Raw genomic sequence first — 57,671 nt, forward strand, 5'->3', positions numbered from 1 at the left:
AATTATGTTTCGGTTAGGATTAATGTCACTAATTGTAGTAGTAATTCAGCGTTTCAAAAAAGAAACAAAACCGTTAGCAAGCGTGGTTTGGGTAAGTATAATTATTACGGCATTATGTTTTGGTTTAATGCATTTACCGCTATCAAAAAACTTTTCAAATCTCACTTTGGTAACTGTAAGTTCTACCATGATAGGTAATCTTATCACAGGATCTTTCTTTGGTTGGGTGTACTGGAAACGCGGTTTGCTAGCAGCAATAATTGTACATATTGTTTGGGATTTGGTTTTTCATGTGGTGGGCTCACCCTATTTGTAGAAACAGTGTTCCGATTGTAAAACACAAACCTTTAATAGCTTAATTAAATTCAACTTTGCAATAAATAAGAGTAATTATGAAAGCAGCAATTTATACAAGATACGGTTCGCCAGAAGTGATTCAGATAATTGATGTTGAAATTCCATCACCAAAACCAAATGAGATTTTAGTGAAAATTAAGGCATCATCAGTAACCAGAGCAGATACAATGATGCGCCAAGGTATACCTAAATTTGGTAGATTGTTTTTAGGCCTTTTTAAACCCAAGAACACAGCTTTAGGGACTGGTTTTTCTGGTGTCGTTGAGTCTGTTGGAGAGCAAATAACAACATTTAAAATAGGTGATGAGGTCTTTGGCGAAAAACTATTTAGCAATGGTTGTAATGCCGACTATTTGTGTATTTCAGAAGATATGGTCATTGAGCTAAAACCAGATACGATATCTCATTCTCAAGCAGCACCAATCTGTGATGGTTTTTTAACCTCTTATAACTTCTTAAAAGACATTGCAAATATTCAACAAGGACAGCATATTTTAATCAATGGTGCTTCCGGAAGTTTAGGTTCAGCAGCAGTTCAACTGTCAAAGTTAGTGGGAGCAAAAGTTACAGTAGTTTGTAGTGCAAAGAATATTGATTTTGTATTAGCATTAGGAGCCGACGACGTATTAGATTACACCAAAGTTAACCTCAATGAGTTACCATATAAATATGATGTAATTTATGATGCTGTGGGGAAGCTATCTTATAAAGACTCAAAAAAAATAATTAGTTCTGATGGAATTTTTATGACACCAGTGTTAAGCATTCAAATACTTTGGCAAATGTTATGGAACTCAAAACAAGTAAAGTTTACTGCAACAGGCATGAAAAAGACCAAAGATTTAAAGCGATTATTCAACGAACTGGTTCATTTTTTTAAACAAAGTAAATTACATACTAGTATAGATCGTACATATGGTTTATCAGATATCTCAAAAGCACATCAATATCTTGAGACTGGACGTAAAGTAGGTAATGTAGTAATCGTTAATTTATAAATCAAAAAACGAACAGTCTATGTTTTTTAAATCAAAAGAAGAAAAAGAAAAAATCCTAACCCTTTACAATCAAAAGTTAAAGGAACTGAATATTGAATATTCAGAAAAATTGGTAGAAACAAAGTTTGGAGTGACGAATGTGATTACTACTGGTGATTCTAAAAACCCTCCTTTAATTCTGATTCACGGAACAGGAGGTTGTGCGCCTCAAATTTTAGATTCTTTCCCCAATTTAGCCTCAAAGTATTGCGTGTATGCGGTAGATGTGTTAGCGCAACCTAATAAAAGTGCTGAGAATAGGCTAGATATGAAATCTTTAGATTACGGAAAGTGGTTAATAGAAATCATTATAAAACTAAGGCTCAAAGAGGTTACTTTAGTAGGTTTTTCGTTTGGAGGCTTCATCAGTTTAAAAGCCTTAGAGTTTAATGAAACGTCTATAAAACACACTTTTCTTATTGCTCCAGTTTATATTGTCAATGGAAATCCGCTTATTGGCTTATTTAAGATGTTTATGCCATTAAAAAAGTTTATCAAAACCAATAATCAAAAGTATATTAAGAAAGTAATGAACGTACTGTTTTCTGAATATGATGATTTTGCATTAAACTATATGTCAAATACATTTCAATATTGCAATATGGATTTCTCACCACTTCCCGTAATTGCTAAAGATGTAGCTAAAAACCTAAAAACACCAATCAGTATTTTTGCTGCTGAAAAAGACATCATGTTTCCAGGTAAAAAATTGATAAAAAGAGCTAAAGGTATTTTTCCTTCTTTAGAAACCGTTGTTTTATTAAAAGGATCAAAACATGTTCCTCGCTTAAAAGATTTTAAAGAAATTGAAGAACAAATCATTGATAAAAGCAAGTAGTATTACGAAAACTACAAAAGAAACAGTAAAATCCATAAATTTAGTTGGTTTTACTTTCTGTTTCAGGAAGTCAAAGAGCATATATCTGTTTTAAGAGAAATAATCCGGAAGAATAATTTTTTATAATTTAATTTCAGTTTAATAACTCACCATTCTTCTCTTTTTTTGAAGTATAGTTGCTTTAAATGAATTTTATTCTGCATCATAAAAATCAGAAAATTGCTATTAGTGTTTTTTCATAATTTTTACAGATGTAATCAAAACACAACTAGCTTTGAATTCTTAGTCTAGGTTCGAAAAAGATAAGTATATTTAGTCCTATTAATATACAGTTAAACGACTCAAGCCTATTTAATGAAGCGTGTACTTAAATTACAGTGTTATTCGATTTACCTAACCTTACTGGTGTTGCTTACCTCAAGTCGACTAGTTGCGCAATACTCCCCTTATTTTGAAAACTATTCTTTATCGGAATACAACGCTGGAAACCAAAACTGGGATGTTTCTCGCGCAGATAATGGTAAAGTATATGTAGCAAATAATAAAGGGTTATTAGAATATGACGGACTCAAATGGAATTTTTATGAGTTGCCAAATAAAACAACGCTTCGTTCTGTTATGGCCATAGATAATAGGGTTTACACAGGATCCTATGAAGAGTTTGGTTTCTGGAAAAGCGATGATAAAGGCGATTTAATTTATGAATCTTTAAGTGATAAAATAAAAGATAGTATTTCTAAAAATGAAGAAATCTGGCAAATCGTACCTTATAAAAATCTAATCGTTTTTCGTTCTTTCTTGAATATTTATATCTACGATAAAGATAAGGATACTATAAAAAAGAAAAAACCGCAATCGGTAGTTATTTCGTGTAGTGTTGCTGATGGTAAATTTTATATTTCGACGCTTAAAGGGGGAACTTATATTTTAGAGAATGAGGAGTTAATTCCTGTTATTAATGAAGCTGTTCTTATTGATGCTAAAATCATTTCAATTACCCCATATGATGGCAAGTTGCTAATCACAACCTCTCTACGTGGCTGTTTTGTTTATGACCAGACAGGTTTGAAACCTGTTAACTTTGAAATTAATGACATTATAAAACAACATCAGCTTAATAGTTTTTCAATGCTTGAAGACGGAAGAATGGTCTTTGGTACCATCAAAGATGGTGTTTATTTAACAAATAGGGAAGGTGACGTTATTTTTCATGTCAACAAAGAAAACGGATTGGTAAATAACACCGTTCTAAGTCAGTATTTAGATGTTGATAATACGTTGTGGATAGGTTTAGATAACGGATTGGCATCTGTAGATTTGAGTAGCCATAATTATTTCTTTAATGATGTTTCGGGAAAATTGGGAGCGGTTTATGATGTCATCAATTTTGAGGATACTATTTATATTGGAAGTAATACCGGACTCTTTTATTTGGATGATAAAAATAAACTTCAATTTATTAAAGGAACTCAAGGTCAGGTATGGGATTTAAAAGAAGTGAATGGCGAGCTGTTTTGTGGGCATAATGATGGAACATTTTTAGTCAAAAACAAAAATGTTGAATTAATATCGGTTAATACCGGTGGTTATGTAATTAAAAAAGCACCTGAAAAAAATAATGTATTCATTCAGGGTACATATACCGGATTAGTACGGTTTAGAAAAAATGGACCCAATTGGTCTGTAAAACATTTAGGAGAAACGACCATGCCTATTAGGTTTCTGGTCTTTGAAGATCAAACTACTGCTTGGGCTGCACACGCTTACAAAGGGTTATATAAAATAAAATTTGATCATAAGTTTGACACCATTGTTTCTATCAAAAATTATGAAGACAAAGGGATTTGGTCAAACTATAACATTAGGGTTTTAAAAATTAAAAATGATATTTGCTTTAAAACCAATAGTGGGTGGCAAAAGTATGAACCGTTACTCGATAGTATTGTGCCTTTTAAGCTTTTGAATGAAAGTTTAGGAAAAGATGCTTATGTGGTTTCTGAACCAGATGTCAATAAACTCGTGCTTAAAAATGATAACGACATCATTACATTTAAATCTTTTGTAAATAATGACCATACATTTTCGTTGTCAAATGATGTGTTTGATAATAGACTCATTGTTGGATTTGAAAATGTATCAAAAATTAGTGATTCGACCTACGCTCTCAATTTAAACGATGGCTTTATGCTTATTGATAGTAGAGTGCACAAGGAAAAAACTGTTTTCAAGCCTTCAATAGACAGAATTGAGATTAGTAATAATCCTTTGAATTTTAGTTCTAATGCAGATATAATTAATTTAAAATTCGGAGAAGAAATAGATATACATATGTCATCTCCTAAATCTGTAAATCATTTTTTTGAGTATGCTTTGCTAAATTTAGACGCGAAAAAATGGTATAAGCTAGAAAACCATAAATTAACCTTATCAAATCTTAAAGATGGTGAATATAGTATAGGTCTAAGAACGGTTAATAGCTTCGGAAAAGTGTCTCCTACAACAAAATTAGATATAAATATTTTACCTCCTTGGTATAAAAATAAGATTGGCTATGCATTGTATACATTTATAGCTTGTATTGTGTTTTTTATCATGTATGCTTTACATAAACGAAAAATAGATAAAGAACAGAAATTGTTGCAGAATGCTTTTGAAAGAGAGCAGGAAGAATTGATAAGAGAAAAAACAATTGAAAATGAAAAGAATATCATCGAGCTTAGAAACGAATCTCTTAAAAATGAAATTAAATTAAAAAGTAAGCAATTAGCCAATACAGCAATGGCACTCGTGAAGAAAAATGAAACATTGCTAGAGATTAAAAATGAACTTACTCAAAACAAAAATAATTTCGACAATTTCTATTCGTATAAGAAACTATTAAAGAAGGTTGATAACTCGATTGCTCATAAAGATGAATGGGAAATATTTGAATATAATTTTAATCAGGTTCATGATGAGTTCTTTAAAAGTCTAATTCAAAAATATCCAGAGCTTACACCAAAAGATTTAAAAATTTGTGCCTACATCAAAATGAATTTATCTACTAAAGAAATTGCACCACTAATGAATATTTCTCCAAGAGGCGTTGAAACGCACAGATACAGGTTAAAAAAGAAATTAAAATTAGAAAATGACATTTCTTTGACCACTTATTTGCTAAACTTTAAATAAAACACACTTTAAATTACGTTATTCTTAATGTTTAACTACGTCATAACTACGTCATTTGTGCTTTTGATTAGTGTTTTTATTGCATTTTTTGTAGTTTTAAGCTACGTCAACCCGCTATTTTTTACAACGTTTTCGTAAATGACGTATTTAAAATGTAAATAGATTTTTATATATAAAACAAATGCATTTTATATTGTAACCAACTAAACAATTCAAAATATACAATGTAATATGAAAGCAAAAATTAATCTATTAATCTTTTTCCTTTTTTCAGTATTTGCTTCAGCTCAAGAATTAACTGTTGGAGGTGTTGTAACTAGTGCTGATGACGGAATTCCACTACCTGGAGTCAATATTATTGTTAAAGGAACAACCAATGGAACTTCAACAGATTTTGACGGCAAGTACTCTATTAAGGTAAATGTAGGTGATGTTCTAGAGTTTATTTACGTAGGACTTAAAACACAATCTATTAAAATAACAAACCAAACAACACTTAATATTGCTATGGAAACAGACGTTGAGTCACTTTCTGAAGTAGTTGTAATTGGTTATGGTAGTCAGAAAAAGGCAGATCTAACAGGTGCAATATCAACAGTAAAATCTGAAGATATTGAAAAAACGCCTAATAGTAATATCATGCAAGCCTTACAAGGTAAAGTTGCAGGTTTACAAGTGACCAGTGTAGGTTCTCCTGGAGATTCTCCTAATGTGAGAGTTCGTGGTGTAGGTTCATACGCTGCTGGTAATAACCCGCTTTATGTTGTTGATGGAATGTTTTATGACAATATCGACTTTTTAGATAACAGTCAAATCGAAACAATATCAGTTTTAAAAGATGTCTCTTCGATAGCCATTTTTGGACAAAAAGGAACTAATGGTGTAATCATCATCGAAACCAAAGGTGGTAAGTTTGAACAAAAACCTGTGATTACCTATAGCGGTTATTCGGGTTACCAAAATGCTCAAAATGTTGTTAAAATGGCAAATGCAGAGCAGTTTGTCACCATGGCTTATGAGTCAGGATCTGAAGCAGATATCGAATTTGTTCAAAATGCAATTCAGCGCTATGGTAGAAGTAGAGTCAACCCGAACATTCCTAATGTTAATACAGACTGGTATAAAGAAATTTTAAGAGTTGCTCCAATTTCAAGTCACAGTATAGGAGTCGCTGGAGGTAGTAATTCTACAACTTATGGGATTAATACTAGTTATTTTTCTCAAGATGGAATCTTAGATATGAAAAACGAATATGAGCGTTTTAATATCCAATCTAATTTAGAAGTAAAACTATCAGACAGATTCAAAATGGGAACAAATGCTGTATTCAGTAATGCTACAAAGTACAATGCTGAAAACAGCGCATGGTTTCAAGCATATTTTGCTGTTCCAATCCTTCCAGTCTATGATCCGCTAAATACTGAGGCAACGCCTATTCCGTTTTCAGATGCGACACAGTTAGGTTATCGTGGTTCTCAAAACCCATTTCCTGTAATGACATTCAACGAGAATGAGCTTAAAATCAGAAAAATCCTGGCGAGTTTATATTTAGAATATGCAATTATTCCCGAAAAATTAAAATTTAAAACGTCGTATAGCCACGATTTTTCTACAATTTCAGAACGTAATGTGAGATTGCCTTACTTTATTTCTGAAAACTCTCAAAGAGAAACATCATCTATTAGACGAGCAAATTCAGAATATTCAAACCAAATTTGGGATAATACCTTAACTTATAAAGATAGCTATGGTAATCACAATGTAACTGTTTTAGCAGGTTCTTCTTATAGAGATGAGCAAGTAAACCTCTTTTCAGCAACCGGAAACGATATCCAAGGAATTGGATTAGAAAGTTCATGGTATTTAAATTTTGCAGATCCAACCTCGTTTTCAAATCAAGTGAATGAAATTGGAGACCGTTTTTATGCTTTAGCCTTTTTTGGTAGAGTCGAATATAATTTTATGGATAAATATCTTGTTAATGCGACTTTAAGAACTGAAGGTGATGCTAAATTTCCAAAAGAAATTTGGGTAACAACACCTACAATTGGTCTTGGATGGGTCATTTCTAATGAAACGTTTATGGAAGATAATGGCTTGTTTAATTTCTTAAAACTTCGTGGAAGTTGGGGACAATTAGCAAATGGAGCTATTGGTGGTAGTTCGGGAACACGTACTGTATCTCAAATTACGACTGCTATCAACGATGTGGCCACTAACGGAATTATTAGTTCTAGTAATTTCACCGATTTAGAGCGTGAGATTTTAGAAGAAACAAATGTGGGTATTAGTGCGAGATTATTTGATAACCGACTCTCATTAGAAGCCGATTATTATATTAGAGATACTAAAAAATTAGTCATTCCTGTAGACCAGCCTATCGTGAGTAATACCATTTTAGAAAATGTGGGTGAAATGAGAAATAAAGGAATCGAAATTGCCGCAAACTGGAATCAAAGACTCAATGATAACTGGAGTTTTTCTGTAGGTGGAAATATCGCTACTTTAAAAAATGAAGTTACTAAAATTAATAGCTCAGCAGGTTATTTTGATACGGGTAGTGCCGAGTTTCGTCAAAGATCTCGTGTAGGTGACCCAATCGAAGCCTTTTTTGGATGGGAAGTTGTTGGTGTTTATCAAAACACTGAAGAAGTAATGAATGACCCAATTGCCGTTGCTAATGGTTTAGAGCCTGGTGATTTTAAATTTAGAGATCAAGATAACGATGGCGATATAGATGCAGACGATAGAGTGGTACTTGGATCGTATTTACCAACATTTACTTATGGTGGTAATTTCCAGGTGTCTTATAGAAACTTTGATTTGTCTGTTGCAATTTCTGGGCAAACCGGAAATGAAATATTGAATAGAAAAAGAGGTGAGGTTTTATTTACGAATGATACCAATGTAGATGCCGATTTTGCAATCAATAGATGGCATGGTGAAGGGACTTCTAATACTTACCCGTCTTCGGCTGGTAGACGAAAAGGATGGAACCAAAGAATGAGTACCTTCTTTGTTGAAGATGGTGCTTATTTCAGAATTCAGAATATCCAGTTAGCCTACACAATTCCGGCAAGTTCTTTATTAGGGAAGAATATGCCTGAAACAAAATTTACCTTCACTGCTGAACGTCCGTTTACGTCATTCAATTATAATGGATTTAATCCAGAAGTTGCTAATGGTATTGATAGACAAACGTACCCAATACCTGCAGTTTACACTTTTGGTGTAAATATTAAAATTTAAAAAAAAAAGCAATATGAAAAATTTAAAACATGTATCAAAACAGTTAGCTTTTCTGCTAACAATCTGTACAATTTTATCTAGCTGTACAGATAAATTAGAGGAAAATGATGGGCAACTATCTGCCGATGATTTAGACTTTACAATTACCGCAAATATGGTGTTGCCTTTAATTGGTGCCTATTCTGAAGTTTATTCCAGAGGATGGGAAGATCCATTGTTAATTGGAGTTAGAGGTGATGATGTTAATGCTGGAGGTGTTGGTGATGCTCAAGGTGGTTTTACAAATGCAGACCTTTATAGTTACGATAACGGATATTGGATGTTTAACCAGGTTTGGAGTAACTTCTATGGCGATATTGTAGATATTGTCAATTCTCGCGAAACTATCGAAAGATATAAAGAATTTGCTACAGGAGATGACATTGCTCTTGCAGATCAATATATGGCAGAAACTAAAGTGTTGAGTGGTTATCAGCATTTACAAATGTCGCGTATGTGGGGCGATATCTTTATTATAACAACGTCTAACGTTTCTGAAGATATAGATAATGGTGTAGCAACAAAAGCTGAAGTTATGCAATATGTTTCAGATCTTATGGACGAAGCAATCCCGTTTTTACCTGATATGAGACCTAATGAAAGAACCGATGTGACTGGTGGTGTCACCAAATACACCGCATTAGCTGTAAAAGCAATGGCTAATCTTGAATTAGAAGACTATCAAGCTGTTGCAGATGTTACAGCCGAAATCATCAACTCTAATAAATTTATGCTTTACCCAGATTATTACGAGTTGTTTAAAAAACCTGGACAACTAAGTGATGAAAACTTATTTGAATTACAATTTTCAGATTATAACTCCGACTCAGGTGATGTCAATAACCATTTATATGCACCATTCGGACCTTCAAGTTGGACACCAGCCGTGTCAACAGCTTCTGGTGGATGGGGTTTTTATGAGCCTAGTCTTAAGTATATCAAATTCATGATCGATAGAAATGATGAAACACGTTTGGTAACCAGCGTATGCTTTACACCTCGTGGCATGGATGAGATTATGTTAGATCCTGGTTATACGACCTTGCCTGGTTATATTTCTAACGAAACTCCAGATGGTGATATATTTAATGATTATGCTAGAGCCATGTTTGCTAGCGGAAAGCATTATTTGCCTTCAAATCAATTGACTCCTGGAAGAAATAGTTACGGTTCTAGTAAAAACTTTATTGTTATTAGATATTCTGAAATATTATTAATGTATGCTGAAGCTTTAACACATGGAGCAAGTGGAAGCGCTATGACAGCAGATCAAGCTGTTAATTTAGTAAGAGATAGAGTTGGTATGCCACTATTATCTGGAGTAACAACAGATGATGTAATGGACGAAAAATTTGCTGAGTTAGGTATGGAATGGGGTATCCGTTACTTTGATATGATTCGATTAAATCGTTATGATGAATTAAGCTACGATGGTCGCACGTTTACTGCTGCCGACGAGCTTTTACCATACCCTCAAGATCAATTAGATCTTTTACCATTAGAAAATAATTAAAATAAGCACGAAAATGAAAACTATAAATAAATACATTCTATCATTGGTCGCATTAATAATGGTGACGTCTTGTTATGATGGAATAGATCCAATTACAGAAGTTGATCCAGGGGAAGATGCTGCTAATCCAACAGTTAGTATTATCTACCCAACAGAAGGAACTGAAATCACAGGTCTCGAACTTGTAGTGCCTATCACATTTAGATTTGAAGTTGAAGACGATATTGAAATTGCTTCCATTGTTTTGAATCTAGACGGAAATCAACTGACAACATATAACGATTTTTTAGATTATCGTGTCGTGATTGAAGAGTATACCTACGATAGTTTATCAAGTGGTGAGCATGTATTAACAATTACCGCAACCGATATCGCAGGCAACTCAACAAGTGAAGTAGTGAATTTCTCAAAAGCACCACCTTACGAAGCATTGTTTCCTGGCGAAATATTCTATATGCCTTTTGATGGGACTTATACCGAATTGTTAAGCATCACTGACGCTACCGAAATAGGAACTCCAGAATTTGCAAATGATGCTTTTCTAGGTTCTAACGCTCTTAAAGCTTCTGAAGATTCTTACCTCTCGTTTCCTTTAGATCAAACACTGGGAGGAAACTTTACAGGTGCATTCTGGTACAAGGTTAATTCGTCTCCAGACCGTTCTGGTATCATAACCGTAGGAGATAATGCTGACGATCGTTTACAAGGCTTTAGATTGTTTAGAGAAGGTAGCGCTACTGAACAACGTATTAAATTAAACGTTGGTACTGGTGGTGGCGAAAGTTGGAATGATGGTGGTGTTATAGATGTTGACGCAAATGAATGGATACATGTGGCTTTTACCATCTCACCAACAGAAACTGTGATTTATTTTAATGGAGTGCCTGTGAATACGGCTTCTCCTGCTGGACCTATCGATTGGACTGGTTGTAATGATATACATATCGGTGCTGGCGGACCAACATTTGATTATTGGGGACATAACTCTGACGATAGTGCTATGGACGAATTGCGATTATTTAATATCACAATGTCCCAAGCCGAAATTCAAAATATGATTAATGTAACAAACCCATATGAACCAATGTATGACGGTGAAACATTTTATATGCCTTTTGATGGTTCTAATACCGAATTGATAAGTTTAAATATGCCAGCTGTTGTTGGTGCACCAACTTTTGCTGGTGAAAGCTATCAAGGGTCTGATGCCTACTTAGGTACTACAGATTCTTACTTAACTTATCCAATTGATGGTTTGTTTGGTGCAGATCAGTTTAGCGCTACATTTTGGTATAAGGTAAATGCGACACCTGATAGATCAGGAATCTTGATTGTTGGAGATGATGCCGATGATCGTTTTCAAGGGTTTAGACTATTTAGAGAAGGTAATGCTACCGAGCAACGTATCAAAGTCAATGTGGGAATTGGTGATGGTGAAAGTTGGAACGATGGAGGTGTGATAGATGTCGCTGCTGGTGAATGGATCCATATTGCTTTAACTGTTTCGCCTACTGAAAGCAAAATTTATTTTAATGGCGTAGAACAATTGTCATCAACATATACATCAAGTATTGATTGGACAGGCTGTAGCGAAATAAATATAGGTGCTGGCGGACCAACATTTGATTATTGGGGACACTTATCGGATGCTAGCCCAATGGATGAACTTCGTCTGTTTAATATTGCATTAACTGAAGCGCAAATTCAAGATATGCTTGATTAACAGTTTTTATTTTTTTTTATTAGAATTAGTCTTTTCTTTAGCTGTGTTTATTTTTTAAATGCAGCTAAAGTTTTAAAAACATTTAGATGAACACGTCACGTAGTCATTATATTGTATTAATCCTTGTGGTTGTTGCTTTTTTAAGTTGTAAAACTGAAAAAAAAGAGTCTATAGCTTTTCATAAAACAACTCATACCTATGCTGGTTTAGCCGATACCCAATTACTGGATACCATTCAAAAGCAAACCTTTAATTATTTCTGGGAGGCTGCTGAACCAAATTCTGGATTAGCCAGAGAACGCCTACACATGGATGATGTCTACCCTACATCTCCAAAAAATACAGTCACGACTGGTGGAAGTGGGTTTGGACTAATGGCTATTTTAGTAGGAATAGAAAGAGAATGGATCACAAGAGAAGCAGCCTTAGATCGCTATTTGCAAATTGTAGATTTCCTTGAAAAAGCAGACCGATTTCATGGTGCTTGGCCACATTGGATAGATGGTGAAACAGGAAAAGTTTACCCTTTCAGTAAAAAAGATAATGGTGGCGATTTGGTTGAAACAGCTTTTTTAATACAAGGTTTATTAACGGTTTCAGAATATTTCAAAAACGGAAATGAAAAAGAACAAGTTTTAGTTGCTAAAATTGATAAACTATGGAAAGAAGTAGAGTGGGACTGGTATACTAAAAATGGTGAGGATGTTTTATACTGGCATTGGTCTCCAGAATATCAGTGGGAAATGAATTTCCCTGTAGGTGGATACAATGAATGTCTTATTATGTATGTACTGGCAGCATCGTCTCCTACACATTCTATTAGTAAATCGGTATACGAGAAAGGTTGGGCTCGAGACGGCAAAATTGTATCGAAAAATACAATGTATGACATGCCTTTAGTATTAGACTATTATGAGCATGATGAATCACTGATCGGACCTTTGTTTTGGGCTCATTATTCCTATTTGGGATTAAATCCTAAAGGGCTGTCAGATCAATATGCAGACTATTGGAAATTAACTCAAAATCAAGCTAAAATTCATTATCAATATGCTTTAGATAATCCCGAAAACTTTAAAGGCTATGGCGATAGTCTTTGGGGTTTAACATCGAGCTATTCTATAAAGGGTTACTCTGGTCATAGACCTGGAGCTGATTTAGGAGTCGTATCTCCAACTGCCGCATTATCGTCATTTCCGTATACACCTAAAGAAAGCATGCAAATGCTAAAATATTTGTACACAAAACAAGATACTTTGATTGGAAAATATGGACCATACGATGCTTTCAGCCTACATGACAATTGGTATAAACCAAGATATTTGGCCATAGATCAAGGGCCAATTCCTGTAATGATTGAAAATTACCGTACAGGTTTGCTTTGGAATTTATTTATGAGACATAAAGATGTCAAAAATGGCCTTGATAAACTAGGCTTTACAATTCAAGATTAAAAAATATGATGAGATATATAAATTTATTATTTATCAGCCTTTTGTGTTTAACGTCCTGTGGTTCCGATGATGGTCCTGGCTACCAAGAACCTTATGATCCGGATGATGATGACCCGGTTGTTGTTGACCCGCTAACAGATGATGAGATTATGGACTTAACGCAGCGGGAAACTTTTAAATACTTCTGGGATTTTGCTAATACCGATTCAGGTGCAGCAAAAGAACGTTACCATCCTAATAATACGGCTTTAAATGCAAATGTTGTAACAACAGGCGGTAGCGGTTTTGGGCTTATGGCTATTCTAGTAGGTATTGAGAGAGGTTACGTAACGCGTGTAGAAGCTGTTGAACGTTTGACAACCATTCTTAACTTTTTTGAAAATGCCGACCGCTTTCATGGTGCATGGCCACATTGGTTAGATGGTGGAACAGGTCATGTAATTCCGTTTAGCTCTCAAGATAATGGAGGTGATTTAGTGGAAACGGCTTTTTTAGCACAAGGCTTAATTTGTGTAAAAGAATATTTTAAAAATGGATCAGTAGAAGAACAAGCATTAGCCAATCAAGCTGATGTTTTATGGAAAGGCGTTGAATGGGATTGGTATACTCAAAATCAGAATAAATTATTCTGGCACTGGAGTCCTAGTGATGAATTTGCAATCAACCTAGAATTAAAAGGCTATAACGAAACATTAATCGCTTTTATTTTGGGCGCAGCTTCTCCTGATTATTCGATTTCTGCAGATGTGTATCATCAAGGTTGGGCTAGTAATGGTAATATCATATCTTCTGAAAATCAATACAATATTCCTATGGTGTTAGATCATGCTGGATCTGGTACCGGACCTTTATTTTGGGCGCATTATTCCTATTTAGGTTTAGACCCAAGAAATTTATCAGATCAATATGCTGATTACTGGACACTGAATAAAAATCATACAGAAATTAACTATGAGTACTGTGTTGATAATCCGCTAAATCATTTCAAATATGGACCAGATTGCTGGGGGTTGACTGCGAGTTATTCTAGAAATAGCGATGGTTCAATTGGTTATATGGCTCATAAACCTGGAGAGGATATTGGAGTGATTTCTCCAACAGCAGCCATAAGTTCTATTCCTTATACTCCCGAGAAATCACTTGAAGCTATGCATTTTTTCTATAGTAAAAATGATATTCTATTGGGTCCTGCTGGGTTCTACGATGCGTTTAGTCCTAAATTTGATTATTGGGTAGCTGAAGCTTATCTAGCCATCGATCAAGGTCCGCAAATTATAATGATTGAGAATCACAGAACAGGTTTGTTATGGAATTTGTTCATGCAAAATGAGGACGTTCAAAATGGTCTGGATGCCTTAGACTTTAATTATTAAAGCAATGATGAAATTTAAATTTTTTCTGGTATTATTATTTATGAGCTTGTCATATACTGTTAACGCTCAAAACAATTTGTTTTCTAGTGAAAGCTATGTGAAAGATGGCGATACACTTAAATACCAATTACTATTACCTCAAAACTTTTCAAAAGAAAAAAACTATCCTGTTGTATTGTTTTTGCATGGAGCAGGAGAGCGTGGTCAGGATAATCAAAAACAATTGGTACATGGGAGTAAACTATTTACTGATAAAATCAACAGAGGAGCTTTTCCGGCAATAGTTATTTTTCCGCAGTGTCCACAAAATGACTATTGGTCTAATGCGACAGTTGATCGCTCAACAAAACCAATTTCTTTAACCTTTCCGCTAGACACTCAACCTACAAAATCATTACAACTGGTTATGAATTTAATGGAAGAGTATTCCAATAAAACCTATGTAAATAAAGATAAAATGTATGTTGGCGGATTGTCAATGGGAGGTATGGGAACTTTCGAAATTCTATATCGTAAACCAGACTTTTTTGCAGCTGCTTTTACAATTTGTGGTGGCGGAAACCCTGAATCGGTTAAGGCCTATGCGACTAAAACAGAACTCTGGGTGTTTCATGGCGCAAAAGATGATGTTGTGAATCCGCAATTATCAGTAGCTATGGTAAGTGCGTATTTAAAAGCTGGCGGCACCCCTAATTTTACATTATATGCTGATGATAATCATAACAGTTGGGATTCTGCTTTTTCTGAACCCCAATTACTAACCTGGCTATTTTCTAAATCGAAAAAATAAAAATGAACAAACAAATCCACTTTAAATCCGCTTTAATACTAATAACAACAGTTATATGCTTGAGTTGTAATTCAAATACAGGTACAAGTTCTAAAACCATTTCTGAAAACCCTTTTGAGTCTCAAGTCGATTCTATTTTAGGATTAATGACATTAGAAGAAAAAATAGGGCAACTTAATCTTCCCGTTTCGGGTGATATTACTACAGGCCAAGCACGTAGCTCAAATATTGCTAAGAAAATTGAAGAAGGGAAAGTAGGCGGACTTTTTAATATTAAATCCGTAGAAAAAATAAAAGAAGTACAAAAAATTGCTGTTGAAAAAAGCCGATTAGGAATTCCGTTGATTTTCGGAATGGACGTCATTCATGGCTACGAAACTACTTTTCCAATTCCTTTGGGCTTATCGGCTTCTTGGGATATGGAACTTATAGAAAAAACAGCTCAAATTGCAGCCAAAGAGGCTACAGCAGACGGCATCAACTGGACATTCTCGCCCATGGTTGATATTTCGCGTGACGCACGCTGGGGAAGAGTTTCAGAAGGTAGTGGTGAAGATGCTTATTATGGAAGTCAAGTTGCCAAAGCCATGGTTAGAGGTTATCAGCAAGAGGATTTAACAGCTAACCATACATTAATGTCTTGTGTCAAACATTTTGCGCTTTATGGCGCTTCTGAAGCTGGTAGAGATTATAATACTGTAGATATGAGTCGGATTAGAATGTACAATGAGTATTTTCCTCCTTATAAAGCTGCAATCGATGAAGGTGTGGGTTCGGTAATGGCTTCATTTAATGAAATCGACGGCGTTCCAGCTACAGGTAATAAATGGTTATTGACTGATGTCTTGCGAGACGATTGGAATTTTGAAGGATTTATTGTCACTGACTATACAGGAATACATGAAATGATTGCTCACGGTGTTGGCGATGAATATCAAGTGACTTCTCAGGCATTAAAAGCGGGTATTGATATGGATATGGCTGGTGATTCTCCCGATACTAAAGGTGCTTTTGCTAAAGTATTAAAAGCTTCTTTAGAAAAAGGATTAGTGGATATCGCAGACATCGATAGAGCAGTTAAACGCATTTTAACAGCAAAGTACCAATTGGGCTTATTTGATGACCCTTACAAATATTGTGATACTGAGAGAGCTAAAACTGAAATATTTACTCAAGAGCATAAGGCTTTTGCTCGTAAGGTAAGTGCAGAATCTATGGTATTACTAAAAAATGAAAACAATGTATTGCCATTAGAAAAATCAGGAACCATCGCACTTGTTGGTCCATTAGCAAATACAGCTGTTAATATGGCAGGTACTTGGAGTGTTGCTACCAATCAAAAAGCGTCAAATCCATTGTTAGATGGTTTAAAAACTGTCGTCGGTGATAATGCTACAATTTTATATGCCAAAGGAAGTAATGTAGATTATGATTTAGATTATGAAAAGCGTGTAACTATGTTTGGAAAAGATATTCCTAGAGATGAGCGCACAGATAAGCAATTATTAGACGAAGCTTTAGCTGTAGCTAATAAGTCTGATGTTATTATAGCCGCTATTGGTGAGTCTGCGGAATTGAGCGGAGAAAGTAGTAGTGTTACAAATCTACAAATCCCACAAGTTCAAAAAGACTTGCTCAATGCTTTACTTGAAACAGGAAAGCCTGTTGTGCTTGTATTATTTACAGGACGACCACTTGCTATTGTTGAAGAAAATGAAAATGTTCCAGCCATATTAAATGTTTGGTTTCCAGGCAGTGAAGCGGGCTTGGCGATTTCTGATGTGCTGTTTGGTGATGTTAACCCTTCAGGTAAGCTAACAGCTACGTTTCCTATGAATGTAGGTCAGGTACCTATTTTTTACAATCAAAAAAATACAGGAAGACCACTGGGAAATAAAGAAGGAAAATTCCAAAAATTTAAAAGTAATTATATCGATGTTCGTAATGAACCTTTATACCCATTTGGATATGGTTTGAGCTATACCACTTTTGAGTATGCAAATTTAAAATTAGATAAAACATCTGTTCCTATGGATGGAAAAATTAATATTTCAGTAGAGGTAACCAACTCAGGGAATTACGATGGTAAAGAAGTGATACAGCTTTATATTAGAGATTTAATAGGTTCAGTAACTAGACCTGTAAAAGAGCTGAAAGGCTTTCAAAAAGTATTTATTGAAAAAGGAGAAACAAAAACAGTCAGGTTTACACTTTCAGTTGAAGACTTGAAATTTTATAATTATGACTTAGAGTTTATTGCCGAGCCTGGTGATTTTGAAGTGTTTATTGGTACAAATTCTGATGCATGCTTAAAATCTAAATTTGTTTTAACTAACTAGAGGTGTTAACATGAGAAAAATATTAACGGTTTTAATAGGTCTGTGCTCATTTTGTGGAATGCTTGCTCAAACCATACAATCTCCTTCTAAAACGATTCAACTCGTATTTTCTTTAAGTGCTGAAGGCGAACCAACCTATCAAATGATTTATAAAGGAAAAACGGTTGTCTTACCTAGTAAAATGGGAGTATCTTTAAAAGATACTGAAGATTTAACTCGCAATTTTAGTATTCTCAATTCTGCAACAAAAACCGTCAATGAAACTTGGAAACCTGTTCTTGGAGAAGAATCGACAATCTCTAATCATTATAATGAACTGCGTTTATTTTTAAATCAGAAAGCAACCAATACGAAGTTGACTATTGTTTTTAAGGTCTATGATGAAGGTATTGCTTTTCGTTATGAATTTCCTGTGGATAAGGAGGTTAACTATTTTGTTATTTCAAGTGAAGATACAGAGTTTAATATGACTGGTAATCATACTGCTTTTTGGATTCCAGGAGATTATGATAGTCAGGAATATGCATACAATAAGACCAAAATTTCTGAAATGGATAATTCTAAATTGGATTTGGCAAACGGCGTTGGATTGCAAAGAATTCAAAGCAATTACCGAGTACAGTCACCATTGATGATGAAATCTTCAGATGATTTGTACGTGAATATTTTTGAGGCAGCAGTTGTCAATTATCCAGTAATGCATTTAGATGTTGATGTCAATACCTATCAGTTTACATCCCATTTGGTGCCTAATGCACTAGGTGACAAAGCCTATTTAAGAACGCCTTCTGTTTCTCCTTGGCGTACAATCATGGTTAGCGATGACGCCCGTGATATTGTAAGTTCTAAAATGATTCTTAATTTAAATGAGCCTAGTAAAATAGAAGATACTTCTTGGATTAAACCCATGAAATATATAGGGATTTGGTGGGAAATGCATGTAGGAATTTCAACTTGGGATTATGCTGGAAGCCAAAATGCTCAAAATGCAGGAACCGCTGTAGGTCAAATGATTCCTTCAGGAAAACATGGTGCAACGACAGAAAATGCAAAACGATATATTGATTTTGCTGCAAAGCATGGCTTTGATGGTGTTTTAGTTGAAGGCTGGAATATAGGTTGGGAGGATTGGTATGGTAAATGGAAAGAAGATGTCTTCGATTTTATAACACCGTATCCAGATTTTGATATTAAAGCGGTTGCTAATTATGCCAAATCAAGAGGAGTGAAAATGATTATGCACCATGAAACCTCTGGTTCTGTTGCTAATTATGAACGCCATTTAGATCGTGCTTTTGAGTTGATGCAGGACTACAATTACCCAGCTGTAAAATCGGGTTATGTTGGAAAAATAATTCCTCGTGGTGAATTTCATGATGGGCAAACCATGGTGAATCATTTCAATTTTGTCGCACAACGTGCAGCAGATTATAAAATTATGGTCAATTCACATGAAAGTACACGACCAACAGGTTATAACAGAACTTACCCTAATTATATCGCTGCTGAGGCTGCCCGAGGTAATGAGTTTAATGCTTGGAGTAATGGAAATCCGCCTGCTCATGAAACCATTTTACCGTTCACACGCCTCCTTGGCGGACCAATGGATTATACGCCAGGGATTTTTGAAATTAAAATGAATGTCTATGATGCTAATAAAACAGAACAAGTACATACAACACTTGCAAAACAATTAGCACTCTATGTTACATTGTATTCGCCTTTACAGATGGCTGCAGATTTACCAGAGAATTATGAAAAGTATTTGGATGCCTTTCAGTTTATAAAAGACGTGCCACTAGACTGGCAAAAATCAAATTATTTAGAAGCCGAACCTGGTGAATATATTACAGTCGTCCGTAAAGATAAAAATTCCGAAAACTGGTTTTTAGGGAGCATTACCAATGAACATGCCAGAAATACAACGCTACATTTGGATTTTTTATCTCAAGGTAAAAAATATAAAGCAACCATCTACCAAGATGCTAAAGACGCAGATTGGAAAGACAACCCAAAAAGCTATGAAATTATTACTAAAACAGTCACTCATAAATCTACTTTAAAATTAAAATTGGCTAAAGGTGGCGGAACAGCAATTAGTTTTGAACTCATAAAATAGCATCTATACATAAGCTCTTGTAATCAAAACGCTTAATTAACTAAAAATAAAATCAAGTGATAAAAATGTCCAAATATGCCTGGTGTTTAGTAGTTACTATGTTCTATGGAATATCGGCTGTTGCTCAAAATTATGAAGCCAAAGTAGATTCTATTATGAGCCTCATGACACTTCAAGAAAAAATTGGTCAAACTGTAATGTATGGTGGTAGTTGGGATCAAACAGGACCTATAGTTGGGGTAGATAACGGAAAGTATATTATAGAAGGTAACATGGGAGCCATGTTAAATGCCATGTCTGTAAAAGGGACACGTGACTTACAAAAACTGGCAGTTGAAGAATCCCGTTTAGGTATTCCGCTATTGTTTGGTTATGATGTGATTCATGGCCATCGTACTATTTTTCCGATTAACTTGGGTTTATCTGCAAGTTGGGATTTAAAAATGATTGAAGAAAGCTCACGTATCGCTGCCGAAGAAGCCTCAGCAGAAGGTTTGCACTGGACGTTTGCACCCATGGTAGATGTTTCTAGGGAACCTCGTTGGGGACGCATTTCTGAAGGTGCAGGAGAAGATGTGTATTTAAGTAGTGAAATCGCCAAGGCTTATGTTCGCGGATTTCAAGGTGACGACTTATCACTGCCTAATACTATTTTAGCATGTGCTAAACATTATGTGGCTTACGGTGCAGCCCAAGCAGGTCGCGATTATCATACGGTAAATATGGGTGAAGGTGAGTTGCGAAATGTGTATTTACCGCCTTTTAAAGCCACTGTAGATGCTGGTGTTGAAACGTTCATGTCGGCTTTTAATGAGCTTAATGGTGTACCAACGTCAGGAAATAAATTTACACTTAGAGATATTCTTCGTGATGAATGGAACTTTAAAGGCTTTGTGGTTTCAGATTATACCTCGATTAATGAAATGATTCCGCACGGATTTGCCAAAGATAGTACTGATGCTGCCAGAATTGGTATGAATTCAGGTGTTGATATGGATATGATGGGACATGTTTATCGCAAACATCTCAAAACATTGGTTGAAGAAGGTAAAGTTTCTGAAGATTACATCAATGATGCATGCCGAAGAATTTTATTGGCAAAATTTAAGCTAGGTTTATTTGATAATCCTTATCGATATATTGACGAAGAACGCGAAAACACAACTAAATATAAACCTGAATTTTTAGCAAAAGCGCGTGAAATAGCTGCAGCATCTTCAGTGTTGTTACAGAATAATAATAACGCTTTGCCAATTGATAAAAACATAAAATCTATTGCATTTATTGGACCATTGGTTAAAGATGAATATGATATTTTGGGGAATTGGGCAGCCAAAGGGGATAGAAATGGGAAAGCAGTTAGCGTGTTTGAAGGTGCTTCAGAATATTTAAAACCCAATCAAATTTTATATGCTAAAGGTTGTGACATTTTAAAAGAGGACGAGTCAGGTTTTAATGAAGCGATTTCCATTTCTAAACAAGCCGACGAGATTGTTTTGGTTATGGGAGAAGGTCATCATATGAGCGGCGAAGCAGCTTCAAGAACTAATTTAAAAATCCCAGGAATTCAACCAAGACTCATTCAAAAAATCCGTGAAGCCAATCCAAATAAAAAAATCACTTTGGTATTGATGAATGGACGACCTTTAAACCTTTCCGAAGAAATTAAAACAGTAGATGCTATTTTGGAAGTTTGGTTTCCAGGTACAATGGGAGGCGCAGCAACAGCAGATTTACTCTTTGGAACGGTAAATCCTTCAGGAAAATTAACAGTTACTTTTCCTAGAAATGTGGGACAGGTTCCTATTTATTATAATATGAAAAATACAGGACGACCTATACCTGAAAACAATCCTAATGAAGATTATAAAAGCAATTATATCGACGTGCCAAACACGCCTTTATTTGTATTTGGACACGGATTGAGTTATACAAAGTTTGCGTATGCCGATTTAAAATTATCAACCCATCAAATGACATTTTCTAACACTATTACAGCTTCTGTTGAAATTACAAATACAGGCAACTATGATGGTTATGAAATTGTACAGCTCTACATTCGTGATAAAGTAGGAAGTGTCACCAGGCCTGTAAAAGAATTGAAAGGGTTTGAAAAAATATTTTTGAAAAAAGGCGAAAGCAAAGTAGTAACCTTTACCATTTCAGTTGACACTTTAAAATTCTACAACAGCGAAATGAAATATACCGTTGAACCTGGTGAATTTGAAATAGCCATTGCACCAAGTTCCGATTTTAAATTTAAACACATTTTTACCCTTAATTAATAGCTAGTTATATGCCACATGTAATACATAAGATTCAAACCCTAAGCTTAGTGTTATGTGTGGTGTTTACTTTTAATTCCTATGCACAGACTAAGGTCATTAATGCTGGCTGGCAGTTTTCTGAAGATAAAGACAACTGGGAGACTGTAAATATTCCGCATACATGGAATACAGACGATGCATTTGATGATCAACCTGGTTATCGTCGTGGATTGGGGTATTACAAAAAGAAAATTTTTGTTTCTTCGGAAGCCAACGATAAAATTCACTACTTAAAATTTAATGCAGTAAATCAAGAAGCCACAGTTTTTGTCAACGGACAAAAAGTTGGAAATCATAAAGGAGGTTACACAGCTTTTAATTTTGATGTCACTAAATTTCTTAACTATGATGACTACAATCTTGTTGAGGTTACTGTAGATAATTCACACGATATAGATATTCCGCCTTTGGATGCCGATTTCACCTTTTATGGTGGGATTTATCGCGACGTAGAATTCATTTCGTTGCCAAAACAACATTTTAGTTTGAAGGATTTTGCTTCAGACGGATTTTACGTCAACTATTATAATGTTTCCAAAGAAAAAGCTGGCGTTAAGGTCAAAGTGTTAATTGACAATTTTGAAGACAAAGCCAACACACATCTTGATCTTAAAATACTTGATGCAGAAGGTAAAATTATTAAAGAAGAACATCAAGGTTTAAAGTTGAAAGCAAATGAATCTAAATCTTTTGAGGTTATATTTCCAGAAATTCAAAACCCAAAATTATGGTCGCCCGATCATCCATATTTATACAAATTAAGTATCACTTTAGCTGATGAAGATGGAACTGTTTTAGATTCAAAATCTTCAAACCTTGGGTTTCGTTGGGCAACTATTGATGCTGAAAAAGGCTTTTTCCTCAACGGAAAACCCATCAAATTAATAGGTGTTAATAGGCATCAGGATTACGAAAATTATGGAAATGCTGTACCATTAGAGCTTCAGAAAAAAGACATTCAGCTTATTAAAAATATGGGCTCTAATATCATCCGTTTTGCTCATTATCCGCATGCTCGCGCGTTATATGATTTATGTGATGAATTAGGAATTATAGTCTGGACCGAAATACCAATCGTCAATAAAGTCACCAATTCCGAAGCATTTTTTGAGGTTTCTCATACAATGCAAAACGAGCACATCAAACAATATTACAACTATCCAAGTGTGGTAATGTTTGGTTATATGAATGAGATTTTTCTGCGTTTAGCGTTTGATAATAAATCTACCGAAAAAGAAAAGGAAGCTTTAAAAACTACATCATTAAAACTTGCAAGAGAACTTGAAGATTTAACTCGACAATTAGCACCAAATCATATAACCGTAATGGCTGGACATTTAAACGAAGTCTATAACGACACTGGTATTGCCGATTTGCCAATGCTATTTGGTTGGAATCTCTACTTTGGTTGGTACGATGCCCACATTGAAGATTTAGGTAAATTCTTAGACGACCAACATCAACGGTATCCAAAACGTTCATTGTTGTTATCGGAATATGGTCCTGGTGCAGATGTGAGGATCTTTACCAAAAACCCTAAAAAGTTTGATTTTTCTACTAACTATCAAGCAAAATTGCATCAATCGTATTACAAGCAGATTACAGATAGACCTTATATGACTGGAATGACAGCGTGGAATTTCGCCGATTTTGGTTCAGAATTTCGTGGTGACGCTATGCCGCACGTTAACCAAAAAGGATTGGTACAATACGACCGAACACCAAAAGATATTTACTATTGGTACAAATCGGTTTTAGATGATAATGCACCTTTTATCCATATCGCAACCGATTATTTGAAGCAGTTAACGGTTTTTGAAGATGACACATTTCCAATTCAAATCTATTCCAATTCAAAGGAAGTAAATGTCACTTTGAATGGTGATAATTTAGGTGATTTTAAAGTTGAAAATGCTGTGGTTTCTATTGAAATGCCTTTCAAAAATGGCAATAATTCAATAAAAGTTTCAACAGAAAATATTTCCGAAGAAATAAGCATCATGGTCAATCGTATTAAAACGTTCGATTTTAAAAATTTCAAACGCTTCGGAATCAATTTAGGTGCACATTTCCACTTTTATGATGAAATGCAAAACATCACATTTGTTTCGGATCAAGCCTACATAAAAGGATGGTTTGGTTATATAAACGGAACCGCTTTCGGAATGACCAAAGACAAAAACCAAGGCTTGCCGCATAATATTAAAAACACTAATGCTGAACCTTTATTTCAAACTTTGTTAGAAGGTTGTGAGGAATATAAAATAGATGTGCCTAACGGAAATTATAAAATAGAACTATACTTTGTAGAACCACAAATTAAACCTACTGAAAATATTTATAATCTTTCAGGTCAAACTTCTGAAAGCAATAAAACACAACGCATTTTTGATGTGTATATCAACGATATATTAGTAGAAAAACAATTCAATTTAGCCCAAGCTTATCCTGAAAAATATGGTGTAACGCTTCAGGCTACTATTAACACCAAAAAAGGAATAACTTTAAAACTCAAAGCTATCGAAGGGTTGCCTGTCATAAGCGGCGTTTTAATTGAAAAACTAGACTAAATGAAATTTGTAATAAACGTATTTGTATTCTTATTTGTGTTTACACTTTCAGCACAAAATAAAGCGACTTACACCTATGCCATAAAAGGAAACGACACTTTAAAATTGGATGTTTATACACCAGAGAACATCAAAAATACAGACACACTTCCTGTACTACTTTGGATGCATGGTGGCGGATTTGCAGTTGGTCACAGAGATTATATTGACGATGAAAATTTAGTAAAATATGCTGCCAAAGAACAGAATTATATTGGTATATCCATTTCATATCGCTTACTAAGAAAAGGAACAAAAACTGGTTTTGGATGTGATTGTACCAAAGATGAAAAGCTAGAAACCTTTAAACAAGCCGCCATCGATTATATGGATGCTGCAAAATATGTAGTAGAACACGCCAATGAGCTTCAAGTCGATACCACAAACATTATTGCTGGAGGGAGCAGTGCTGGTGCTGAAGGTATTTTAAATGCGGTGTTTATGCGTGAGTATTTTGTAGATAATGCGGAAGATTACAGTAAGGTGAAATTTGCAGGTGCTTTTTCTTGTGCAGGCGCCATTGTGGATGCCAGCTATATGACCAAAGAAAATGCTGTGTCAACCGTGTTATATCATGGGACTAAAGATCAATTGGTGCCTTTTGCCAATGCACCACACCATTATTGCGCACCAACTAAAGATGGTTATATAATGTTAGATGGTTCTAAAATTATAGCAGATAAACTAGAGGAATTTGAAACTTCTTTTTACTTCAATATTGTGAAAGAAGCGCGTCACGAAATTTCCCGAATTCCGTATGAAGAATTAGATATAGTGTTCAACTTTTTTGAACGTACGATTCTTAATGATGAAGTGATTCAAACCAAAATTATTAAAACAAAACAGTAATGCGATATAGTATAGTATTGTTTATAGGTCTTTTGCTATTTCAGTCTTGCAAAGAAACGGAAAAGCAAGATGTTGTCGATGTGCCAAAAAAGCGTCCGAATATTGTTTTCATTATGGCTGACGACCATGCAGAACAAGCCATAAGTGCGTACGGACATCCAATAAGTCAATTAGCACCAACACCAAATATTGACAGGATTGCCAATGAAGGTGCATTCTTCAAAAATAACTTTTGTACCAATTCCATTTGTGGTCCAAGTCGTGCTGTAGTATTAACAGGTAAGTTTAGTCATATTAACGGTTTTAAAATGAACGGCAATCGTTTTGATGGTAGTCAGCAAACGTTTCCGAAGTTATTACAAAAAGCAGGTTATAACACCGCAATGATTGGAAAATGGCATTTGCATGGCAATCCGGAAGGCTTTGATTACTGGAATATTTTAAAAGATCAAGGTAATTACTACAACCCAGATTTTATAGCATTAAACGAAACTACAAAACGTGCAGATACGACTAGAGTATCAGGCTACGCAACCGATATTATCACAGAAGAAGGCTTAGCGTATCTAAAAAAAGTAAAAGATGATGACCAGCCATTTATGCTCATGTTACAGCACAAAGCACCACACCGAAATTGGATGCCAGCGTTACGACATGCTAACAAATACGATTCTATAAAATTTCCATTACCAGACACATACTTCACAAATCATGAAGGCTCTTTAGGTTCTCAACAGCAATTGCAAACCATCTATAAAGATATGTATGAAGGTCATGATTTAAAAATGAGCAAGTCTAAGGGAAGTTCGGAACTAGCATGGAATCCATGGACTACCGATTTTGAGCGTATGTCACCAGAGCAACGTTTAGCCTGGGACAAGGCCTATCAAGCTAAAAATGATGCGTTTCATGATGCTAATTTATCTGGAAAAGCATTAGCCGAATGGAAAGGGCAACGCTATTTGCAAGATTATTTAGCAACTATTGCTTCAGTTGACGAAGGAGTTGGTCGTGTTTTAGATTACCTTGAAGAAAACGGATTAGCAGAAAACACTATTGTGATTTACACTACAGACCAAGGGTTTTATTTGGGCGAAAAAGGCTGGTTTGATAAGCGTTATATGTACGAAGAATCATTAGCAATGCCTTTATTAGTAAAATATCCTAAAGCTATAAAACCAGGAACTGTAATTGATGGTTTAACCCAAAACCTCGATTTTGCAGAAACCTTTTTGGATTATGCAGGTATTGAAATTCCTGTGGATATGCAAGGAAAATCGCTTCGTCCATTGCTAGAAAATACTATGAATCATGACGATTTTAGAGATGCTGTTTATTATCATTATTATGATTATCCAGCGTTTCATATGGTGAAAAAACACTACGGAATTAGAACAAAACGCTACAAACTGATGCATTTTTATGATGATATTGACACCTGGGAATTATACGATTTAGAGGAAGATCCAAAGGAAATAAATAATCAAATTAATAATCCAGATTACGATATTATAGAAGCAGAATTACGGACACAATTAACCGCATTACAAAAGCAGTATAAGGTCACAGATGAAGAATTTAAGCAAGCACCAAAGCAACAAGTAGAACGTGCTTACAAACAATTTGAAAGATTAAGAGGAAATACAGGAACATCCTTTGACCCAACAACTAATAAAGACACAAAATTATAACTCATGAAAAAACTACTTTTTTTCTTCCTCATAACAGTCGTGTTTTCTTGTAAGAATGAGAACAAGCAAAATACAGACATAGATGCTAATTCAAAAGAAAATACAACTGCAGATATCAATACGTCACAGACTTATATTAATCCGCTAGACATTGATTATACCTATATGGTCTATAATTCTAGTAGAAATCAGTCGTATCGTTCTGGTGCAGATCCTGCTGTTATTGAGTTTAAAGGTGAATATTATATGTTCGTAACGCGGTCGTTTGGATATTGGCATTCCACAGATTTAGTGAACTGGAAATTCATCAAACCACAACAATGGTTTTTTGAAGGAAGTAACGCGCCAACAGCATTCAACTACAAAGATTCCTTAGTGTATTTTGCTGGTGATCCTGCTGGTTATGGCAGTATTTTGTATACAGATGATCCTAAAAAAGGAACGTGGACACCAACCGCTTCCATATCAAACAACATACAAGATTCTGAATTATTTATAGATGATGATGGTAAGTCGTATCTATATTGGGGGTCTTCAAACCTGCATCCCATTCGTGTAAAAATGCTGAATAAAGATGACCGTTTTTTGGAAACTGGCGAACGAAAAGAACTGATAAATCTTGATGAAGAAAAACACGGTTGGGAACGCTTTGGTGAAAACAATTTTCATCCAACCTTAAAAGAAGGGTATATGGAAGGTGCTTCTATGACCAAACACAACGGAAAATATTATTTGCAATACGCAGCACCAGGAACGCAATTTAACGTGTATGCCGATGGTGTTTATGTTGGTGATTCGCCACTTGGACCATTTACGTATATGAAAAATAATCCGATGAGTTTTAAACCTGGCGGATTTACAAATGGCGCAGGTCATGGTATCACTGTTAAGCAAACTAATGGGCAATACTGGCATTTTGCAACAATGGCATTAGCGTCTAATGCACAGTGGGAACGACGTTTATGTATGTTTCCAACGTATTTTGATGACGACGGATTAATGTACAGTAATACCTCGTATGGTGATTACCCTCGTTTTGGGCCGAGTCATCCTACAAAAGCTGGCGAGCATAACGGTTGGATGCTATTATCATACAAAGGAAATGTAACAGTATCATCTTCGTTACAACAAATAATGAAATTTACCTCTAATGATGATGAAGTTGAAGTAAAAGAAATTCTGACAGAAACCAATGCTGAAGGACAAATTATTTCCAATGTCTTAACCGACGAAAACCCAAAAACTTTTTGGGTAGCCGAAGCTAACGACGATAAACAAAGGATTGCTATTGAATTATTAAATGAAGGAACAATTCACGCGATTCAGCTAAATTATCACGATCACGAATCAGGTATTTACACACGTGTTGAAGGCTTGAAACATCAATTTACAATTGAAACTTCCGAAGATGGTAAAAACTGGAAAACCGTTGTCGATAGAAGTCAAAGTGACATTGATGCACCAAATGCATACCTCGTTTTAGATGAGCCAGTAAAAGCAAAGTACGTACGTTACAACAATATAAAAGTACCAGGAAACAACTTCGCTATGTCCGAAATTAGAGTCTTTGGACTCGGTTTAGGTGAAGCGCCAAACAAAGTGTCTAATTTTAAAATTAATCGCGAAAAAGACCGAAGAGATGCCACATTTTCTTGGGATAAGGTTGAAGGTGCGCAAGGTTATAATATTCGTTGGGGAATTGCACCAGATAAGCTTTATCAAGCTTGGCAAGTGTATGATACTAATACACATTTTATGCGTTGTTTAGATAGAGATACACCTTATTATTTTACTATTGAAGCGTATAATGAAAACGGAATATCTAAGCCATCTGAAATCATTTTTATAGAGTAAACATGAAACATATTTTAACTTTTTTAGTTGTTTTAATTTCATTTTCGGCCGCATCACAAGACCTGAAAATAATGAGCTATAACATTAAATTAGATTACCCAAAAGAGGGTAAAAACAGTTGGGCCAATCGTAAACCTTTTTTTATAAAACAGTTAAAGTTTTATGAGCCGGATGTTTTAGGTGTTCAGGAAGCAATGCCTAATCAAATGAAAGAGATTGATAGCCTTTTGGTCGATTATAGTTTTGTTGGAGTAGGGCGTGATGACGGAAAAAATGAAGGTGAATTTTCAGCAATATTTTATAAGAAGAAAAAGTTTAGCGTTCTAAAATCAGGAACATTTTGGTTGTCTCAAACTCCCGAAAAGGTGAGTATGGGCTGGGATGCAGTTTGTAATAGAATTTGTACTTATGCTTTATTAAAAGATAAAAATTCGGGTAAAATTTTCTGGGTTTTCAATACGCATTTTGATCATGTAGGCCAAGAAGCCAGAAAAAATAGTGCCACTTTGATAATTGAAAAAATTAAAAAATTCAACCCAAAACATCATCCGGTAATCTTAATAGGCGATTTTAATATGGAACCAGATCATGAGAGTATTGTACTAATAAAACACACCTTGCAAGATTCAAAACAAATAGCGAAACTTAGTTTTGGTCCAAAAGGGACTTACAACGGATTTCATTTTGATCAACCAGTTACAAGACGCATTGATTATGCGTTTGTGAGTAATAATATTGAAGTAATAAAGTATGCTGTTTTAAGTGATAATTGGGATGGCAAATACCCATCAGATCACTTGCCAGTTTATATTGAAATTAAAACTAACTAAAATCTAAATATGATGAATAAAAAAGCATTTTTATTGTTAATTACCGTAGTTTCTGCTTTAGGCGGATTGCTATTTGGATATGATACGGGTGTCATAAATGGCGCACAATTTTACTTGAGTAAACATTTTGATTTAGATGCCGCTATGAAAGGTTGGGTCGTTGGAAGTGCTTTACTAGGTTGCTTTGCTGGTGCTATCATTGCAGGTCCATTAAGTATAAAATTAGGACGAAAAAAGTCCTTAATAATTTCTGCCATTTTATTTACGCTTTCGGCATGGGGATCTGGATTGCCTTCATTATTTGAAGAATCGGTATCTCTATTAGTAATTTTTAGAATTATTGGAGGTTTAGGAATTGGTATTGCATCGATGAACGCTCCAATGTATATTGCAGAAATAGCACCAAGCAACATTAGAGGCAAAATGGTTACTTATTACCAGTTAGCCATCGTTATAGGCTTTTTTGTAGTGTTTTTAGCCACCTATTTTATAGGTAATGGTTTATCTGAGGCAGAGAATATTGAATTTGGATGGAAACGCATGTTTTGGTCTGAGTTAATCCCTAGTGGTTTGTTCTTAATTTTGTTGTTTTTTGTTCCTAAGAGTCCGCGTTGGTTGGCATTAAAAGGGGATGATGATGCTGCTTTAAAAATATTAAATAAGATTCATGGTGGGGAAGAAGCCCAAAATGAAATTGTTGAAATAAAAAAATCTTTAGACACCAAAGTTGATAAGACTAAAGTCAATTATTTTTCAAAAGCCATTTTAGTGATTATAGTTATCGGAACGGCACTATCTGTATTACAACAATTTACGGGCATCAATGCGGTACTGTATTATGGTGCCGATATTTTTGAAAAAGCATTAGGCTTTGGAAAAGAAGACGTTCTGGCACAACAAATATTGCTGGCCTTTATAAATTTAATATTTACGTTTGTTGCGATGTTTACAGTAGATAAATACGGTAGAAAACCACTAATTTATATCGGCTCAATCGGAATGATAATTGGATTTTTACTTTTAGGTTTTTCTCTGCAACAAAATGCTGTTGGTTTTATATCCTTACTTGGTGTACTTATTTTTATTGGTTCTTTTGCATTGTCTATGGGACCTGTAGTTTGGGTGATATTATCAGAAATGTTTCCAAATAAAATACGTAGTGTCGCTATGTCTGTGGCTGTAGCGGCACAATGGGCAGCTAATTATGTGGTATCGCAATCGTTTCCAATGGTTATGGAGAGTGAAATGAATAACAGTTCACCTTGGAATGGCTCTTTGCCTTATTTTATTTTCATTGCATTTATACTAGTTATAATCTATTTAACCTATAAATTTATTCCGGAAACAAAAGGGAAATCTCTTGAAGAAATTGAATCGTTTTGGAAGGAATAAAGCTTTGAGTTTAGAATATTTGTCTTTAGTATAGCTATTGTTTCTTTAAATCGAAGGACTTACAAAAAATCTAGTAACTTTGAATACTACGATGTAGGGATTTGTTTTTAATGACGACTATCAAACAGTCTAAAGGAAGTGCGTCTATTTCCAGATTTTTATTTTAATACTCATGACAATACAACTCAAATTTTTGATAGCCTTTTTAATCATTCCGTTGTACTCGTTTTCTCAGCAGGTAACGACGTATACCTATGTGGTTAAGCAAAATGATTCGTTAAAATTAGATGTGTATACTCCAGTAAATAGTTTAGAAAATGAAAAAAAACCTGTACTGATTTGGATGCATGGTGGCGGATTTTCGGGAGGATATAGAGATGGTAATGACGAAAAAAAATTCATGAATTACCTTACTAATAAAGGTTATGTAGGCGTCTCGATTTCATATCGTTTATTACGACAAGGTTCAAAAACCGGTTTTGGTTGTGATTGTTCAAAAAGAGAAAAGCTTTTTACATTTGCTCAAGCTGCTGAAGACTTTCTAGATGCGACAAATTTTATTATTTCAATGAGCGATTCTTTGCATGTTGATGTCAATAAAATCATAGCAGGCGGAAGCAGTGCAGGAGCCGAAGCGGTTTTGAGTGCTGTCTATATGAAAGATTATTTTATTGAAGATACCACAGCCTATGATCATATTAAATATGCTGGATTGGTATCTTTCGCAGGCGCAATGGTAGATGAATCGTATATCACATCAGAAACTGCAATTCCTACGGTGTTATTTCACGGCACCAAAGATAACCTTGTTCCATATTCTAAGAATCCGCATCATTTTTGTAAGCCTGAAGACAAAGGGTTTTTAATGCTTAATGGTGCTGGTGTTATTTTTACACGATTAGAGCAACTCAATGCGTCTTATTATTTGTTTAGAGTAGAAGGTGGACGACATGAAGTTGCTGCAATTCCATTTCACGAACTCGACCATATTATGAATTTTCTCAATTTAACAGTCATAAAATCTAAAGTTATACAAACCAAACGTTTAGAGTTTAAACCTTAGGCAATTTTACTTACAGAAACGATTCCTGTTTTGTAATCTCTGAATTTAGTATTATTTTGTAAAGATATCCTTCTGTTAGTTTTATGATTTATAAAATAATTCAACGATTTATTGCTTGCGTTATCTGCATGAGCAGCGTGGGGCTTTTAGCTCAAGAATTACCTCCTATACAAAATTTTACTTCTGAAGATTATAATGCCGAAAACCAAAACTGGTCGATTTCTCAAGGTGATGATAAATACATCTATGTTGCTAATAGTCTAGGGCTTTTAGAATATAATGGTGCTAATTGGCAGCTATATGAATCGCCAAACAAAACTGTTTTGAGATCGGTTGAACCCGTTGATAATCGCGTATATTCTGGTGGTTATATGGAGTTTGGTTTTTGGAAACGCAACAGGCTTGGCGTCCTTGAGTATACTTCATTATCTCAAAAACTTGATATCGATCTTGTTGAAGATGAGCAGTTTTGGGATATTATCGCTCAAGAAAATTGGGTGCTATTCCAATCGTTAAATAGAATATATATTGTCAATACTTCAGATTTGTCTGTTAAAATTATTGATTCTGAAACAGAGTTGTCTAAAATGACAGTGTCTGATGGTGTTTTTTATTTTCAGAAAAAAGGCATCGGTCTATTCAAAATAATTAATGGTAAGGCTGTATTGGTTTCAGAAGATTCAATTCTAAAATCAAATACCATTGTTAATACATTTCAGCATGACGATACGTTCTTGATACAAACCCAGGAAAAAGGCTTTTTTGTTTTAGATGATAAGCGATTAAAACAATGGGATATTCCAGCAAATCCTACTTTGTTGACTACGAATGTATTTAGTAGTTTAAAATTAAAGGACGATTCTTTTGTCTTAGGAACTATTTCAAACGGTATCATTTTTATGACCTCACAAGGTGAAATTAATTATGCCTTAAATCAGAATAACGGATTACTAAACAATACGGTGTTATCTATTGACCAGGATATAGACCAAAACTTATGGTTGGGTCTCGATAACGGAATTAGCTTTATTGATGTCACGTCACCCTACCGAATCTATAATGATGACAGCGGAAGACTAGGAACTATTTATGCGTCTTTAGTCATACAAAACACCTTATATCTCGGAACCAATCAAGGGGTCTTTTATCGTAAACGCGATACTGATGAGGAGTTTAAATTTATGGAAGGCACCAAAGGTCAAGTCTGGGCTTTGGCCAATATTGATAATAAACTATTTTGTGGTCACAATAAAGGGACGATGATTATCGAACAAAATACAGTCGTTAATACTATTGATGAAGCCAATGGAACCTGGGATTTTAAGCCTATTCCAAATAGGAGCCATATGATTTTGCAAGGTAATTTTAACGGACTCAATGTATTAGAAAAGGTTGAAAATAATTGGGTTTACAGAAATAAAATTGAAGGCATTGATATTTCAAGCAGGTTTTTCGAATTTGCTAACGGGAAGCTCTATGTCAATCATGAATTAAAAGGACTGTATGAATTGCAAGTCGATGAGACATATAAAACGGTTGAACACATTAATCGTATTGAGAATATTTATAAAGGTGTCGGTTCTAATATAGTAAACTACAATGGCGATTTAATATATGTATCTTCAGAAGGCGTCTATAAACAAAATCAAAACCGAGAGTTTAAAAAAGACACTTCTTTTTCTAATTTGTTTAAACCCTTTAAAACCTTGACTACCTTAATGCGAATCAATGGTGAACCTGAGGTGCTATGGCGATATGCTAATGATAATATTGCGTTTATTTCTCACGGTGCCATGAGCAAAATGCCTAATATGAAATTGTTTCCTATTTCCAACTCCATTAAAAATGTGGTTGCAGGCTTCGGAAACGTAACTAAGATTAGTGCAAATGAGTATCTCTTAGGAAGGTATAATGGATACTTATTAATTAATGACGATATCATTCCACCAAAAAAAGAATTTGAAATTCTCATAAATAACTTAGAAGTTCATGAAATTGATCAGCCAAAAAAACGTCTAGATCCTACTGAAGCAGCTACGTTTAATAATAAAACTAATAATATTAGTTTTGATTACAGTTTCCCAAATTATGGTGAAATCATCCCTAATAAGTATCAGTTTCAGCTCTTAGGCTTGTCTGATAACTGGTCTGATTGGTCTGAGCAGTCTTCTAACACATTTGAAAACCTGCCATTTGGGACCTATACGTTTAATGTTCGAGGAAAATCGGGAAATACACTCACCAATAATATAGCGTCCTATACCTTTACTATTAAAAGACCACTGTTATTGTCAAATTTAGCGATTACATTGTACCTGTTGTCTGTTATAATTTTATTACTCATCATACATTATTATTACCGTAGATACTACAGAAACCAACAACGAAAAGTCATCGAGAAGTCTAAACGCGAACTTGAACTTAAAGAACTGGAAAATGCTCAAGAATTAATGGGATTGAGAAATGAGCAATTACAACAAGATATAGAAAATAAAAACCGCGAGCTTGCGATTTCGACAATGAGTTTGATAAAAAAGAATGAATTTTTAAATAGCATCAAAGAAGAACTCAAAAGTGCTGAGGCTACTAAAAGCTTGAACTCCGTTATAAAGATTATTGATAAAAATTTAAATAATACCGATGATTGGAAGTTTTTTGAAGAAGCCTTTAATAACGCTGATAAAGATTTTCTAAAAAAGGTAAAAGCAAAACATGCTTCTTTAACGCCTAACGATCTTAAATTATGTGCTTACTTAAGACTTAATTTATCTTCAAAAGAAATTGCACCTTTATTAAACATTTCACCAAAAAGTGTGGAAGTAAAACGTTATAGATTGCGAAAAAAAATGGATTTGCCACATGAATCTAGCTTAACAAATTATATTTTAGAAATATAACAACCAAACAACAGCTGTTTTTAGCTATACATTACCACTACATTCTAAGTTTTCACACTATTACTTGCTTTTTATTAACAAATTGGAACACCAAGTTTTTAGGCTGTTTTCAATGCTTTAAATGTGTATTTCGCAATAAATTAATCATTTTATTGCGATGTATGTTTTTTGTAGTGGCGTTTTTTGAAAGATTATCAAATTGATGTCATAGTTTTACATTATAACAATCAAACAATATGACAGCAAAATTTTTATCCTTCTTACTTTTATTGATGACCACCTTCTCATTTAGTCAAGAGGTTACAGTAAAAGGTACAGTTACAGATCAGGCAACAGGACAACCTATACCAGGAGTAAACGTCTTGGTTAAAGGAACAGCTAAAGGAGCCTCTACAGATTTTGATGGGGTTTTCACAATTACTAATGTGCCTGTTAATTCTACATTAGTTTTCACTTATATTGGTTACAAAACCAAAGAGTTTGTTGTAATCGAGAACACTACAATAAGTATCGCCTTAGAGGAAGATGCCGAATCCCTAGACGAAGTTGTTGTTATAGGTTATGGAACTCAAAGGAAAAAAGAAATTACAGGAGCAGTTGCTGTAGTTTCTAGTGAAACGATTGAGAACTTAAAACCTACACGTATCGAACAGGCACTTCAAGGGCAGGTTGCCGGAGTTAATATTACTTCCGAATCTGGTTCTCCTGGTAGTGCATCAACAATTAGTATTAGAGGGGTGTCGACTAATGGTGATAACAGACCTTTAATTTTAGTGGATGGAAACGTCATCGAAGATTTAAGTGTTATCAATCCAAACGATATTGAAACCTTAAATGTCTTAAAAGATGCCACTGCTGGTATCTATGGTGTTAGAGCTGCAAACGGCGTTATCTTAATTACAACCAAAACGGGTCGTAAAAATGTCCCTTTATCTGTTGAAATAAACACCTTTGGAGGAATTCAGCAAACCTCAAGAAAAATTCCATCTCTTAATGCTACAGAGTATGCACTGTTAGTAAACGAAGCTTTTGCAGCCAATGGTGAGCCTCTGGTTTTTGATAATGTTTTTGCTTTAGGTCAAGGCACAGATTGGCAGGACGAAGTTTTTCAAAATGCAGCACAGTATAATATTTCAGCAACAATTAAAGGAGGTAAAGAAAAATCATCGTATGCCTATGGCGCGTCTTTTCTTTCTCAAGATGGTATCGTAGGCGGAAGTAAATCTAACTTCTCACGATATACGCAACGTGGAAATTATACCTTAGATTTTTTAGACAACTTTCAACTTAAATCCGGATTAATCTTTACACATACAAATCGAAAAACATTAGCCGAAACAGGTTTAGGTTCGGTGTTATTTAATGCCCTCAATATGGCGCCAACATTTTCTGTTAGAGATGAAAATGGTGCTTATACAATAGCTGAAGGTTTAGGTAACGAAGTGATCAATCCATTAGCGCAAATCGATAATACATTTAATAGAACATTTGTCGATAAAATTGCCGGAAACGTAAGTCTATCCTATAATTTTTTAGATCACTTTACAGCTCAAGCTAATTATCAGTTTAATTATGCGGAAGTAGAAAGCTTTGCTTTTAATCCTGTAGCATTCTTTGGAAATGGTAAAGTATTTAACAGAGATCGTAGTGAAGTGGTAGTCAATAACAACATTTTTAGAGATTACACTTTTGATGCTTTTATTAAATATGAAAACAAATTTAATGATGTTCATAATCTAAGTCTTTTAGTAGCAACCTCAGTATTTAAAACTACAGGCAGCTTTAGCGGATTTGTAGGATTTGACGTGCCAGGAAACGCAGTGGAGAATGCGACCTTAGAACAGGCATCAGATTTACAAAATATTTATCCTAACGGAAATGCAGAATTTGACGCGAGACTATTATCATATTTCTCAAGATTACAATATGATTACAAAGGAAAGTATTTGCTTTCGGCAGTGGTGAGACGTGATGGTTCCACAAAATTTGGCCCAGAAAACAAGTTTGGTATTTTCCCTTCAGGCTCTGTAGGTTGGATTATTTCTGAAGAAGATTTTCTAAGTGATAACAATACCATTAACTTTTTAAAACTTAGAGGTTCTTACGGTATTTTAGGAAATGACAGAATTCCAGATTTTAGATTTGTATCGCTGTTAAACGGTGAAGGTACCTATGTTATCGATGATGAAATTCAGTTTGGTACTGCCATAGGAGCGGTTTCTAATCCTGAAATCCGTTGGGAAAAGCAAAAAACAGTTGATATCGGAATTGATGCCAAGCTATTCAATAATCAATTGGATATTACCATGGATTACTATAAAAAGAGAACCGAAGATTTATTAATTGTACCACAAGTTTCAGGACTATTAGGTGTAACAGCACCTGGTTCTAGTGCGCCTGTTGTCAATGCTGGTATTGTTGAAAATAAAGGTTTTGAATTTTCAGTAGGATATAACAATGTTGTTAATGATAATTTTAATTACAGCATACGTTATAACATTGCAACTTTAGATAATAATGTTGTCGAAGTTAGTGCAGATGGTGACTTCCTGTCTGGAGGTTCATTTGGAGTAGGTCAGGATCCACCAGCCCGAATGGAAGAAGGCTTTCCAATTGGATATTTTAGAGGTTATAAAACAGATGGGATTTTCCAAAATCAAGCCGAAATAGATGCTTACCCAACCTTAAACAGCACAGTACAACCAGGAGATTTAAGATTTGTAGATGTGAATGGTGATGGGGTTATTGATGATAATGATAAAACAGATCTTGGTAATCCGCTACCAAAAGCAACCATGGGATTAAATCTGTCTTTTGAATATAAAAACTTCGATTTTGCCGCCTATGCGTTTGCTTCAGTTGGAAACAAAATCGTAAGAAACTACGAAAGAAACCAGGCCTTAACGAACAGAAGTGTTTACTATCTCGATCGATGGACAGGTGAGGGATCTACAAATAGTTTTCCTAGAGTGACTTCAGGAGCGAATGTTAACAGTTTGTTTTCAGACTTTTTTGTAGAAGATGGTGACTTTATTCGATTACAAAACATTCAGTTAGGTTATAGCTTATCAGATAAGGTTTTAGAAAATTCTAAAATCAGTAAACTACGGTTTTATGTGTCGGCTGCTAACTTAGTGACACTTACAGAATATAGAGGATATGATCCTACTGCTTCAACAGGAGAAGCTATTGGAGGTGGAATTGACTACGGTTTTTATCCTAATCCGAAAACATTTTTACTTGGTATGAACTTAAAATTTTAATTCAGATGAACTTAAAAACATTAAAATACACGGTTTTTGCACTACTCATTTGTTGGTCATGTAGTGATGATTTTGTCGATGTAGATTCGCAAGATCAAAACTCTGAAGATTTCTTCAACACAGAAGAAGATTATCAGAACGCACTTATTGGAGCATACGACTTGTTACAATCTACTTACCTTAACGTGATGCTTGGTGAGATTGCTTCAGACAACACATTGGCAGGTGGCGAAAGTGCTATCGACGTTCCAGGAATTCAGGAAGTTGATGACATGATTCATACACCAATTAATCAGCAAATACGAGATATTTGGGGTTGGATGTACAGTGGTGTTAATCGCGCAAATTACATCATGGAATTTCAGGATAAAACTGATTTTGAAGGAAAAGCAGGTGTGTTAGCACAAGCTCGATTCCTGCGCGCCTATTACTATTTCGAATTGGTCAAATGGTTTGGTGATGTGCCTTTTGCAGTGGATCAACGAATTCTTTTTGGAGATCAATTCAGTATTGAAAGAACACCTAAAGCTGAAATTTATGCTCAAATCGAAGAGGATTTAATTTTTGCAGCTGCCAATCTGCCTTACGTACAAACACAAACAGGAAGAGTCACTAAAGGTGCTGCTCAGGCATTATTGGGAAAAGCGTATTTGTTTCAGGAGAAATTTTCTGAAGCTGCCAGTGTTCTTGAAGATCTTATCAATAACGGACCTTATGATTTGCTAACCGATTATAGTACCATGTTTGAAAATGATAATGAAAACAATATCGAATCTGTCTTTGAAGTACAATATACCGATACCGAAGGTGCAGGTTTTGACTGCTTACAATGTAGCGAAGGGAATGTTGCTGTAGGTTTTAATGGTATACGTAGTTATGAAGGGCCAGAATTTGAATCGGGATTTAGTTTTAATGTTCCAACTCAAGAAGTGGTTGACGAATTTGAACCAGGAGATAACCGCTTTGAAACAGCTATTTTAGATATCGACGATTGGGCGGCTCAAACCGGAGCAACCTTCTCAACAGGTTTTGAGCATACAGGATATTACAATAGAAAATACATCGCTCGTAAAGGTGATTTAAACACAGGTGATGCTAATCTTACCAATCCCAATAATTACAGAGCCATACGATTTGCAGATGTGTTATTAATGGCTGCCGAAGCATTTAACAGAGGCGGTATTGATGATATGAGAGCACAGCAATTCCTCAATAGAGTAAGAGAACGTGCTTTTGGTAATTCTGATAATAATATTACCGCAACAGGTTCAGCATTAACAACGGCTATCTATCACGAAAGACGCGTAGAACTAGTAGGAGAGGGACACCGCTTTTTTGACTTAGTTAGAACCGGAAGAGCTGCAAATGAAATTGATGGCTTTCAAGCCGGAAAACACGAAGTCTTTCCAATTCCAGCTATTGAGATTCAATTAGCAGGAAACCAATGGGAACAAAATCCAGGATATTAAAAAAAACAACTATAAAAGAGAACACAATGAAAACATTAAAACACATATTTAGCTTATTATTGTTAATAACAGTAATTATTGGCTGTACAGATGATGATAATGAAACGAATTTCGTTAACAATATTCCTGCGCCAACAAACGTATCGTTATTGGCAACGGTTACACCAGATAATACGGGCTTAGTAACATTAACGCCTCTTGGTGAAGGTGTTGCTAATTTCCAAATTAATTATGGAGACGGATCAGGAACTTCCGAAGTATTAAATCCTGGAGAAAGTACACAACATATATATGAAGAAGGTTCTTATGATGTTGTAGTGGTTGCTACTGGAATTACCGGACAATCAACTACTGCAGTTCAAACCATTCAGGTTTCATTTTTGGCACCTCAAAATTTAGAAGTGACTATTGAAAATGACACCGCAGTTTCGAGACAGGTTAATGTGACTGCTACAGCCGATTTAGCTATGAATTACGAAGTAGATTTTGGAGTGGCAGGAGCAGCACCATTAATGGGAAATATAGGAGAGACAGTGTCTTATGTTTATGAAACAGCAGGAACTTATACGATTACAGTGACAGCCTTTAGTGCTGCCATTGAAACAACGATCTATACCGAAGAGTTTGTAGTTACCGAAATATTACAACCTTTAGCAAGTGCGCCAACTCCTCCAACACGATCTGAAGATGATGTCATCTCCATGTTTAGTAATACATACCAGTTAGATGTGGCTGTAAGTTCTTGGAGAGCCGATTGGAGCACAAGTACCTTAACAGATTTACAAATTGATGGTAATGACACAAAGTTTTATGCCGATGCCGATTTTGTAGGTGTTGAGTTTTATGGCGATGCCGCAGTAGATGCTTCAGATATGGAATTTTTCCATCTTGATTTTTGGACCGCAAATGCGACGACGTTTCGAGTTAAATTAGTGGATTTAGGCGGAACAGCTACCGAAGCAGAAATTGTATTCGACGATTTAGCTCAAAACGAATGGGTGTCTTTAGAAATACCGATGAGCGCATTTACCGATGCTGGCATGACAGCGACCAATTCAATTCAACAATTAATATTCTCAGGATTACCAACAGGAACATTCGATTTCTTTATCGATAATGTATACTTCTATAAATCTCCATCTTCTCCAGCTGCTATAGCAGGAACATGGAAATTAGCTCCAGAAAATGGCGCTTTAGGAGTAGGTCCAGCAATTGGCGATGTTAGCTGGTATGCTTGTAATGATGATTGTATCACTGAAAGAGCCTGTTATTATGACGATACTTATGTCTTCGGAAGTGATGGCTCTTTCATGAATGTTTTAGGAGCCGAAACTTTCATCGAAGGATGGCAAGGTGGTTCTGATGCTTGCGGAACTCCTGTTGCTCCGCACGATGGTTCAAATCCAGCAACATTTACTTATAATGAAGCGTCTGGTGCACTTACAGTGAGTGGAACAGGTGCTTATATCGGACTTCCAAAAGCGAATAATGAAGGGGAATTGCCAAATGTTGCTGTACCAAATTCAATTACCTATACAGTAACTGCCTTAACAAATGATACCATGGAAATGTATATCGAAGCAGGTGCAGGCGTATTTTGGCAATATAAATTGATACGTGAAGGCGAAGCGCCAAGTCCGTTAACTGGAACATGGCAAATGGCTGCTGAAAATGGTGCTTTAGGAGTGGGACCAGCTGTGGGAGATGTTAGCTGGTATGCATGTAATGATGATTGTATTACAGATAGAGCCTGTTATTATGACGATACTTATGTCTTCGGAAGTGATGGTTCTTTTATGAATGTTTTAGGAGCCGAAACTTTCATCGAAGGATGGCAAGGTGGTTCTGATACTTGCGGAACTCCTGTTGCTCCTCATGATGGTTCAAATCCTGCAACTTATACTTATGATGCAGAATCTGGAACAGTAACCATTAATGGCGTCGGATCCTATATTGGACTTCCTAAAGCGAACAATCAAGGCGAATTACCAAATGTAGCTGTACCAGACTCAATTACCTATAACGTGACATTAGTCGATAGCAATACAATGCAAGTGTATATAGAAGCAGGTTCTGGAGTGTTCTGGCAATATAAACTTGTTAAACTTTAAGATAGACACAATATGATGAATATAAAAAATTATAAAATCCTGTTAACAGCCATTTTTGGACTGTTATTACTAACTTGTCAAGATGAAGACCAAGAGTTTGGTGATGTTATCGCACCATCAAATTTGACACTTACTTTTGAGATCGTTGGTGTGGATGCAGAAAACCCAAATGGTGATGGATCTGGTTTTGTGAATTTCACTGCTACAGCCGATAATGCAATAACCTATAGATATAATTTTGGTGATAATACCGATGTTGAAGTTGCGCCATCTGGAGATGCTACTCACCGATTTAATTTAACCGGATTAAACACCTATAATGTTACAGTTATAGCGTCGGGAACAGGTGGTGTTACAACCAGTACTGCGGTTAGTGTAGCTGTATTTAGTGCATTTGACGACCAAGAAGCCAAAGAGTTACTTTCTGGAGGTGTTGGATCTTCAAAAGTGTGGTATTTGGCAGCATCAGAAGTTGGTCATTTAGGCGTTGGTGGTACACCAGAAATCTCTGCAGATGCATTTTGGTTTCCTAGTTTCTTCGCTGCACAACCTTTTGAAAAATGTAATGACGAAATAAGTGACTGCTTATGTGATGACGAGTTGACCTTTTCACTAGATGCCGACAATAATTTAACTTACCAGTTGAATAATAACGGACAAACATTTTTTAACGTCGGACATCAGGGAGTTATTGGAGAAGATGCAGGAGAAGATGCTTGTTTTGAATTTGATACGTCTGGAGTAAGTAATGTGTCTTTGGCGCCTTCTTCGTTTGACTGGTCTTCAGTGCCTGATCCTAACTTTAATGCAAGAGGGACGACAATGAATTTTTCAAATGATGCTTTTATGGGGTATTATGTGAGTTCGTCGTCTTATGATATTATTTCAGTTACTGAAAATACACTATATGTGAGAACTATTGACGGATTAAATCCTGTGCTATATTGGTATCATAAGTTTTCTACAGATAATCCAGCTGATGCAGGATCTAACGATCTCGAAACAGTATTTAATGATTTAGTATGGCAAGATGAATTTGATACTGATGGCGCACCTAATCCAGCCAATTGGACCTATGATATAGGAACTGGTGATAACGGTTGGGGAAATGGTGAATCACAATATTATACTGATGAGGCTGATAATATTATTGTGGAAGATGGAGTTCTTAAAATTACCGCAAAAGCCGAGTCTTTTATGGGTAGTAATTACACCTCTTCTAGAATTAAAACTGAAAACCTTTTTGAGTTTACTAATGGTCGCGTAGAAATTAGAGCAAAACTTCCAACTGGAGCTGGGACTTGGCCTGCGCTTTGGACTCTAGGTGCAAACTATGATACGAATCCGTGGCCTGCCTGCGGCGAAATGGATATTATGGAGCATGTTGGGAATACGCAAAACACCATATTTAGTACGATGCATTATCCTGGAAATTCAGGAGGTGATGGCGTTGGCGCTAATACCAATATTTCGACGGTAAGCTCCGAATTTCATACTTATACTATGGAGTGGAAAGACGATGAAATTCTTTTTGCAGTTGATAATATAATTCACTTCACCTTCGAAAACAACGAAACCTTACCATTTAATAGTGACTTCTTTTTAATTATGAATGTCGCTATGGGAGGAAGTTTTGGAGGCGCAATTGATCCTGCATTTGTAGAGTCTACCATGGAAGTTGATTACGTGAGAGTTTATCAATAATTCGTTAAGCTTAAATTTTGATTTTTTAGTTGTAATTAAAAGGTCGGTTGTTATGGATCGACCTTTTAATCATGTACAAACAAAGTTAATAGTCAGTGACTATGTGACAATGTAGACGACTTTTTATAAGTGATATTTAGAAAGTCTACAATTTGTATGCGCACAATTTTCACGACACATTTTATCATATAGAGATTAATTCAGAAATGAATACACACCAAATATACATAGGGCATAAGCCAGCTAGTTTTCAAGAGGATCAAGTCAAAGGAGAACTGTTAGTTATTGATAATGAAGCTTATTATAAGATTTCTAATAGTAATCTAATGCGACCATTTTTTATGAGTCTTGTGAGTAATTCTAATCACTGGATGTTTATTTCAAGTAATGGTGCTTTGACCGCTGGACGAAAGGACGCTAATAATGCATTGTTTCCCTATTATACAGATGATAAAATAACCGAATCCCTAGAAACGACAGGTAGTAAAACCATCATACATGTCTGTAAAGATGACAAAACGTTTTTATGGGAACCTTTTTCTAATCGTTACGAAGGTGTTTATAGGATCCAACGAAATGTGTATAAAAACACTTATGGTAACAAAATATTTTTTGAAGAAATAAATAAAGATTTAGACCTCACTTTTCAATATCAATGGTGTTCGAGTAATCAATTTGGTTTTGTTAGACATGCCAAAATCATTAGTAATAGTAATGAAAATACAAAGGTGACTGTTCTAGACGGCATTCAGAATATTTTACCCTACGGATTGGATTCCGTTTTTCAAAATTCGACAAGCAACCTTATTGATGCCTATAAAAAATGTGAGTTAGAACCAGATACTGGGATTGGTATTTATGCGCTAAGCGCCATTATAGTTGATAAAGCAGAGCCGAGTGAAGCATTAAAGGCTAATAGCGTGTGGTCTGTCGGACTAGATAATCCTACACACTTAATTTCATCCTTACAACTGGATAATTTCAGAAAAGGTAAAGCCATACATCAAGAAAAAGATATCAAAGCTGAAAAAGGTGCCTATTTTATTTCTAAAACTTTAAATCTGGAACCTCATGCAGAAAAAAACTGGATGTTTGTCGCTAATGTAAATCAGACCATTAGTGCTATTCAAGATATTTCAGAACAACTAAAACATAACCGTAACCTAAAAGCACTTGTTCAAGAAGATATCAATGAAGGTACACAAAATCTTAAAGAACTTGTTGGTGCTTCTGATGGCATTCAAGTAACAGATGACCAGTTAAGAGATACAAGACATTTTGCCAATACGCTTTTCAATATCATGAGAGGTGGGATTTTTGATGATGACTATCGCATTGAAAAAGATGATTTTGTCAAATATATAGCGAAAGCGAACAAAAAAGTCACAAAGAAGAAAGAGACAATTTTAAGTCAACTACCCGAAGTTTTTGATGTAAACACTATAAAAACCATAGCCGACAATGATGAAGATAAAAATTTTAAAAGGCTTTGTTACGAATATTTACCATTAAAGTTTAGTCGACGCCATGGCGATCCAAGTAGACCTTGGAATAAGTTTTCAATCAATACCCGAAGTGAAGTTGATGGTTCTAAAATTTTAGATTATCAAGGAAACTGGCGTGATATTTTTCAAAACTGGGAAACATTGGCACATGCTTATCCGATGTTTATGGAAGGCATGATTCATAAATTCTTGAATGCAACAACCTTTGAAGGTTATAATCCGTATCGTGTCACCAAAGATGGTTTTGATTGGGAAGTAATTGAAGAAGATGATCCATGGTCATACATTGGCTATTGGGGCGACCATCAAATCATTTACTTGCTAAAGTTTTTAGAATGTATTGAACATCATTTTCCGAATACATTAGCTAAAAGTTTTACAAAAGATGTGTTCGTTTATGCCAATGTGCCCTATAAAATCAAGAGCTATCAAGAGATTCTTAAAAATCCGAAAGACACTATCGATTTTGATTATGAACTAGACGAAAAGATTAATCAGGAAAAAGGACGTTTAGGTGCAGATGGCGCTTTATTACGAGATGAAAATTTCTTTATTCATAAGGTTAATCTAATCGAAAAATTACTAGCTACCGTTTTGGCTAAAGTATCTAATTTTATTCCAGAAGCTGGTATTTGGCTAAACACCCAACGTCCCGAATGGAACGATGCCAACAACGCTTTAGTTGGTAACGGCGTATCTATGGTCACCTTATATTACCTAAGGCGATTTATCAATTTCTTTGAAGACATAGTTGAGATATCTGATGAAGATAACTACAGCCTTTCAATTGAGCTTAAAATATTTTTCAAATCTGTAGTGTCGACTTTAGTTGATAACGCTAAAGTATTGTCAGGCAAAGTTTCAGATACCGATAGAAAAACAATTTTAGATGGTCTTGGTACAGCGGGAAGTACTTACAGATTAAAGATTTATGAATCAGGATTTTCAAGCGATAAAGAACAGGTGTCTAAAGCAGATTTACTGGAGTTTTTTACACTCCTCAAAACGTATTTAGATCATACAATTAAAGCAAATAAAAGAGCCGATAATCTATACCATGCTTATAATTTGATGACTGTTGACAATGATAAAGAAGTTTCAATTTCTTATTTATCAGAAATGTTAGAAGGTCAGGTGGCTGTCTTAAGTTCAGGATATTTAGAACCAAAAGAAGCTCTCAGTGTTTTAGACGGTTTGAAGGCAAGCGCCTTGTTCAGAGAAGACCAATACAGTTATATTTTATATCCAAATAAAGAATTACCACGCTTTGTCGATAAAAATAATATTCCTGAGACATCAGTTGAATCATCAAAACTATTACAGCAACTTATTGCTGATGGTAATACGCAAATTATAGAAAAAGATGTTTTAGGACAGTATCATTTTAATGGCAATTTTAATAATGCTGAAAGTTTGAAAACTGCTTTATATGAGCTTTCAGATGATGAAAAATATCAAGACCTAATCAAAGAGGAAACGCATTTACTTCTAGATATTTTTGAAGACATTTTCGACCACAAATCGTTTACAGGTCGCTCAGGAACATTTTTCGGTTATGAAGGATTAGGGTCTATTTATTGGCATATGGTATCTAAGTTACTTTTAGCGGTTCAAGAAAACTGTTTGTTAGCTGTAGCTCAAAATGAAAGCGAAGAAGTGATTGGAAGATTACTCGAACACTATTACGAAATCAATGAAGGCATTGGAGTCCATAAGTCGCCAGAACTATATGGAGCGTTTCCAACCGATCCTTATTCACATACACCAGCAGGTAAGGGAGCGCAGCAACCAGGAATGACCGGACAAGTAAAAGAGGATGTGTTGTGCCGATTTGGTGAATTAGGCGTGTTTGTTAGGAATGAAATTTTAGTGTTCAATCCTAGATTATTGAGAGCTAATGAGTTTTTAGAAGAATCAAATACATTCACCTATACAGATATAAATAAAGAGATCAAGACCATTCCATTAGAAAAGGGTTCCCTTTGTTTTACCTATTGTCAGGTACCTGTGATTTATAAAATTTCAGATGAAAATCATATTACTGTAAGCTTTAATAATCAATCTGTTACAGAGTTTGATGGCTTAACAACAGATATAGAAACGAGTAAAAAATTGTTTAACAGAACAGGTGAAATCCATCATATAGTTGTAGAACTGAAAAAATGAAATGGATCAAGCACAATTTAAAACGTATAAAATTGGCAGTAAGCGTGTTTGCTATACTTCTTGTGTTGTCATGTCAAACAAACATCAGTAAAGAAAATAATTCAGTAGCCATTAAAGACCAATCAAATTTGAATGCGAAAGACATTTTAGGAAATCCAAAGTATGTAGCCATCTCTTATGGTGGCTATCGAACGACATCCAGAGATGACCAGCCTAGCATCAATGATCTTAAAGAAGATATGTTGATTCTTAATGCCATGGGAGTGAAAATCTTACGAACCTATAACGTTCATTTAGACCAGGCTGCTAATGTGTTAGAGGCTATTCGTCAATTAAAAGATGAAAACGCAGACTTCGAAATGTATGTGATGCTCGGTATTTGGATTGATTGTAAAAACGCCTTTAACTGGGATAACGTTAAACCAGATCATAACCAGGAAAGTGAACGTAACCCTGTTGAAGTTCAAACTGCGGTAATGCTTGCAAAAAAATATCCTGAAATCGTCAAAATTCTTGCCGTCGGAAATGAAGCCATGGTGAAATGGGCTACGGCTTATTATGTACAACCAGGTGTAATTTTAAAATGGGTGAATCATTTACAAGCCCTTAAAAAATCTGGTGAATTACCTAAAGATTTATGGATTACCAGTTCAGATAACTTTGCGTCTTGGGGTGGAGGAGATTCAGAGTATCATGTCGCAGACTTAGAAAAACTGATACATGCTGTCGATTATATTTCAATGCATACCTATCCGATGCACGATACACATTACCATCCGGTATTTTGGGGAATTTCAGAAACTGAAACAAAGGCCTCTAAAAAAGTTAAAATTGATTCGGCAATGTTGAGAGCGAAAGTGTATGCAATGTCGCAATATGAAGCCGTAAAAGCCTATGTAAAAAGTTTAGGTGTTGATAAACCTATTCATATCGGAGAAACAGGTTGGGCTAGTTTTTCTGGAGGTCTCTACGGAAACAATGGATCAAAAGCAACCGACGAATATAAAGAAGCACTTTATTATCAGCATATGAGAGAATGGACCAATAAAGCTGGGATGTCTTGCTTTTATTTTGAAGCATTTGATGAACACTGGAAAGATGCTGAAAATCCTAAAGGCTCCGAAAATCATTTTGGTTTATTTACTATCGATGGAAAGGCTAAATATGCGCTTTGGGATTTGGTAGATAAAGGTCTTTTTAAAGGATTGACCAGAAATGGAAATCCGATTACTAAAACATACAACGGAAACTTAGATGAACTAATGAAAGAGGTCATGATTCCTGAACTAAAACCACAATCAAAATGAGAACATCTATTACATTGTTAGTCCTCTCATTTATTGTAATGTCTTGTAAAAGCACATCGCAAAACACAACTGTTTCGGTTAAGGATAGCCATATTTATGTCAACGACTCCTTGTACACGATTAAGGGTATTTGTTATCATCCGGTTCCAAAAGGCAGTGGAAATAACCGAAGTTTTAAAACGCTTACTCAAGATTTAGCCTTAATGACCGAAGCTGGTATCAATACCATTAGAGTCTATGCGCCAATTGATGATATTAAGGTTTTAGATGAAATTCACCAAGCGGGAATAAAAGTCATTATGGGCTTTGGCTATAATCAAGGTGGTCACTATGATATCGAATCCGGAAGCTTTATCGATTACGTCAACACTTACAAAAATCACAGTGCCATCCTGATGTGGGAATTAGGAAACGAATACAATTACCATCCTGAATGGTTTGGAGACGATATTAAAAACTGGTACAAAGCCATGAATGATGCTGCGGAAGTAATTCACGCCAACGACCCTAATCATCCAACAACAACGGCTCATGGTGATTTGCCTGATGCATTGGCATTAGAAATGAGTCCGAATATTGATGTCTGGGGAATGAATGTCTACAGATGGGATAATCCTGAATCAATTTTCAAACTATGGAAAGCAGTGAGTTCTAAACCTATGTACTTATCTGAAACTGGTGGCGATAGCTATATGTCTATCGAAAAAGCAGGTTATAAGCAAGGTGAAAACCAGAAGGCTCAGGCTGATGCTGCAAAACACATCTTAAACAAAGTGTTTGAGAATACTGATATCTGTTCGGGAGTGACCTTATTTTCGTTTACTGATGGCTGGTGGAAAGCAGGAAACAACGACACACAAGATATTGGTGGATATGCACCAAATAGTACAGGAATTCCTTATGATGGCGCACCTAACGAGGAATATTGGGGCATTGTAGATATCGATAGAAATAAAAAGCAAGTCTTTAACGTACTCAAGGAAAAGTACCAGAGCTTAAATAAAAACTAAAACCAAAGCATATGAAATTGATCAAACCTAATTTATACATGCTTTTATTGTTTGCGATAATGAGTTGTACTAAAAAAGAAACCGCTTTAATGGTAGAAGTTTATGAAACGTCTGCCAGTGGAAATCAACTGACAAAAATTAAAGAGTTTCCTTCCGAATCAAATGGCGATACGATAACATTAATTCCTGAGAAAACGTTTCAGAAAATTACTGGAATAGGAGGCTCGTTTACCGAATCTTCAGCTTATTTGTTGAATAAACTTAGTAAAGCTAATAGAGAAAAAGTACTTGAAGCTTATTTTGGCGAATCTGGTGCACGCTATTCTTTAACCAGAACACATATAGCGTCTTGCGATTTCTCATTAACTAATTATACCTATGCACCTGTTGAAGGTGATGTTGAAATCAATAACTTTTCTATTGAGGAAGATCGTGATGATTTGATTCCCATGATTAAAGAGGCTATGGCGATATCGAAAGACGGATTTGGTATTGTGGCGTCACCTTGGACAGCTCCACCTTGGATGAAAGATAATAAAGCCTATGTCGGCGGAAAATTACTACCTGAATACTACGAAGCTTTTGCAACCTATTTTTCTAAATACTTAGAAGCTTACAAAGCTGAAGGTATTGATATCTGGGGATTAACTCCTGTTAATGAACCTCACGGAAATGGGAATAACTGGGAAAGTATGCATTTTTCTCCGGAAGAAGAAACCGATTTTGTTCAAAACCACTTAGGCCCGAAGTTAGAGTCTGACGGATTTGGAGACGTCAAGATTCTTGGATATGATCAAAATAGAGCGGGTTTAAAAGAATGGGTCGATGAAATGTTTAAAGATGAAGCCTCATCAAAATATTTTGCAGGAACAGCGATTCACTGGTATGAAAGCACTTATGATTATTTTCCAGAAGATTTGCAATATGCACATCATAAAGCACCTGATAAATATCTCATAGAAACTGAAGGCTGTGTCGATTCTGAAATTCCAAAATGGCAAGACGATGCTTGGTATTGGTCAAAAGAAGCTACAGATTGGGGATGGGATTGGGCGCCTGATGAACAAAAACATTTACATCCAAAATATGCGCCTGTAAATAGGTATGCAAGAGATATTATTGGTTGCCTTAATAATTGGGTCGATGGCTGGATTGACTGGAACATGGTTTTAGACAAGCAAGGAGGACCAAACTGGTTTGAAAACTGGTGTGTTGCTCCAGTGATTGTAGATCCTGATAATGATGAGGTTTATTTTACACCAATCTATTATACCATGTCACATTTTAGTCGCTATATACGACCAAACGCAATGATTATAGACGTTCAAAATACTAACGATGCATTAATGGTTACTGCTGCTAAAAATCCTGATGGATCAATTGCAGTTGTTGTATTTAACGAAGGAAAAACGGCTCAAAACTTTACATTAAACTTGAAAGGGCTAACAACGAATATCAGCGTTGGAGCGCAAACTATTCAAACGATAGTATTACCAGCAAAATAGAGTTTTAAAACAAACTAATTATGTCAAACATAACACCTTCTCTGAAAGTTCCAATGGGCCAGAAAGTCGCCTTTGGTTTTGGAATGCTTGCCAATCAAATGTTCCCTGCAATCATTAGTATATTTATTGTAGTGCTGGTGCAGAGTCTAGGCTTTCCTGGTTGGATGTGGGGTGTTGTTTCGTTGGTTCCAAGACTTTTTGATGCTATTACAGATCCTATTATGGGTTATATTTCTGATAATACGAGATCACGTTGGGGCAGACGAAGACAGTATGTCTTTTTAGGTGCCATTATCATGGGTATATCCTTTATAATCATGTGGCAATTATTTAAAGATAATTCTATTGATTATAATTTTTACTACTTCCTTTTTTGGTCATTAGTATTTTATTTAGGACTCACAATTTTTAGCGTGCCTTATGTAGCGATGGGTTATGAAATGAGTGATGATTTTCATGAGCGTACGAATATTATGGCAGTTGCTCAGTTTATCGGACAATGGGCTTGGGTAATTGCTCCGTGGTTTTGGATTTTAATGGACGATAAAGACTGGTTTCCATCTAGTGAAGTTGCCGTTAGAGAATTAGCCATTTGGGTGGCAATTGTTTGTATGATTTTAGCGATGACACCTGCAATATTTATAAAAGGAAAATCTACTTTAAATGAAGATTATGAAGATGTCACGTTTAAAAATATATTGAAAAAGTTACGTACAATCTTTGTTGTAAACTTTAAAGAGGCTTTAAAAATGAAGCCTTTTAGAAAATTGTGTATCGCCACTTTTTTAGTCTTTAATGCTTTTAATACTGTAGCAGCATTCACGTATTTTATAATTGTATACTATTTGTTTGATGGTGTTACAGGTCCAGATGGCGCCTGGTGGTGGCCAACATTGTTCGGAAGCGTAGGCGCCTTAGTGACTTCCTTTTTGGTGATTCCTGTAGTCACTAAAATGTCAAAGACACTCGGGAAAAAGAAAGCATTTATAGTGTCACAATCTATCTCTATAGTAGGCTATATTATGCTTTGGTTTTTATTTATTCCTGGTAAACCTTATATGTTTTTAATTGCCCTTCCGTTTTTCTCATTTGGAATTGGAGGCTTGTTTACGTTAATGATGTCAATGACAGCAGATGTTATTGATTTAGATGAATTAAATACAGGAAAACGACGTGAAGGTATTTTTGGAGCTATTTATTGGTGGATGGTAAAATTTGGCTTTGGTATTGCTGGTGGATTGACCGGACTTATTTTTTCAATCATCGGATTTGAGTCAGGCGCAGCGACGCAAACTGAAGAAGCGTTAACCGGACTAAGATTGTTCTTCTCTGGCTTGCCAATTCTTGGCACTTTAATAGCCATTTATGTCATGAGTGATTATGATATTACCGAAGCGCGTGCTGGAGAAATTCGTGCCGAATTAGATAAACGTAAAGCTATTGAAGCGAAGCGTAACGCTTCTAATTCACAAGAAACTATTGAAATAGATTAAACATCAAATAAAACAGAATATAATGTCGGTTAGAGCTGGTAAAGTAATGGCGTTGGCAGGAGTAGATCTTGCCAATAAATCTAAAGAAGATTTACAAAAAACGTTCAAAACAATATTTAATAATGGGATGCATGGACTGTGTTTTAGTCCGTATGAAGAGGGACAGTCTGCTGGTGATCAAATTTCAGAAGCACAAATACGCCGACGTATGGAAATTATTAAACCCTATACAAAATGGATTCGCACCTTTTCATGTACCGATGGCAACGAACTCATTCCCCGAATCGCTCACGAATATGGTATCAAAACTTTAGTTGGTGCCTGGTTAGGTGATGACGCTGAAATTAATACACGTGAAATCGCAGGTCTTATTCAATTAGCAAAAGAGGGTTTTGTCAATATCGCTGCTGTGGGTAATGAAGTCATGTATCGTGGTGATTTAACTGAAGATGAGTTATTAAACTTTATGCATCAAGTTAAGCAGGAAATTCCAGAAATTCCAATGGGATATGTAGATGCCTATTATGAGTTTACTGAAAGACCTAAAATTACTGAAGCATGTGATATCATATTAGCCAATTGCTATCCGTTTTGGGAAGGTTGCCCTCTAGAGTATTCTTTATTGTATATGAAGGAAATGTTTGCACAAGCAAAACTGGCTGCCAACGGAAAACAAGTTATTGTAACTGAAACAGGTTGGCCAAATTCTGGATCAAGTTTTGAAGGTGCGCATCCATCGTTTGAGAATGCCATAAAGTACTTTATAAATGCACAACAATGGTCTAAAGAAGATCAAATTGAGATGTTTTATTTTTCTTCCTTTGATGAGTCATGGAAAGTTGGAGCCGAAGGCGATGTAGGTGCTTATTGGGGACTTTGGGATAAAAATGAAACCTTGAAATTTTAATTAAAAAGGTATAAGATCACGTGTAAACCCAGTTGTAGTAAGCTTTTTAGAACTTTTTTTGAAACAGAAAAAAAATTCGTTTGTATGCTTTTTGTAGTGGTGGTTTTTTAGGGCGTTTTACGGTTGCACCTTATATTTATCAATACTGTAATTCAGACTACTAATAATTCAGAATAATTTAAATAACTAATATAAAAACAACAGATTATGAAAAAAAAATACATGTTTATTGCATTGATTGTTTTGGCTTTATTACCTGCCAATGCCCAAACTAATATTAATTTTGATGCCACAAGTTTTAGTCCAGATCCAGCAGGAACGGGTCTGGCATTTATGAATGTAGCTAACTTACCTGCACCAGACGGTGATGGTGCTTTTCAATTTGGTTCAGGTTGGGGAATTGCAGATTTAATAGCTATTTTAGACACAGGTTCAAATACGGTAACCTTAAAGCCAAACCGAATTGGCGATCCAGCCGAATACTGGCAAGGTGACGGCACCCAATTAAGAGGTAACAAAATAATGGATGCCAACCATTATATTGAAGATGCCACGCTCAACGGAACTTCTTTTACCTTTAATGCTTCGGTTGTTTCAAACACCTTGAACAATACAGGTATTGCACCTTACGATTTTAGCTTTACTGCATTTATTAAAGTATTTGCTGCCGATTTTAGTTCGGTGTTAGCTTCAGATATAATCGATTTAAGATCAACTTCAGGAGATTTCACTCTAACAATGGACGCCACTGGATTTACATCTGGAGAACATATTCAATATGGCTTTCAAATGATTGGACCTAATATTAATCTTGATATGAGTTTTGATGCGGCCTATGATAATTTAGGAAGTATAGTCGTAGCTCCAGCAACATTAAATGTGGAAGAGTTTTCTACTAATGAATTTTCAGTGTTTCCTAATCCGACAGCCAGCAGCTGGATGGTTAAAGCAACTCAAGATATAAGTTCAATTCAGGTTTTTGACGTATTAGGAAAGCAAGTACTTACGATGAAAACATCAGGTAATAATGTAGAAATTGATGCTTCTAATTTAATTTCAGGAGTGTATTTCGCAAAAATAAGTTCTGATAAAGGCACTAAAACAATAAAGCTAATTAAGAGGTAGTCGATAACTAACTAATAGCTCTCTGAGCCGCATTTGTTTATCATCTTGCGGCTCTTTTTCAATACTAAAATTGAACATCAGACTATAAAATTTATTAAAAACTAAGTTGACACTTTCAATTCCTGATAAAAGAATGTAATTTTATAAACCTATACGCTTTTTATATTTAACAATTATGGTCACACTAAAACATCTTGCAGAACAATTAAACGTATCGGTATCTACAGTTTCTAAAGCTTTACACGATAGTGACGAGATTAGTCCTGATACTATTGAGCGTGTAAAAGCCTTAGCTAAGTTTTTAAATTATAAGCCAAATCAACTGGCAGTTAGTTTAAAAAATAGTAAAACAAATACCATTGGTGTTATTATACCTAATATATTAAACCACTTTTTTGCGAAGGCGTTATTTGCTATTGAACAAGAGGCGAATAAACAAGGCTATAATATTATCACCTGTTTGTCAAACGAATTGTATGCTAAAGAAGTCAATAGTCTTCAACTTTTATCTAACGGAAGTGTTGATGGGTTTATCATGTCTATTGCTGAAGAAACCCAAATTTCAAATAACTTAGACCATATTGAAGCGATATTAAAACAACATGTGCCTATTGTATTATTTGATAGAGTTTCAGAAAAGATTACAACTGATAAAGTGATTATTGATGATTTTGATGCAGCTTATCAGGCAACCAATCACCTTCTTTCCGAAGGAAGAAAACATATCGTTCTTATTAGTAATATAGATGAATTGAGTGTTGGTAAATTAAGAACAAACGGTTATCATGAAGCCCTTAAAGAAGCCAAGAATTATGATTCAGAGCCTTTGGTGATTGCGATTAAACGAGATGGTTCAATCGAAGCAGAAATTGAAAAACTTTTTAAAGATCATGCAGCAATTGATGGCATCATAGCTATTGATAATACCTCAGGAGTTGTGGCGCTTCACAAAGCATTAAAACTCAATTATAAGGTACCAGAAGATTTGTCTATTATCGGATTTTCTGATGAAAATGTGCTTCAGTTTACCGACCCTAAATTGTCTACTATTTCTCAGCACACTATTGATGTAGGAAAGGCTTCGGTTGAATTATTAATAAATCGTTTGCAAAATAAATCAGAAACCAGTACAGAAATAAAGACCATAAAAGCGCAACTTCAATTGCGAGGAACTACGAAATAAAGCCTATAGCGTGTTTTGTAATCACCGTTATTTTAAATTATAGGTAACAAAGCACTCTCTTCATATGGAAGACCTAAATGAAACGTATTGGGATAATCGTTATGCATCACATGACAATCCTTGGGATTTAGGTGTTGTGTCGCCACCAATTAAAGCGTACATAGATCAGCTTACTGATACATTTTTACGAATCTTGATTCCTGGAGGCGGAAACTCCTACGAAGCCGAATATCTGTTTCATAAGGGTTTTACAAATGTCTATGTGGTTGATGTTTCTAAAACCGCATTGAATAATATCAAGTCTAGAGTGGCAGATTTTCCCGATACTCAGCTAATTCATGCCGACTTTTTTGAATTGGATATGAGTTTTGATATCATCATTGAACAGACTTTTTTTTGTGCTTTGAATCCCAAGTTCCGAACGGCTTATGTTGAAAAAACATCCAGTCTTCTCACTCCTAAAGGCATACTGGTTGGTGTGTTGTTTAATAGTCCGTTAAATAATGATCAACCACCTTTTGGAGGTCATAAGGCTTTGTATAAGCATTTGTTTGAAGAAGCATTTGATATTCAAATTATGGATGATTGTTACAATTCTATCCCAGCACGTCAAGGTAAAGAGCTCTTTTTCAAAGTTGTAAAAAAATAAATTTTGTTTTTTTTCGTTAAAATGGACAACGTGATGTAACATTTTTAGGATGTTGACGTCCTATAGATGTCAATCAAAACAAAAATCATCATGAGACAAGATAATCAACTTTTAGTTTTAACGCATTTGAGTCAGTTGCTCACGTTTGTTACTGGGTTTGGCGGACTCATAGTGCCGTTAGTTATATGGGTAACTCAAAAGCAAAATGTCTATAAAATGGACGAGCAAGGAAAGCATATTGTTAACTTTCAATTGAGTATGCTTATTTATAGTATTATTTGTATTCCTTTAGTATTTGTGCTTGTTGGTATTTTCGGATTAATAGCATTATGTCTTTTATCCTTTATATATCCAATTATAAATGCTATAAAAGCAAGTCACGGCGAATCACCAAGATATCCTTTATCTCTTAATTTTATTAGTTAGTTATTTTTATTAGAAGAGGTAAATGAAAACGCTCACTTTTTTAAGTGAGCGTTTTTTATGATTATTATGTAGGAGGTTTTCTGTTAGTTGTTTAACATTACAGGCATCACAAGCATGGTCACGTGTTCACCTTCATCTAAACCATCAATTGGAGTTAAGATTCCGGCTCTGTTTGGCAAGCTCATTTCTAATTGTACCTGATCGGCATTTAGATTGTTTAACATTTCAGTTAAAAAACGAGAGTTAAATCCAATTTGCATATCGTCGCCTTGGTAATCACAAGTTAAACGCTCTTCAGCTTTATTAGAATAGTCGATGTCTTCCGCAGAAATAT

Annotated in this window: 36 protein-coding genes (2 of these 36 running past the window's edge); 35 read left to right on the forward strand and 1 reads right to left on the reverse strand. The window is 35.2% G+C overall.

The window, feature by feature from the left end; genetic code table 11:
- The 35 genes from N4270_RS07190 to N4270_RS07360 all read left to right on the forward strand — a co-directional run.
- A protein-coding gene (locus N4270_RS07190; RefSeq protein WP_260096349.1) for a CPBP family intramembrane glutamic endopeptidase crosses the window boundary here: on the forward strand, window positions 1-316 show its end. The gene continues 470 nt to the left of window position 1, outside the view; 316 of the gene's 786 nt are visible here — the last part of the coding sequence; its start codon lies off the left edge, out of view; the stop codon is at window positions 314-316.
- A 76-nt stretch (window positions 317-392) separates the two neighbouring features.
- Window positions 393-1,355: an NAD(P)-dependent alcohol dehydrogenase gene (locus N4270_RS07195; protein WP_260096350.1), complete on the forward strand. Its 963-nt coding sequence runs from the start codon at window positions 393-395 to the stop codon at window positions 1,353-1,355.
- 19 nt (window positions 1,356-1,374) lie between these two features.
- Window positions 1,375-2,232, forward strand: a complete 858-nt coding sequence (locus N4270_RS07200) for an alpha/beta fold hydrolase (RefSeq protein WP_260096351.1) — start codon at window positions 1,375-1,377, stop codon at window positions 2,230-2,232.
- Between the two features lie 354 nt (window positions 2,233-2,586).
- Window positions 2,587-5,403, forward strand: coding sequence for a LuxR C-terminal-related transcriptional regulator (locus tag N4270_RS07205; protein WP_260096352.1), 2,817 nt, complete (start codon window positions 2,587-2,589; stop codon window positions 5,401-5,403).
- Window positions 5,404-5,634: 231 nt separating this feature from the next.
- Window positions 5,635-8,652 carry a TonB-dependent receptor gene (locus N4270_RS07210; protein WP_260096353.1) on the forward strand — a complete coding sequence of 1,006 codons (3,018 nt, stop codon included), beginning with the start codon at window positions 5,635-5,637 and terminating at the stop codon, window positions 8,650-8,652.
- A 13-nt stretch (window positions 8,653-8,665) separates the two neighbouring features.
- Window positions 8,666-10,204, forward strand: coding sequence for a RagB/SusD family nutrient uptake outer membrane protein (locus N4270_RS07215; protein ID WP_260096354.1), 1,539 nt, complete (start codon window positions 8,666-8,668; stop codon window positions 10,202-10,204).
- Window positions 10,205-10,217: 13 nt separating this feature from the next.
- Window positions 10,218-11,927: a LamG-like jellyroll fold domain-containing protein gene (locus N4270_RS07220; RefSeq protein WP_260096355.1), complete on the forward strand. Its 1,710-nt coding sequence runs from the start codon at window positions 10,218-10,220 to the stop codon at window positions 11,925-11,927.
- An 86-nt stretch (window positions 11,928-12,013) separates the two neighbouring features.
- Complete coding sequence (locus tag N4270_RS07225) at window positions 12,014-13,381, forward strand: glucoamylase family protein (RefSeq protein WP_260096356.1); 1,368 nt, start codon at window positions 12,014-12,016, stop codon at window positions 13,379-13,381.
- Window positions 13,382-13,389: 8 nt separating this feature from the next.
- Entirely contained in the window at window positions 13,390-14,754 is a 1,365-nt protein-coding gene (locus tag N4270_RS07230) for a glucoamylase family protein (RefSeq protein ID WP_260096692.1), read from the forward strand.
- A 4-nt stretch (window positions 14,755-14,758) separates the two neighbouring features.
- The gene (locus N4270_RS07235; protein ID WP_367399955.1) at window positions 14,759-15,544 is read left to right on the forward strand and encodes an alpha/beta hydrolase-fold protein; all 786 of its coding nucleotides are present in this window, start codon (window positions 14,759-14,761) and stop codon (window positions 15,542-15,544) included.
- A 2-nt stretch (window positions 15,545-15,546) separates the two neighbouring features.
- Window positions 15,547-17,883: a beta-glucosidase BglX gene (gene bglX, locus N4270_RS07240; protein WP_260096357.1), complete on the forward strand. Its 2,337-nt coding sequence runs from the start codon at window positions 15,547-15,549 to the stop codon at window positions 17,881-17,883.
- Between the two features lie 10 nt (window positions 17,884-17,893).
- The gene (locus tag N4270_RS07245) at window positions 17,894-20,002 is read left to right on the forward strand and encodes a glycoside hydrolase family 97 protein (RefSeq protein ID WP_260096358.1); all 2,109 of its coding nucleotides are present in this window, start codon (window positions 17,894-17,896) and stop codon (window positions 20,000-20,002) included.
- Between the two features lie 65 nt (window positions 20,003-20,067).
- Entirely contained in the window at window positions 20,068-22,287 is a 2,220-nt protein-coding gene (locus N4270_RS07250; RefSeq protein ID WP_260096694.1) for a glycoside hydrolase family 3 N-terminal domain-containing protein, read from the forward strand.
- Window positions 22,288-22,298: 11 nt separating this feature from the next.
- Window positions 22,299-24,899, forward strand: coding sequence for a glycoside hydrolase family 2 TIM barrel-domain containing protein (locus N4270_RS07255; RefSeq protein WP_260096359.1), 2,601 nt, complete (start codon window positions 22,299-22,301; stop codon window positions 24,897-24,899).
- Window positions 24,900-25,787 carry an alpha/beta hydrolase gene (locus N4270_RS07260; protein WP_260096360.1) on the forward strand — a complete coding sequence of 296 codons (888 nt, stop codon included), beginning with the start codon at window positions 24,900-24,902 and terminating at the stop codon, window positions 25,785-25,787.
- The gene (locus N4270_RS07265; RefSeq protein WP_260096361.1) at window positions 25,787-27,478 is read left to right on the forward strand and encodes a sulfatase; all 1,692 of its coding nucleotides are present in this window, start codon (window positions 25,787-25,789) and stop codon (window positions 27,476-27,478) included. The genes N4270_RS07260 and N4270_RS07265 overlap by 1 nt, the downstream gene beginning before the upstream one ends.
- A 3-nt stretch (window positions 27,479-27,481) precedes the next feature.
- Window positions 27,482-29,332 carry a family 43 glycosylhydrolase gene (locus N4270_RS07270; RefSeq protein WP_260096362.1) on the forward strand — a complete coding sequence of 617 codons (1,851 nt, stop codon included), beginning with the start codon at window positions 27,482-27,484 and terminating at the stop codon, window positions 29,330-29,332.
- 2 nt (window positions 29,333-29,334) lie between these two features.
- A complete protein-coding gene (locus N4270_RS07275; RefSeq protein WP_260096363.1) occupies window positions 29,335-30,162 on the forward strand; it encodes an endonuclease/exonuclease/phosphatase family protein in 828 nt (275 codons plus the stop codon).
- A 12-nt stretch (window positions 30,163-30,174) separates the two neighbouring features.
- Entirely contained in the window at window positions 30,175-31,554 is a 1,380-nt protein-coding gene (locus N4270_RS07280) for a sugar porter family MFS transporter (protein WP_260096695.1), read from the forward strand.
- Window positions 31,555-31,726: 172 nt separating this feature from the next.
- Window positions 31,727-32,617, forward strand: coding sequence for an alpha/beta hydrolase (locus N4270_RS07285; RefSeq protein WP_260096364.1), 891 nt, complete (start codon window positions 31,727-31,729; stop codon window positions 32,615-32,617).
- A gap of 128 nt (window positions 32,618-32,745) precedes the next feature.
- The gene (locus tag N4270_RS07290) at window positions 32,746-35,514 is read left to right on the forward strand and encodes a triple tyrosine motif-containing protein (protein WP_260096365.1); all 2,769 of its coding nucleotides are present in this window, start codon (window positions 32,746-32,748) and stop codon (window positions 35,512-35,514) included.
- Window positions 35,515-35,750: 236 nt separating this feature from the next.
- The gene (locus N4270_RS07295; RefSeq protein WP_260096366.1) at window positions 35,751-38,777 is read left to right on the forward strand and encodes a TonB-dependent receptor; all 3,027 of its coding nucleotides are present in this window, start codon (window positions 35,751-35,753) and stop codon (window positions 38,775-38,777) included.
- 5 nt (window positions 38,778-38,782) lie between these two features.
- On the forward strand, window positions 38,783-40,246 hold the full coding sequence (locus N4270_RS07300) for a RagB/SusD family nutrient uptake outer membrane protein (protein ID WP_260096367.1): 1,464 nt from the start codon (window positions 38,783-38,785) through the stop codon (window positions 40,244-40,246).
- 26 nt (window positions 40,247-40,272) lie between these two features.
- Entirely contained in the window at window positions 40,273-42,357 is a 2,085-nt protein-coding gene (locus N4270_RS07305; protein ID WP_260096368.1) for a hypothetical protein, read from the forward strand.
- A gap of 12 nt (window positions 42,358-42,369) precedes the next feature.
- Complete coding sequence (locus tag N4270_RS07310; protein ID WP_260096369.1) at window positions 42,370-44,061, forward strand: family 16 glycosylhydrolase; 1,692 nt, start codon at window positions 42,370-42,372, stop codon at window positions 44,059-44,061.
- A 206-nt stretch (window positions 44,062-44,267) separates the two neighbouring features.
- Window positions 44,268-47,732 (forward strand): hypothetical protein, encoded by a 3,465-nt coding sequence (locus N4270_RS07315; RefSeq protein WP_260096370.1) that lies wholly within the window; start codon window positions 44,268-44,270, stop codon window positions 47,730-47,732.
- A complete protein-coding gene (locus N4270_RS07320) occupies window positions 47,729-49,039 on the forward strand; it encodes a glycosyl hydrolase family 17 protein (protein WP_260096371.1) in 1,311 nt (436 codons plus the stop codon). Before N4270_RS07315 ends, N4270_RS07320 begins: the two co-directional genes overlap by 4 nt.
- Window positions 49,036-50,049, forward strand: a complete 1,014-nt coding sequence (locus N4270_RS07325) for a glycoside hydrolase family 2 TIM barrel-domain containing protein (RefSeq protein WP_260096372.1) — start codon at window positions 49,036-49,038, stop codon at window positions 50,047-50,049. Before N4270_RS07320 ends, N4270_RS07325 begins: the two co-directional genes overlap by 4 nt.
- Before the next feature lie 11 nt (window positions 50,050-50,060).
- Entirely contained in the window at window positions 50,061-51,554 is a 1,494-nt protein-coding gene (locus N4270_RS07330; protein WP_260096373.1) for a glycoside hydrolase family 30 beta sandwich domain-containing protein, read from the forward strand.
- Between the two features lie 20 nt (window positions 51,555-51,574).
- Window positions 51,575-53,047 carry an MFS transporter gene (locus N4270_RS07335; protein ID WP_260096374.1) on the forward strand — a complete coding sequence of 491 codons (1,473 nt, stop codon included), beginning with the start codon at window positions 51,575-51,577 and terminating at the stop codon, window positions 53,045-53,047.
- Window positions 53,048-53,069: 22 nt separating this feature from the next.
- Window positions 53,070-53,954: a glycosyl hydrolase family 17 protein gene (locus N4270_RS07340; RefSeq protein WP_260096375.1), complete on the forward strand. Its 885-nt coding sequence runs from the start codon at window positions 53,070-53,072 to the stop codon at window positions 53,952-53,954.
- A 207-nt stretch (window positions 53,955-54,161) separates the two neighbouring features.
- Entirely contained in the window at window positions 54,162-55,079 is a 918-nt protein-coding gene (locus N4270_RS07345; RefSeq protein WP_260096376.1) for a T9SS type A sorting domain-containing protein, read from the forward strand.
- 175 nt (window positions 55,080-55,254) lie between these two features.
- Window positions 55,255-56,262 (forward strand): LacI family DNA-binding transcriptional regulator, encoded by a 1,008-nt coding sequence (locus N4270_RS07350; protein ID WP_260096377.1) that lies wholly within the window; start codon window positions 55,255-55,257, stop codon window positions 56,260-56,262.
- 64 nt (window positions 56,263-56,326) lie between these two features.
- Window positions 56,327-56,911: a TPMT family class I SAM-dependent methyltransferase gene (locus N4270_RS07355; RefSeq protein ID WP_260096378.1), complete on the forward strand. Its 585-nt coding sequence runs from the start codon at window positions 56,327-56,329 to the stop codon at window positions 56,909-56,911.
- A gap of 90 nt (window positions 56,912-57,001) precedes the next feature.
- Complete coding sequence (locus N4270_RS07360; protein WP_260096379.1) at window positions 57,002-57,337, forward strand: DUF4870 domain-containing protein; 336 nt, start codon at window positions 57,002-57,004, stop codon at window positions 57,335-57,337.
- An 83-nt stretch (window positions 57,338-57,420) separates the two neighbouring features.
- Here N4270_RS07360 and dnaN read toward each other — a convergent pair whose 3' ends face one another.
- Window positions 57,421-57,671 carry the end of a DNA polymerase III subunit beta gene (dnaN, locus tag N4270_RS07365; protein ID WP_260096380.1) on the reverse strand. 868 nt of this gene lie beyond the right edge of the window, so only the last 251 of its 1,119 coding nucleotides appear in the window; the start codon falls outside the window, past its right edge; it ends in the stop codon at window positions 57,421-57,423.

The sequence above is a fragment of the Psychroserpens sp. SPM9 genome (genome assembly GCF_025153525.1).
Classification (GTDB): Bacteria; Bacteroidota; Bacteroidia; order Flavobacteriales; family Flavobacteriaceae; genus Psychroserpens.

Coding starts and splice junctions, on each gene's coding strand:
- N4270_RS07195 (WP_260096350.1), top strand. CDS start 393: ATGAAAGCAGCAATTTATACAAGATACGGTTCGCCAGAAGTGATTCAG.
- N4270_RS07200 (WP_260096351.1), top strand. CDS start 1,375: ATGTTTTTTAAATCAAAAGAAGAAAAAGAAAAAATCCTAACCCTTTAC.
- N4270_RS07205 (WP_260096352.1), top strand. CDS start 2,587: ATGAAGCGTGTACTTAAATTACAGTGTTATTCGATTTACCTAACCTTA.
- N4270_RS07210 (WP_260096353.1), top strand. CDS start 5,635: ATGAAAGCAAAAATTAATCTATTAATCTTTTTCCTTTTTTCAGTATTT.
- N4270_RS07215 (WP_260096354.1), top strand. CDS start 8,666: ATGAAAAATTTAAAACATGTATCAAAACAGTTAGCTTTTCTGCTAACA.
- N4270_RS07220 (WP_260096355.1), top strand. CDS start 10,218: ATGAAAACTATAAATAAATACATTCTATCATTGGTCGCATTAATAATG.
- N4270_RS07225 (WP_260096356.1), top strand. CDS start 12,014: ATGAACACGTCACGTAGTCATTATATTGTATTAATCCTTGTGGTTGTT.
- N4270_RS07230 (WP_260096692.1), top strand. CDS start 13,390: ATGAGATATATAAATTTATTATTTATCAGCCTTTTGTGTTTAACGTCC.
- N4270_RS07235 (WP_367399955.1), top strand. CDS start 14,759: ATGATGAAATTTAAATTTTTTCTGGTATTATTATTTATGAGCTTGTCA.
- bglX (WP_260096357.1), top strand. CDS start 15,547: ATGAACAAACAAATCCACTTTAAATCCGCTTTAATACTAATAACAACA.
- N4270_RS07245 (WP_260096358.1), top strand. CDS start 17,894: ATGAGAAAAATATTAACGGTTTTAATAGGTCTGTGCTCATTTTGTGGA.
- N4270_RS07250 (WP_260096694.1), top strand. CDS start 20,068: ATGTCCAAATATGCCTGGTGTTTAGTAGTTACTATGTTCTATGGAATA.
- N4270_RS07255 (WP_260096359.1), top strand. CDS start 22,299: ATGCCACATGTAATACATAAGATTCAAACCCTAAGCTTAGTGTTATGT.
- N4270_RS07260 (WP_260096360.1), top strand. CDS start 24,900: ATGAAATTTGTAATAAACGTATTTGTATTCTTATTTGTGTTTACACTT.
- N4270_RS07265 (WP_260096361.1), top strand. CDS start 25,787: ATGCGATATAGTATAGTATTGTTTATAGGTCTTTTGCTATTTCAGTCT.
- N4270_RS07270 (WP_260096362.1), top strand. CDS start 27,482: ATGAAAAAACTACTTTTTTTCTTCCTCATAACAGTCGTGTTTTCTTGT.
- N4270_RS07275 (WP_260096363.1), top strand. CDS start 29,335: ATGAAACATATTTTAACTTTTTTAGTTGTTTTAATTTCATTTTCGGCC.
- N4270_RS07280 (WP_260096695.1), top strand. CDS start 30,175: ATGAATAAAAAAGCATTTTTATTGTTAATTACCGTAGTTTCTGCTTTA.
- N4270_RS07285 (WP_260096364.1), top strand. CDS start 31,727: ATGACAATACAACTCAAATTTTTGATAGCCTTTTTAATCATTCCGTTG.
- N4270_RS07290 (WP_260096365.1), top strand. CDS start 32,746: ATGAGCAGCGTGGGGCTTTTAGCTCAAGAATTACCTCCTATACAAAAT.
- N4270_RS07295 (WP_260096366.1), top strand. CDS start 35,751: ATGACAGCAAAATTTTTATCCTTCTTACTTTTATTGATGACCACCTTC.
- N4270_RS07300 (WP_260096367.1), top strand. CDS start 38,783: ATGAACTTAAAAACATTAAAATACACGGTTTTTGCACTACTCATTTGT.
- N4270_RS07305 (WP_260096368.1), top strand. CDS start 40,273: ATGAAAACATTAAAACACATATTTAGCTTATTATTGTTAATAACAGTA.
- N4270_RS07310 (WP_260096369.1), top strand. CDS start 42,370: ATGATGAATATAAAAAATTATAAAATCCTGTTAACAGCCATTTTTGGA.
- N4270_RS07315 (WP_260096370.1), top strand. CDS start 44,268: ATGAATACACACCAAATATACATAGGGCATAAGCCAGCTAGTTTTCAA.
- N4270_RS07320 (WP_260096371.1), top strand. CDS start 47,729: ATGAAATGGATCAAGCACAATTTAAAACGTATAAAATTGGCAGTAAGC.
- N4270_RS07325 (WP_260096372.1), top strand. CDS start 49,036: ATGAGAACATCTATTACATTGTTAGTCCTCTCATTTATTGTAATGTCT.
- N4270_RS07330 (WP_260096373.1), top strand. CDS start 50,061: ATGAAATTGATCAAACCTAATTTATACATGCTTTTATTGTTTGCGATA.
- N4270_RS07335 (WP_260096374.1), top strand. CDS start 51,575: ATGTCAAACATAACACCTTCTCTGAAAGTTCCAATGGGCCAGAAAGTC.
- N4270_RS07340 (WP_260096375.1), top strand. CDS start 53,070: ATGTCGGTTAGAGCTGGTAAAGTAATGGCGTTGGCAGGAGTAGATCTT.
- N4270_RS07345 (WP_260096376.1), top strand. CDS start 54,162: ATGAAAAAAAAATACATGTTTATTGCATTGATTGTTTTGGCTTTATTA.
- N4270_RS07350 (WP_260096377.1), top strand. CDS start 55,255: ATGGTCACACTAAAACATCTTGCAGAACAATTAAACGTATCGGTATCT.
- N4270_RS07355 (WP_260096378.1), top strand. CDS start 56,327: ATGGAAGACCTAAATGAAACGTATTGGGATAATCGTTATGCATCACAT.
- N4270_RS07360 (WP_260096379.1), top strand. CDS start 57,002: ATGAGACAAGATAATCAACTTTTAGTTTTAACGCATTTGAGTCAGTTG.